General features: G+C 63.1%; 55 protein-coding genes (1 of these 55 running past the window's edge). 29 read left to right on the top strand and 26 right to left on the bottom strand.

Annotated elements, in window-relative coordinates; genetic code table 11:
* The 3 genes from modC to modA all read right to left on the bottom strand — a co-directional run.
* Positions 1-25: the beginning of a molybdenum ABC transporter ATP-binding protein gene (modC, locus tag J3R84_RS15805; RefSeq protein ID WP_025424941.1), read on the bottom strand. Its footprint begins 1,049 nt before the window's first position; only the first 25 of its 1,074 coding nucleotides appear in the window; its start codon is at positions 23-25; the stop codon falls past the left edge of the window.
* Positions 22-723 (bottom strand): molybdate ABC transporter permease subunit, encoded by a 702-nt coding sequence (gene modB, locus J3R84_RS15800; RefSeq protein ID WP_025424940.1) that lies wholly within the window; start codon positions 721-723, stop codon positions 22-24. The genes modC and modB overlap by 4 nt, the downstream gene beginning before the upstream one ends.
* Before the next feature lie 102 nt (positions 724-825).
* A complete protein-coding gene (modA, locus tag J3R84_RS15795) occupies positions 826-1,617 on the bottom strand; it encodes a molybdate ABC transporter substrate-binding protein (RefSeq protein WP_025424939.1) in 792 nt (263 codons plus the stop codon).
* A gap of 209 nt (positions 1,618-1,826) precedes the next feature.
* On the opposite strand from modA, the gene ung reads away from it, so the two are divergent.
* The 6 genes from ung (at position 1,827) to J3R84_RS15765 (ending at position 7,063) form a co-directional block, all read left to right on the top strand.
* Entirely contained in the window at positions 1,827-2,525 is a 699-nt protein-coding gene (ung, locus tag J3R84_RS15790) for a uracil-DNA glycosylase (protein ID WP_025424938.1), read from the top strand.
* Between the two features lie 128 nt (positions 2,526-2,653).
* On the top strand, positions 2,654-3,424 hold the full coding sequence (cobF, locus tag J3R84_RS15785) for a precorrin-6A synthase (deacetylating) (RefSeq protein WP_025424937.1): 771 nt from the start codon (positions 2,654-2,656) through the stop codon (positions 3,422-3,424).
* Between the two features lie 135 nt (positions 3,425-3,559).
* A complete protein-coding gene (gene cobG / locus J3R84_RS15780; RefSeq protein WP_025424936.1) occupies positions 3,560-4,933 on the top strand; it encodes a precorrin-3B synthase in 1,374 nt (457 codons plus the stop codon).
* Positions 4,934-4,935: 2 nt separating this feature from the next.
* Positions 4,936-5,568, top strand: coding sequence for a precorrin-8X methylmutase (locus tag J3R84_RS15775; RefSeq protein ID WP_025424935.1), 633 nt, complete (start codon positions 4,936-4,938; stop codon positions 5,566-5,568).
* Positions 5,565-6,302, top strand: a complete 738-nt coding sequence (locus tag J3R84_RS15770) for a precorrin-2 C(20)-methyltransferase (RefSeq protein WP_025424934.1) — start codon at positions 5,565-5,567, stop codon at positions 6,300-6,302. The genes J3R84_RS15775 and J3R84_RS15770 overlap by 4 nt, the downstream gene beginning before the upstream one ends.
* Positions 6,299-7,063: a precorrin-3B C(17)-methyltransferase gene (locus tag J3R84_RS15765; RefSeq protein ID WP_025424933.1), complete on the top strand. Its 765-nt coding sequence runs from the start codon at positions 6,299-6,301 to the stop codon at positions 7,061-7,063. Before J3R84_RS15770 ends, J3R84_RS15765 begins: the two co-directional genes overlap by 4 nt.
* Here the strand turns inward: J3R84_RS15765 and J3R84_RS15760 are convergent.
* Positions 7,042-7,827, bottom strand: coding sequence for a cobalt-precorrin-6A reductase (locus J3R84_RS15760; protein WP_038576517.1), 786 nt, complete (start codon positions 7,825-7,827; stop codon positions 7,042-7,044). The two genes, J3R84_RS15765 and J3R84_RS15760, sit on opposite strands and share 22 nt — an antisense overlap.
* Here J3R84_RS15760 and cbiE point away from each other — a divergent pair.
* Together cbiE and cobM are read left to right on the top strand one after the other, a co-directional pair.
* On the top strand, positions 7,796-9,037 hold the full coding sequence (cbiE, locus tag J3R84_RS15755; protein ID WP_107028392.1) for a precorrin-6y C5,15-methyltransferase (decarboxylating) subunit CbiE: 1,242 nt from the start codon (positions 7,796-7,798) through the stop codon (positions 9,035-9,037). The two genes, J3R84_RS15760 and cbiE, sit on opposite strands and share 32 nt — an antisense overlap.
* Before the next feature lie 164 nt (positions 9,038-9,201).
* Positions 9,202-9,960 (top strand): precorrin-4 C(11)-methyltransferase, encoded by a 759-nt coding sequence (gene cobM / locus J3R84_RS15750; protein ID WP_025424931.1) that lies wholly within the window; start codon positions 9,202-9,204, stop codon positions 9,958-9,960.
* 2 nt (positions 9,961-9,962) lie between these two features.
* On the opposite strand, the gene mnhG is transcribed toward cobM, so the two are convergent.
* The 11 genes from mnhG to J3R84_RS15695 all read right to left on the bottom strand — a co-directional run bounded on the left by mnhG (position 9,963) and on the right by J3R84_RS15695 (position 23,030).
* Positions 9,963-10,334 carry a monovalent cation/H(+) antiporter subunit G gene (gene mnhG, locus J3R84_RS15745; RefSeq protein ID WP_025424930.1) on the bottom strand — a complete coding sequence of 124 codons (372 nt, stop codon included), beginning with the start codon at positions 10,332-10,334 and terminating at the stop codon, positions 9,963-9,965.
* Positions 10,331-10,612 carry a K+/H+ antiporter subunit F gene (locus tag J3R84_RS15740; RefSeq protein WP_025424929.1) on the bottom strand — a complete coding sequence of 94 codons (282 nt, stop codon included), beginning with the start codon at positions 10,610-10,612 and terminating at the stop codon, positions 10,331-10,333. Before J3R84_RS15740 ends, mnhG begins: the two co-directional genes overlap by 4 nt.
* Entirely contained in the window at positions 10,609-11,094 is a 486-nt protein-coding gene (locus tag J3R84_RS15735) for a Na+/H+ antiporter subunit E (RefSeq protein WP_025424928.1), read from the bottom strand. Before J3R84_RS15735 ends, J3R84_RS15740 begins: the two co-directional genes overlap by 4 nt.
* 3 nt (positions 11,095-11,097) lie before the next feature.
* The gene (locus J3R84_RS15730; protein WP_025424927.1) at positions 11,098-12,741 is read right to left on the bottom strand and encodes a monovalent cation/H+ antiporter subunit D; all 1,644 of its coding nucleotides are present in this window, start codon (positions 12,739-12,741) and stop codon (positions 11,098-11,100) included.
* Positions 12,710-13,057 carry a Na+/H+ antiporter subunit C gene (locus tag J3R84_RS15725; protein WP_025428214.1) on the bottom strand — a complete coding sequence of 116 codons (348 nt, stop codon included), beginning with the start codon at positions 13,055-13,057 and terminating at the stop codon, positions 12,710-12,712. The genes J3R84_RS15730 and J3R84_RS15725 overlap by 32 nt, the downstream gene beginning before the upstream one ends.
* On the bottom strand, positions 13,057-15,966 hold the full coding sequence (locus tag J3R84_RS15720; RefSeq protein ID WP_025424926.1) for a monovalent cation/H+ antiporter subunit A: 2,910 nt from the start codon (positions 15,964-15,966) through the stop codon (positions 13,057-13,059). Before J3R84_RS15720 ends, J3R84_RS15725 begins: the two co-directional genes overlap by 1 nt.
* Positions 15,967-16,223: 257 nt before the next feature.
* Positions 16,224-18,893, bottom strand: a complete 2,670-nt coding sequence (locus tag J3R84_RS15715) for a bifunctional diguanylate cyclase/phosphodiesterase (protein ID WP_025424925.1) — start codon at positions 18,891-18,893, stop codon at positions 16,224-16,226.
* Positions 18,894-18,996: 103 nt separating this feature from the next.
* Complete coding sequence (locus J3R84_RS15710; RefSeq protein WP_025424924.1) at positions 18,997-19,185, bottom strand: DUF3008 family protein; 189 nt, start codon at positions 19,183-19,185, stop codon at positions 18,997-18,999.
* A 172-nt stretch (positions 19,186-19,357) separates the two neighbouring features.
* Entirely contained in the window at positions 19,358-20,971 is a 1,614-nt protein-coding gene (locus J3R84_RS15705; protein WP_025424923.1) for a cisplatin damage response ATP-dependent DNA ligase, read from the bottom strand.
* 3 nt (positions 20,972-20,974) lie between these two features.
* Entirely contained in the window at positions 20,975-21,985 is a 1,011-nt protein-coding gene (locus J3R84_RS15700; RefSeq protein ID WP_038576510.1) for a ligase-associated DNA damage response exonuclease, read from the bottom strand.
* Between the two features lie 91 nt (positions 21,986-22,076).
* Complete coding sequence (locus J3R84_RS15695; RefSeq protein WP_025424921.1) at positions 22,077-23,030, bottom strand: nucleoside hydrolase; 954 nt, start codon at positions 23,028-23,030, stop codon at positions 22,077-22,079.
* A 255-nt stretch (positions 23,031-23,285) separates the two neighbouring features.
* On the opposite strand from J3R84_RS15695, the gene J3R84_RS15690 reads away from it, so the two are divergent.
* Complete coding sequence (locus J3R84_RS15690) at positions 23,286-23,939, top strand: hypothetical protein (protein ID WP_025424920.1); 654 nt, start codon at positions 23,286-23,288, stop codon at positions 23,937-23,939.
* 99 nt (positions 23,940-24,038) lie between these two features.
* Here the strand turns inward: J3R84_RS15690 and lysS are convergent, their stop codons facing one another.
* A complete protein-coding gene (gene lysS / locus J3R84_RS15685) occupies positions 24,039-25,535 on the bottom strand; it encodes a lysine--tRNA ligase (protein WP_025424919.1) in 1,497 nt (498 codons plus the stop codon).
* A gap of 10 nt (positions 25,536-25,545) precedes the next feature.
* Positions 25,546-27,003 (bottom strand): glutamate--tRNA ligase, encoded by a 1,458-nt coding sequence (gene gltX / locus J3R84_RS15680; protein WP_057210080.1) that lies wholly within the window; start codon positions 27,001-27,003, stop codon positions 25,546-25,548.
* A gap of 256 nt (positions 27,004-27,259) precedes the next feature.
* On the opposite strand from gltX, the gene J3R84_RS15675 reads away from it, so the two are divergent.
* Complete coding sequence (locus J3R84_RS15675; protein ID WP_025424917.1) at positions 27,260-27,607, top strand: ArsR/SmtB family transcription factor; 348 nt, start codon at positions 27,260-27,262, stop codon at positions 27,605-27,607.
* A 234-nt stretch (positions 27,608-27,841) separates the two neighbouring features.
* Complete coding sequence (locus tag J3R84_RS15670) at positions 27,842-28,222, top strand: VOC family protein (protein WP_025424916.1); 381 nt, start codon at positions 27,842-27,844, stop codon at positions 28,220-28,222.
* 363 nt (positions 28,223-28,585) lie between these two features.
* Here J3R84_RS15670 and J3R84_RS15665 read toward each other — a convergent pair whose 3' ends face one another.
* The 3 genes from J3R84_RS15665 to J3R84_RS15655 all read right to left on the bottom strand — a co-directional run bounded on the left by J3R84_RS15665 (position 28,586) and on the right by J3R84_RS15655 (position 31,113).
* Positions 28,586-29,341, bottom strand: coding sequence for a TerC family protein (locus J3R84_RS15665; protein WP_203529254.1), 756 nt, complete (start codon positions 29,339-29,341; stop codon positions 28,586-28,588).
* A 113-nt stretch (positions 29,342-29,454) separates the two neighbouring features.
* Positions 29,455-30,294: an AraC family transcriptional regulator gene (locus tag J3R84_RS15660; protein WP_025424914.1), complete on the bottom strand. Its 840-nt coding sequence runs from the start codon at positions 30,292-30,294 to the stop codon at positions 29,455-29,457.
* 111 nt (positions 30,295-30,405) lie between these two features.
* A complete protein-coding gene (locus J3R84_RS15655; protein ID WP_025424913.1) occupies positions 30,406-31,113 on the bottom strand; it encodes a TetR/AcrR family transcriptional regulator in 708 nt (235 codons plus the stop codon).
* Between the two features lie 157 nt (positions 31,114-31,270).
* On the opposite strand from J3R84_RS15655, the gene J3R84_RS15650 reads away from it, so the two are divergent.
* The 5 genes from J3R84_RS15650 to xylB all read left to right on the top strand — a co-directional run bounded on the left by J3R84_RS15650 (position 31,271) and on the right by xylB (position 38,033).
* The gene (locus tag J3R84_RS15650) at positions 31,271-32,488 is read left to right on the top strand and encodes an HlyD family secretion protein (RefSeq protein ID WP_203529252.1); all 1,218 of its coding nucleotides are present in this window, start codon (positions 31,271-31,273) and stop codon (positions 32,486-32,488) included.
* 69 nt (positions 32,489-32,557) lie between these two features.
* Positions 32,558-34,147: a DHA2 family efflux MFS transporter permease subunit gene (locus J3R84_RS15645; RefSeq protein ID WP_203529249.1), complete on the top strand. Its 1,590-nt coding sequence runs from the start codon at positions 32,558-32,560 to the stop codon at positions 34,145-34,147.
* A 116-nt stretch (positions 34,148-34,263) separates the two neighbouring features.
* Positions 34,264-35,379 carry a metallophosphoesterase gene (locus J3R84_RS15640; RefSeq protein WP_025424910.1) on the top strand — a complete coding sequence of 372 codons (1,116 nt, stop codon included), beginning with the start codon at positions 34,264-34,266 and terminating at the stop codon, positions 35,377-35,379.
* Between the two features lie 88 nt (positions 35,380-35,467).
* Positions 35,468-36,505, top strand: a complete 1,038-nt coding sequence (locus J3R84_RS15635) for a LacI family DNA-binding transcriptional regulator (RefSeq protein WP_025424909.1) — start codon at positions 35,468-35,470, stop codon at positions 36,503-36,505.
* A gap of 73 nt (positions 36,506-36,578) precedes the next feature.
* Positions 36,579-38,033 carry a xylulokinase gene (gene xylB, locus J3R84_RS15630; protein WP_025424908.1) on the top strand — a complete coding sequence of 485 codons (1,455 nt, stop codon included), beginning with the start codon at positions 36,579-36,581 and terminating at the stop codon, positions 38,031-38,033.
* 41 nt (positions 38,034-38,074) lie between these two features.
* Here the strand turns inward: xylB and J3R84_RS15625 are convergent, their stop codons facing one another.
* Entirely contained in the window at positions 38,075-38,434 is a 360-nt protein-coding gene (locus J3R84_RS15625; RefSeq protein ID WP_025424907.1) for a nuclear transport factor 2 family protein, read from the bottom strand.
* A gap of 137 nt (positions 38,435-38,571) precedes the next feature.
* Between J3R84_RS15625 and xylA the strand changes: the two genes are divergently transcribed.
* From xylA to J3R84_RS15605, 4 genes are all read left to right on the top strand, one after another.
* Positions 38,572-39,882 (top strand): xylose isomerase, encoded by a 1,311-nt coding sequence (xylA, locus tag J3R84_RS15620; protein WP_025424906.1) that lies wholly within the window; start codon positions 38,572-38,574, stop codon positions 39,880-39,882.
* A 314-nt stretch (positions 39,883-40,196) separates the two neighbouring features.
* On the top strand, positions 40,197-41,249 hold the full coding sequence (locus J3R84_RS15615) for a sugar phosphate isomerase/epimerase family protein (protein ID WP_025424904.1): 1,053 nt from the start codon (positions 40,197-40,199) through the stop codon (positions 41,247-41,249).
* Between the two features lie 346 nt (positions 41,250-41,595).
* Complete coding sequence (locus J3R84_RS15610) at positions 41,596-42,777, top strand: Gfo/Idh/MocA family protein (RefSeq protein ID WP_025424903.1); 1,182 nt, start codon at positions 41,596-41,598, stop codon at positions 42,775-42,777.
* A 161-nt stretch (positions 42,778-42,938) separates the two neighbouring features.
* Positions 42,939-44,306, top strand: coding sequence for a GH1 family beta-glucosidase (locus tag J3R84_RS15605; RefSeq protein WP_038576503.1), 1,368 nt, complete (start codon positions 42,939-42,941; stop codon positions 44,304-44,306).
* A 309-nt stretch (positions 44,307-44,615) separates the two neighbouring features.
* Here the strand turns inward: J3R84_RS15605 and J3R84_RS15600 are convergent, their stop codons facing one another.
* Positions 44,616-45,506 (bottom strand): NAD-dependent epimerase/dehydratase family protein, encoded by an 891-nt coding sequence (locus J3R84_RS15600; protein WP_203530117.1) that lies wholly within the window; start codon positions 45,504-45,506, stop codon positions 44,616-44,618.
* 241 nt (positions 45,507-45,747) lie between these two features.
* Here J3R84_RS15600 and J3R84_RS15595 point away from each other — a divergent pair, with 241 nt between their 5' ends.
* From J3R84_RS15595 to J3R84_RS15575, 5 genes are all read left to right on the top strand, one after another.
* Positions 45,748-46,380, top strand: coding sequence for a TerC family protein (locus J3R84_RS15595; protein ID WP_025424900.1), 633 nt, complete (start codon positions 45,748-45,750; stop codon positions 46,378-46,380).
* A 378-nt stretch (positions 46,381-46,758) separates the two neighbouring features.
* On the top strand, positions 46,759-47,841 hold the full coding sequence (locus J3R84_RS15590; protein ID WP_203530116.1) for a methionine ABC transporter ATP-binding protein: 1,083 nt from the start codon (positions 46,759-46,761) through the stop codon (positions 47,839-47,841).
* A complete protein-coding gene (locus tag J3R84_RS15585) occupies positions 47,831-48,496 on the top strand; it encodes a methionine ABC transporter permease (RefSeq protein WP_025424898.1) in 666 nt (221 codons plus the stop codon). The genes J3R84_RS15590 and J3R84_RS15585 overlap by 11 nt, the downstream gene beginning before the upstream one ends.
* 38 nt (positions 48,497-48,534) lie before the next feature.
* Positions 48,535-49,311, top strand: coding sequence for a MetQ/NlpA family ABC transporter substrate-binding protein (locus J3R84_RS15580; RefSeq protein WP_025424897.1), 777 nt, complete (start codon positions 48,535-48,537; stop codon positions 49,309-49,311).
* A 115-nt stretch (positions 49,312-49,426) separates the two neighbouring features.
* Positions 49,427-49,825 carry a GFA family protein gene (locus J3R84_RS15575; protein ID WP_025424896.1) on the top strand — a complete coding sequence of 133 codons (399 nt, stop codon included), beginning with the start codon at positions 49,427-49,429 and terminating at the stop codon, positions 49,823-49,825.
* Between the two features lie 225 nt (positions 49,826-50,050).
* Here J3R84_RS15575 and trhO read toward each other — a convergent pair whose 3' ends face one another.
* The 3 genes from trhO to J3R84_RS15560 form a co-directional block, all read right to left on the bottom strand.
* The gene (gene trhO / locus J3R84_RS15570; RefSeq protein WP_025424895.1) at positions 50,051-50,995 is read right to left on the bottom strand and encodes an oxygen-dependent tRNA uridine(34) hydroxylase TrhO; all 945 of its coding nucleotides are present in this window, start codon (positions 50,993-50,995) and stop codon (positions 50,051-50,053) included.
* A gap of 78 nt (positions 50,996-51,073) precedes the next feature.
* Entirely contained in the window at positions 51,074-51,982 is a 909-nt protein-coding gene (locus J3R84_RS15565) for a CHAD domain-containing protein (RefSeq protein WP_025424894.1), read from the bottom strand.
* Positions 51,979-52,452 (bottom strand): CYTH domain-containing protein, encoded by a 474-nt coding sequence (locus tag J3R84_RS15560; protein ID WP_025424893.1) that lies wholly within the window; start codon positions 52,450-52,452, stop codon positions 51,979-51,981. Before J3R84_RS15560 ends, J3R84_RS15565 begins: the two co-directional genes overlap by 4 nt.
* Before the next feature lie 199 nt (positions 52,453-52,651).
* Between J3R84_RS15560 and J3R84_RS15555 the strand changes: the two genes are divergently transcribed.
* From J3R84_RS15555 to J3R84_RS15540, 4 genes are all read left to right on the top strand, one after another.
* Positions 52,652-53,290, top strand: a complete 639-nt coding sequence (locus J3R84_RS15555; protein ID WP_025424892.1) for a 2-dehydro-3-deoxy-phosphogluconate aldolase — start codon at positions 52,652-52,654, stop codon at positions 53,288-53,290.
* A 202-nt stretch (positions 53,291-53,492) separates the two neighbouring features.
* The gene (locus J3R84_RS15550; protein ID WP_025424891.1) at positions 53,493-54,200 is read left to right on the top strand and encodes a tellurite resistance TerB family protein; all 708 of its coding nucleotides are present in this window, start codon (positions 53,493-53,495) and stop codon (positions 54,198-54,200) included.
* A 145-nt stretch (positions 54,201-54,345) separates the two neighbouring features.
* On the top strand, positions 54,346-55,035 hold the full coding sequence (locus J3R84_RS15545; protein ID WP_038575716.1) for a GNAT family N-acetyltransferase: 690 nt from the start codon (positions 54,346-54,348) through the stop codon (positions 55,033-55,035).
* 2 nt (positions 55,036-55,037) lie between these two features.
* A complete protein-coding gene (locus tag J3R84_RS15540) occupies positions 55,038-55,274 on the top strand; it encodes a hypothetical protein (RefSeq protein WP_057207582.1) in 237 nt (78 codons plus the stop codon).
* 68 nt (positions 55,275-55,342) lie between these two features.
* On the opposite strand, the gene J3R84_RS15535 is transcribed toward J3R84_RS15540, so the two are convergent.
* Positions 55,343-55,654: a hypothetical protein gene (locus tag J3R84_RS15535; protein ID WP_025424889.1), complete on the bottom strand. Its 312-nt coding sequence runs from the start codon at positions 55,652-55,654 to the stop codon at positions 55,343-55,345.
* Positions 55,655-55,735: the final 81 nt, after the last annotated feature.

Below are 55,735 nucleotides of genomic sequence, written 5' to 3'. Positions count from 1 at the left end.
GGCGGGCTTCAACGAGAAGGCTCATGCGGCAACCGTTCGCTTGGCGGCGGCGTTTGCCAGCAGCTCCGAGAGCATCAGCGCCGCCATGGAGATGATCACCGAGATGATCGTCAGGCGCATGGCGCCGGCATCGCCGCCCGGCACCTGGGTGAAGGTGTAGATCGCAGACGACAGCGTCTGCGTTTCGCCGGGGATGTTGGAGACGAAGGTGATGGTCGCGCCGAATTCGCCCATCGCCTTGGCGAAAGCGAGGATCATGCCGGCGATGATGCCTGGCAGGATCAAGGGCAGCGTGATGGTGAAGAACACCCAGACCGGCCCGGCGCCGAGCGTGGTTGCGGCATCCTCGAGCTTGCGGTCGACCGCCTCGATCGACAGCCGGATACTGCGAACCATCAAGGGGAAGGCCATGACGGCGCAGGCGAGTGCCGCGCCGGTCCAGCGGAAGGAAAAGACGAGGCCGAAATTCTCGGCGAGAAAGGCGCCGATCGGTCCGCGACGGCCGAACAGCAGCAGCAGCAGGAAGCCGGTGACGACGGGGGGCAGGATCAGGGGCATGTGAACGAGGCCGTTTAGCGCCGTCTTGCCCCAGAAGCGTCCGCGGGCAAGCAGCATGGCGACCCCAAGCGCAAACGGCAGGCTGCAGACCATCGCAACCGTCGCCACGCGCAGGCTCAGCAGGATCGCCGTCCATTCCGCCTCGCTCAACTCCAACCAATCCAAAGTCATCCCACTCCCGGTCGAAATGCCCAGCGCCGCGCGATGTCCGCGCGGCGCTGGAGAAAGATAGATGCTTCGCCCGTTTCTGGACAGGCGCCGCACGCGCTATTTCAGGATAGTAAAGCCCTGCTTTTCGAAGAGCGGCGCTGCCTTGTCGGACTTGATGAAGTCGACATAGGCGGTCGCGTCGGCGTTCTTGCTGTCCGTGGTGACTGCGATCGGATAGATGATCGGCGGATGGCTGTCCTCGGGGAAGGTTCCGACGATCTTGACGCCCGGATCGGCTGCAGCGTCGGTCTGGTAGACAATGCCATAGGGCGCTTCCCCGCGCGAAACGAGCAGCAGTGCGGCGCGCACGCTCTCGGCGCCCGCAACCTTCTGTTCGACGCTCGACCAGACGCCGAGCTTTTCAAGCGCTGCCTTGCCGTATTTGCCGGCCGGCACGGAATCGACTGCACCCATCGCCAGGCGACCGTCACCGAGTAGCGTTGCCAGATCGAAGCCCTGCTTGATGTCGACCGGCTGCGCGTCTGTCTTGCCCGAGATGAGAACGATGCTGTTGCCGAGCAGGTTGGCACGGGTGTCGTCCTTGATCAGCTTCTTCTCGGCCAGATAGTCCATCCAGGCGAGGTCGGCGGAGATGAAGACGTCAGCCGGTGCGCCCTGTTCCACCTGCTTGGCGAGCGCGGAGCTGGCCGCATAGGAGACGGTCGTTTCCTTGCCGCTTTCTTTCTGCCATTCGGCATTGATCGCATCGAGCGCGTTCTTCAGGCTCGCGGCAGCAAAAACGGTTACCTTGTCCTCGGCCATGGCGGCGCTTGGCGCGAAGGTCGCGCCGGCCCAGGCGACGCCAAGGGCGAGCACCAGCCCCTTCAGCCATTGTCTGCGTTGCATCATCAGTCTTGCCTCCATCAAGTTCGTGATATTTTTCAGGATATAACGATATCTCATCCTGATTAGCGTTGTATCCATTGAAATACAATGCTGCTCGAAAGCGCTAGTAAAAGCCGTGAAACAAGCGGCTCGTCGCGCGGTTAGCGCTTGCGGCTGCGGGTGATCGCTCTAAATTCCGGGGCGGCAAGCGGATGAAACGGACCGGAGGCGTGATGGAAACGGCAGTGAAGCTCGAAGAAAGCTGGAAGGCGGCGTTGGAGCCCGAATTTTCCAGCGCGTATATGGGCGAACTCAAGCAGTTCCTGGTCGGCGCGCGCAGCGAAGGACGGCAGATCTTTCCGCGGGGACCTGAATATTTTCGGGCGCTCGATCTGACGCCGCTCGACAAGGTGCGCGTCGTCATCCTGGGGCAAGACCCGTACCACGGTGACGGCCAGGCGCACGGGCTCTGCTTCAGCGTGCGTCCGGGCGTCAGAACGCCACCTTCGCTCGTCAACATCTACAAGGAACTGAACGCCGACCTCGGTATTCCACCGGCTCGTCACGGCTTTCTCGAAAGTTGGGCGAAACAAGGCGTGTTGCTGCTCAACAGCGTGCTGACGGTCGAGCGCGGGCAGGCGGCTTCACATCAAGGGCGGGGCTGGGAGCGCTTCACCGACGCGATCATCCGCGCCGTCAACGAGGCCGATCACCCGGTGGTGTTTCTGCTGTGGGGTTCCTACGCGCAGAAGAAAGCCGCCTTCGTCGACCGCTCGCGCCATCTCGTTTTGCGGGCGCCGCATCCCTCGCCGCTCTCGGCGCATTCCGGCTTTCTCGGTTGCCGGCACTTTTCCCAGGCCAATGCCTTCCTCGCCTCGAAAGGCTTTGAGCCGATCGACTGGACGCTGCCGGAAAATCCGGAGGCACCTTAAGCGCGCGCGCCAAGCAATGACGCCGACGGCTGGGAGCGTGTCGCGGGCGGGTCTTGTGTCTCAATCGGCAATCCGCCAAAGACACTGCAACACTTTGATCTGCTGCAGATAACAAAGGCGAGGACCGCGTGCGAAAACTTCTGATCATCGGCATCGGCTCCGGCAACCCCGAGCATATGACTGTACAGGCGATCAATGCGCTCAACCGCGCCGACGTGCTGTTCATCCCGACCAAGGGTGAGAAAAAGACCGAGCTTGCGGAGGTGCGCCGCGAGATCTGCGCGCGCTACGTCACGCGCGCCGACAGCCGCACGGTCGAATTCGCTGTGCCGGTCCGCCGCACCGAGGGCGTCAGCTATGATGGCAGCGTCGACGACTGGCATGCCCGCATCGCCGAAATCTACGAGCGCCTGATCGATGGCGAACTGACCGAAGACGGAACCGGCGCCTTTCTCGTCTGGGGCGACCCAATGCTCTATGACAGCACCATCCGCATCGTCGAACGGGTGAAGGCGCGTGGCAAGGTCGCGTTCGACTATGACGTTCTTCCCGGCATCACCAGCCTGCAGGCGCTTTGCGCCAGCCACCGCATTCCGCTGAACCTTGTCGGCAAACCGGTCGAGATCACCACCGGGCGCCGCCTGTCCGAAAGTTTTCCGAAGCGCAGCCAGACGTCGGTCGTCATGCTCGATGGCGAGCAGGCATTCCAGCGGATCGACGATCCGGACGCCGAGATCTACTGGGGCGCCTATCTCGGAACGCCAGACGAAATCGTCATCTCCGGCCGCTTGGCCGACGTCAAGGACGAGATCCTGGCGACCCGCGCAAGGGAACGCCAGCGCATGGGGTGGATCATGGATATCTACCTCTTGCGCAAGGGTGCCGATTTCGAGGAATAGCCGCTGTTGTGCCTGCTTTCTCCAGGCTTTTCCCGTCGTCTTTGATCTCTCTCAACGTCGGTGGCTGTGCTATAGCGTCTGGTGAAAAAAAAGCCCAACGAGAGGGCGACCGCTGGGAGCGACCGAGACAAGACTATGAGCAGTTGCGCCGTGCCGACATCGCAAACAATGGATGCCGCCGCCTCTATGCGCCGGGGTGCGTGCCCGTCGCTTGCAGCACCGATGCCGACCGGCGATGGCCTGCTGGTGCGGCTGCGGCCGCTCGACGGCAGCCTGACGCTTTCCCAGTTCTCTGATGTCGCTGAGGCCGCCCGGCAGTTCGGCAATGGCATCCTGGAAATTACCGCGCGCGGCAATCTGCAGGTCCGCAGGCTGACGGCATCGACCGTTCCCGGCCTTGCCCAAGCGATCGGCGAAGCGGCGATCGTGGTCCCCGATGGAGTTGCCATCGAGACGCCACCGCTTGCCGGCATCGATCCGGAAGAGATCATCGACCCACGGATCCTCGCTGCCGTGCTGCGCAAAGAGATCGCCGCACGAGGCGCTGCACTGCGGCTGGCGCCGAAGCTCGCCATCATCGTCGATGGCGGCGGCCGGTTCCACCTCGGCGATACGGTTGCCGATCTCCGTCTGCAGGCTGTCGGGCGCGGCGGGGACGTCTGGTGGAACCTATCGCTTGCGGGAACCGCTGCAACGGCGAAGCCCATTTGCGCGCTTCGAACCGAGGCGGTCGTGCCGATCGTTATCCGGATTCTTGCAGCGCTGACCGACATCGGGCCGGCTGCGCGTGGCCGGGATCTCGAGATCGATGCGGTGCAGATGCTCTGTCCGGTGGGCGCCGACTTTGTCGAGATCGTTCCGGCTCCGATGTCGGTGTCTCCGGTCGTCGGTATCCACGATCTCGGCTCGACTGGTGCTGTCCTTGGCCTTGGGCTCGCCTTCGCCCAAATCGACGCTATCAGCCTCATCGCCCTTCTGCGGCAAGCCGCGGAGCTTGGGGCGCGAGAAATCCGGCTTGCGCCCGGCCACAGTTTCTTCATGCTGGGTCTGGAGCCGGAAGCGGCCGAAATCGTCCAGCGGCTGGCGCTGGCGCAGGGCTTTCGTATTGCAGCGGATGACCCGCGAAACCACATTGCCACCTGCGCCGGCAGCACCGGCTGCGCTTCCGCATGGATGGACACCAAGGCGATGGCGCGGCTATGGGTGGAAACGGCGCCGGATCTGCTCGACGGCTCGCTGACGGTGCACCTCTCCGGTTGCGTCAAGGGCTGCGCCCGTCCGAAGGCGTCGGCGTTGACGCTGGTGGGTGCGCCATCAGGATATGCGCTTGTCGTAAATGGGGCGGCGAAGGATGGCGCGAATGCCTACACCGATGAAAATGGAATGAAATCCGCGCTGGAACGGCTGGCTGGCCTGGTGCGGGAAAACAAAGACGCTGGCGAATCGGCGCGGTCCTGTCTTACACGGCTGGGTGCCGCGCGCGTCTCGGCTGCGTTCGAACAGGGATAGAAATGCCTGAGTATGATTACATCCGGGATGGCAACGCCATCTATGAGCGTTCCTTCGCCATCATTCGGGCAGAAGCCGACCTTTCCGCCTTCTCCGAGGAGGAAGCCGATCTCGCGGTGCGCATGGTTCATGCCTGCGGCCTCGTCGAGGCGTCGAAGCAATTCGTGTTCTCTCCCGATTTCGTCACCGCTGCCCGCGGCGCCCTGAAGAACGGCGCGCCGATCCTCTGCGACGCCGAGATGGTGGCGCGGGGCGTAACGCGGGCGCGCCTGCCTGCAGGCAACGAGGTGATCTGTACGCTTCGCGATCCGCGCACCGCGGAACTGGCAGCCGAGATCGGCAATACCCGGTCGGCTGCGGCACTGAAGCTCTGGGGTGAGCACATGGCTGGTGCGGTCGTCGCGATCGGCAACGCGCCGACGGCGCTCTTCTATCTGCTCGAAATGCTGCGCGATGGCGCGCCGAAGCCGGCTGCGATCATCGGCATGCCGGTCGGTTTCGTAGGTGCTGCGGAATCGAAGGATGCGCTTGCCGAGAATTCCTATGGCGTGCCCTTCGCCATCGTGCGCGGTCGCCTCGGCGGCAGCGCCATGACGGCTGCAGCACTCAATTCGCTAGCGAGGCCGGGCCTGTGAGCGGGGCAGGCATGGGCCGGTTGATCGGCGTCGGCACAGGCCCCGGCGATCCGGAGCTGCTGACGGTCAAGGCCGTCAAGGCGCTGGGCGAGGCGGATGTGCTTGCCTATTTCGCCAAGGCAGGCCGCAGCGGCAATGGCCGCGCTGTTGTCGAGGGGCTGTTGAAGCCCGGTCTCATCGAATTGCCGCTCTACTATCCCGTGACCACCGAGATCGACAAGGACGACGGCGCCTACAAGAGCCAGATCACCGATTTCTACAACGCTTCTGCTGACGCAGTCGCCAGGCATCTCGAGGTCGGGCGGACCGTTGCGGTGCTGAGCGAGGGCGATCCGCTGTTCTATGGTTCCTACATGCATCTGCATGTGCGGCTTGCCGGGCGCTTCCCGGTCGAAGTCATCCCCGGTATCACCGCCATGTCCGGCTGCTGGTCGCTTGCCGGCTTGCCGCTGGTCCAGGGCGACGACGTCCTGTCGGTCCTGCCGGGCACGATGGCGGAAGGTGAGCTTGGACGACGCCTTGCCGATACCGAGGCCGCCGTCATCATGAAGGTCGGGCGCAACCTGCCGAAAATCCGCCGGGCGCTTGCCGCCTCCGGCCGGCTCGACCAGGCCGTCTATGTCGAGCGTGGCACGATGAAGAACGCGGCGATGACGGCACTTGCCGAAAAGCCCGATGACGAGGCGCCATACTTCTCGCTCGTGCTCGTTCCCGGGTGGAAGGACAGGCCATGACCGGCACGCTCTATGTCGTCGGCACGGGCCCCGGCAATGCCGAGCAGATGACGCCGGAGACGGCGCAGGCGGTCTCAAACGCGCAGGAATTCTTCGGCTACATCCCCTATCTCGATCGCCTCAACCTCAGGCCCGACCAGATGCGCATCGCGTCGGACAATCGCGAGGAGCTTGATCGCGCACAGGCGGCACTGACGCGCGCTGCTGCCGGCGCCAAGGTCTGCATGGTATCGGGCGGCGACCCCGGCGTCTTTGCCATGGCGGCTGCTGTCTGCGAAGCGATTGACAAGGGACCGGCGGAATGGAAGTCCGTCGATCTCGTGGTGACGCCCGGCGTCACCGCGATGCTGGCGGTTGCCGCGCGCATCGGCGCGCCGCTTGGCCATGATTTCTGCGCCATCTCGCTGTCCGACAACCTGAAGCCCTGGGAGGTCATCACCAAGCGGCTGAAGCTCACGGCGGAAGCCGGGCTGGTGATCGCGCTCTACAATCCGATCAGCAAGGCACGGCCCTGGCAGCTCGGCGAGGCCTTCGAAATCCTGCGCGGCGTGCTGCCGGCAACAGTGCCGGTGATCTTCGGTCGCGCCGCCGGCCGGCCGGATGAGCGCATCGCCGTCATGCCGCTCGGCGAGGCCGACGCCAGCCGCGCCGACATGGCGACATGCGTCATCATCGGTTCGTCGGAAACGCGCATCGTTGCGCGCGAAGGCAAGCCGGATCTGGTCTATACGCCGCGTTTCTATGCGGGAGACAGCCATTGATCGATGCGTTCGAGCGCGGCATCGCAGTCGCTCACCGACAGCACGTCGGTGGGCTTGCGGCGCTCGACCATGATCACCGCGATCCCCAGCCTGCGCGCAGCCGCGATCTTTCCATAAGTTGCGGCTCCGCCACTGTTCTTGGCGACGATGACGTCGATGCGATGAGCCCTAAGCAGATCGATCTCGTCCGTTTCGGCAAATGGGCCGGTGGCAAGGATCGCCGTCGCGTCCGGCAGTTTCAGGGGCGGGGTCACCGGGTCGACGCTGCGGATGACGTAGCTGTGCTGCGGCGCAGTCTCGAAATGAAAGGCCTCCTGCCGGCCGATGGCGAGAAAGACACGGCGCGGGGCGTCGCCAAGGGCCACGACCGCCTCCGCAACGGTGCCGACGCCGGTCCAGTTGTCGCCGGCTTCCGCTTGCCACTGCGGGCGCTGCAGGGCGAGCAGGCGCACCCGCGCAGCCTTTACCGCCGCGGCGGCGTTTTGGGAAATCCGGGCGGCGAAGGGGTGTGTCGCGTCGACGACCAGCGCGATCTGTTCGGCGTTGAGGAAGGCTGCGAGCCCCTCGGCGCCGCCAAAACCGCCGATGCGGGTCTTGACTGGCTGCGGGCGCGGATCGGCCGTACGGCCGGCAAGCGAGATCATGGTGTTGTAACGCATGTCACCGGCAAGGCGGGATGCCAGTTCGCGGGCCTCGGTCGTCCCGCCAAGAATGAGAATGCGAGGTTTTTCCATGGCTGAGGTGTCGAACAGCGATCCGGCCATCGTCTCCCCCTGGTTGACCATCATCGGCATAGGCGAGGATGGTGTAGCCGGTCTCGGCGACGAGGCCAAGCGGCTGATTGCCGCTGCGCCGGTCGTCTATGGCGGTGCCCGCCACATGGAGCTGACGCACTCGCTGATAAAGGGCGAGGGCCGCGTCTGGCAAAGCCCGTTCGGCCGCTCGGTCGAGGAGATCGTTGCGCGTCGCGGCAGCCCGGTGGTCGTGCTCGCCTCAGGTGATCCCTTCTTCTTCGGCGTCGGCGCCACGCTTGCGCGCCGCGTCGCCGCGCCTGAGATCCGCACGCTTCCGGCACCGTCCTCCTTCAGCCTTGCCGCCTCACGTCTCGGCTGGGCACTGCAGGAGGCAACGCTCGTTTCGCTGCACGGCCGGCCGATCGATCTAGTGCGGCCACACCTGCAGCCCGGCAACAGGGTGCTCGCTCTGACCTCGGATGGGGCGGGACCGAAGGCGCTCGCCGAGCTGCTCGCAACAAGCGGTTTCGGTCAGTCCAGGCTTACGGTTCTGGAGGCCCTTGGCGGCGCCGGCGAACGCGTGACGACGCAGATTGCCTCGCGCTTCATGCTGGGTCTGGTCCATCCGCTCAACGTCTGCGCCATCGAGGTGGCCGCTGATCAGGGCGGACGGGTGCTGCCGCTTTCGGCCGGGCGCGACGACACGCTGTTCGAACATGACGGCCAGATCACCAAGCGGGAGGTGCGGGCGCTGACCCTTTCGGCGCTGGCGCCGCGCAAGGGCGAGCTGCTCTGGGATATCGGCGCCGGTTCCGGCTCGATCGGCATCGAATGGATGCTGGCCGATCCGGCCATGCGGGCGATCGCCATCGAGGCCTCGCCGGAGCGCGCGGCGCGTGTCGGCCGCAATGCCGAGGCATTCGGCGTGCCCGGCCTTACCGTCGTCGAAGGCAAGGCGCCGGCGGCTCTCTCAGGCCTGTCGCGTCCCGATGCAATCTTTATCGGCGGTGGCGGCAGCGAGCCTGGCGTCATGGACGCAGCCGTTGCGGCGCTTGGCAGCGGCGGCCGGCTTGTCGCCAACGCGGTTACGACGGAAATGGAAGCGGTGCTGCTTCAACGCCACGCGCGGCTCGGCGGATCGCTGATCCGCATCGACATCGCCCGCGCCTCGCCGGTCGGCGGCATGACGGGATGGCGCCCGGCGATGCCGGTGACGCAATGGTCCTGGACCAAGGCCTAGAGCATGTCGCGCAAAAGTGTACCGCGGTTTTGCGACAACGGCACGCGAAAGAACATTCGCGCAAAAGGGCGGAGCGTTTTACGTCCGACTTGCGCAATTATGAGATGGCGTGGATCCACGATGCTGTGTGCAAAGGGGACGCTCCAAAACATTCGGAGAGACACATGACGGTACACTTCATCGGCGCCGGTCCGGGAGCGGCGGACCTGATCACGGTTCGCGGCCGCGATCTGATCGGGCGCTGCCCGGTCTGCCTTTATGCCGGCTCGATCGTCTCGCCGGAACTGCTGCAATATTGTCCGCCCGGCGCCCGCATCGTCGATACCGCGCCGATGTCGCTCGACGAGATCGAGGCGGAATATGTGCGCGCGGCGGAAGTCGGCGAGGATGTCGCCCGGCTTCATTCCGGGGACCTCTCGGTCTGGAGCGCGGTTGCCGAGCAGATCCGCCGGCTGGAAAAGCACGGCATCGGCTATACCATGACCCCCGGCGTGCCGGCCTTTGCCGCCGCGGCCGCGACGCTCGGTCGCGAGCTGACCATTCCGGCGGTCGCCCAGAGCCTGGTGCTGACGCGGGTTTCCGGTCGTGCCTCGCCGATGCCCAACACCGAGACGCTTGCCGGCTTCGGCGCCACCGGCTCGACCCTTGCCATCCATCTCGCCATCCATGCACTCGACCAGGTCGTTGCGGAACTGACACCGCTCTATGGCGCCGAATGCCCGGTGGCGATCGTCGTCAAGGCGTCGTGGCCGGATGAACGGGTGGTGCGTGGCACGCTTGGCACCATCGCCGCCAAGGTGGCCGAGGAGCCGATCGAGCGCACCGCGCTGATCTTCGTCGGTCTGGGACTGGAAGCGTCGGATTTCCGCGAAAGCTCGCTCTACGATCCCGCCTATCAGCGCCGCTTCCGCGGGCGCGAGTAGGCCTACTCTGCGCTCTCTTCGGGCAGCGGCTTCTGTTTCAACGGAACGCCGCGGCGTTGCTCGACGCGGTCGCGATAAAGTGCTGCCTGGCCGAGCAGCATCAGCGTCACCGGCGTGGTCATGATGACGAAGACGATGATCAGCACTTCGTGGAACACCCAGCGGCTCTGCAGCACGGCAAAACAGATGATCGAGGCGGTGCAGATGAGGATGACGCCGCCGCTGGTGGCAAGGGTCGGCGCATGCAGGCGGGTGTAGAAATCCGGCAACCTCAGCAGGCCGAGCGAGCCGATCAGCGCAATCGCCGCGCCGAGAAGAACGAGCCCGCAGACGACAATGGCGGCCCAGGTCGGAAGGTCGGTCAGATGGCTCATTCGATCAACTCCCCGCGCATCAGGAACTTGCCGAAGGCGATCGACGAGACGAAGCCGATCAGCGCGACGATCAGCGCCGATTCGAAATAAAGGCTGTTGGCGGTGCGGATGCCGAAGGATAGCAGCATCAGCATGGCGTTGATGTAGAGCGTATCGAGGCCGAGGATGCGATCCTGCGCCCGCGGTCCCTTGACCATGCGGTAGAGCGCGAAGGCCATGGCAAGCCCGATCATGATCTGCGCGATCAGGATCGACCAGATGATTGCAAGCTCAGTCATCCGAACATCTCCTTCAAACCTGCCTCATAGCGCTTCACCGTCTGCAGCCAGATCTCCTCGTTTTCCATGTCGAGCACGTGGAAGAGCAGCGACTTCCGGCGGCGGTCGTATTCGAGCCACGCGGTGCCCGGCGTCGCCGTCATGATGCAGGCGAGCAGAGCAAGCGCGTTTTCGTCTTCGAGATCGAGGTCGACCGTCAGGAAGCCCGAGTTCGGCGCCCGCCGTCCGGCGCGCAGGATCACTAGCATGACGGCAATGTTGGAGCGGATGACGTCGACGACGACGCTGGCGCCGAAGCGCAGCGTGCGCAGGATCCGGCGCGGATGCGAGTGGGCGGGATTGAGCTTCAGCGTCACCCAGCCGAGCGCGACGCTCAATATCGTGCCCATGACGATCGTGCCGGGGGCGACCGACTGGTTGAGAAGCAGCCAGATGATGAGCAGGCCGACAGACAGCAGCGGGTAGGGGAACCAGGTGCGCATCGGTTACTGCCCTCCCGCACGTGGCGCCCTGAGGACGCGCTGGGTGTAGCCCGACGGGTCGAGCAGGGAATCGGCCGTTGCCTGCATGTAGTGCATCGTCGGCCCGGCCTGCAGGCTCAGGAAGATGCAGGCGCCGAGCAGCACGACGACGGGGGCAATCTCGATGACGAAGACGCGCGGCACGGTGTTTTCGATCGAGGCCCAGAAGGTGCGGATGCCGACGCGGTTCATGGCGATCATGGCGGAGAGGCCGGACAGGATCAGCAATGTGACGTAAGTCCAGTCGGCGGCAGAAATCGCCGGCGCGGCCTCGGGGCCGGAAAGGCCGAAGAGGCCGCTCAGGATCGCGAATTTGGCGACGAAACCCGAGAGCGGCGGCAGGCCGGCGAGCAGCAGCGCGCAGAGGCAGAAGCAGAGGCCGAGCACGGCCATGGTGCCGGGAATGGCGGCACCCGCTTCATCGACTTCCTCGTCCTCGTCGGCATCGCCATAGGCTTCCATCGTCACCGCCAGAACGTCGGCGCCGGCATCGCGGCCGCGCTCCACCAGTTCGATCAACAGGAAGAAGGCCGAGATCGTCAGCGTCGAACTGACGAGGTAGAACAGTGCACCGGCAATCATGCTGGAATGCCCGAGGCCGATCGCCGCCATCAGCGTGCCCGAAGAGACGAGCACCGAATAGGCGGCAAGCCGGGCCATCGCCTGCGAGGCGAGTACGCCGATGGCGCCGAAGGCGATGGTCAGCATGCCGCCGACCACCAGCAGAGTCTGGCCGAAGCCGGCGGACACCCCGGCATTGGCGCCAAAGACGAGCAGCGACAGCCGCAGGATGACGTAGATGCCGACTTTGGTCAGCACCGCAAAGACGGCCGCAACCGGTGGCGTTGCCGCCGAATAGGCGGTGGGCAACCAGAAGCTCAACGGCCACATGCCGGCCTTGACCAGAAAGGCGACGCCGAGCACGCCGGCGCCAACTTCGACCATCTGGCGGTTCTCTGGCGAGATGGTCGCAAGCTTGACCGCGAGGTCGGCCATGTTGAGCGTGCCGGTCGCGCCATAGATCAGGCTGACACCGATCAGGAACAGCGACGAGGCGGCAAGGTTGATCGCGACATAATGCAGGCCGGCCTTGACGCGCAGCGGGCCCGAGCCGTGCAGCAGCAGGCCGTAGGAGGCCGCGAGCATGATTTCGAAGAAGACGAAGAGATTGAACAGATCCCCCGTCAGGAAGGCACCGTTGAGCCCGGCGATCAGCAGCTGGAACAGCGAGTGGAAGTGATGGCCGGCGGTGTGCCAGCGGGCGATCGAATAGACCTGGGCGGCGAGCGCCAGGCCGCTCGTCAGGCAGAGCATCAGCGCGGAGAGCCGGTCGAGCACCAGTACGATGCCGAACGGCGCCGGCCAGTTGCCGAGCTGGTAGACGCTTGTGCCCGCAAGAAAGCCTTCCGTCGAGGCGCTAGCGCGCATCAGCACCATCGAGAGCACGAAGAGGGCGAGCGTCGAGACGAAGCCCATCACGCCCTTGGCCATGCGGTTGCGCTCGTCGATCGGGATCATCGCCGCGCCGACCATCAGCGGCAAGAGGATCGGCAGGATCATCAGGTGGTGCAGCCAATCAGTCACTGCGCTGCTCCCTTCCATCGACATGGTCGGTGCCGGTGAAGCCGCGCGAGGCGAGCAGTACGACGAGGAAGAGCGCCGTCATGGCAAAGCCGATGACGATCGCGGTCAGCACCAGCGCCTGCGGCACAGGATCGGTGTAGCGCGAGAGATCGCCGACGCCGCCGGGCTCGAGAATGGGGGGCGCATTCACGCGCAGCCGACCCATGCTGAAGATGAAGAGATTGACGGCATAGGAGAGCAGCGACAGGCCGATGATCACCTGGTAGGTGCGTGGGCGGAGCAGGAGATAGACGCCCGAGGCGGTGAGGACGCCGATGGCGGCAGACAGGATGATCTCCATTACTTCGCCTCCTTTCCGGCGCGAAGGACGGCACGGGCATGGGCACGCGGAGCGCGGATCGACTGGTGCGCAAGCGCGATCAGGATGAGCACGGTTGCCCCGACCACCAGCGAGAAGACGCCGAGGTCGAAGAGGATTGCGCTTGCCAGCGGGAATTTGCCGACGATCGGCAGGGTGACATATTGCGCGTGCGAGGTCAGGAACGGATAGCCGAACAGCCACGAACCGATGCCGGTTGCCGCCGCGACGATGATGCCGATGCTCATCCAGCGCAGCGGGTGGATGCGCAGCCGCTCCTCGACCCAGCGGGTGCCGCCCGACATGTATTGCAGGATGAAGCCGATCGACATGGCGATGCCGGCCGCAAAGCCGCCGCCCGGCAGGTCGTGGCCGCGCAGGAAGAGATAGGCGGCCAGCATGCCGCTGACCGGGAACATCCAGCGCATGATGACAGATGGAACGAACAGATATTCGGCGACGCTGTCGCCCTTTGCGCGATCGGGATGATCGTCGTCGAAGGCATTTTGGACCTGCTGCTGTACCGGCGCCTCAAGGCTGTCTGCCTGAGGACGGAAGCGCAGCAACAGTGCAAAGACGGTCAGGGCCACGATCGCCAGCACGGCGATTTCGCCGAGCGTGTCGAAGCCGCGGAAGTCGACGAGGATGACGTTGACGACATTGGTGCCGCCGCCTTCCTTGTGGGCACGCTCGAGGAAATAGCTGGCGATGGTTTCGGGCATTGGGCGGGTCATCACGGTGTAGGCGATCAGCGCCACGCCGCCGCCTGCGACAATGGCCAGCAGAAAGTCGCGCAGGCGCCGCAGACGGACGCGCAGCGACAGCAATTCTGATTCCTGCGTGTCCTCGATGCGCTTGGGCAGCCAGCGCAGGCCGAGCAGGATCAGCACAGTCGTGACGATCTCGACGAGGAGCTGGGTAACCGCAAGATCGGGGGCCGACAGCCAGACGAAGGTGATGCAGGTGACGAGACCGGCGCCGCCGAGAAGCACGAGTGCCGCCAGCCGGTGGAACTTTGCCTGGTAGGCGGCCCCAACCGCGCAGGCGATGCCGATCGCCCAGAGCAGGGCGAAGGCCGGATCGATGCCGCGCACCAGAAGCGGCGGCAGTTCGAAATGATTGAGCAGCAGCGGCAGGGCGCCGGCGACGATCGCGACGAAGACCAGGAACCGCATCTGCGGCTGCAGTCGGCGCGTGCCGAGCCTCTGTTCGAGCCAGCGCGCCCACTTCCACGACAGGGTCACCAGTACCCGCTCGAAGATGCGCTGGCCGTGCAGCAGGCGGAAGACCGGCGGCCCTTCGGTGCTGGTCGCCAGATAGTTCCCCATCAGGAAATAGAGGCCGATGCCACCGAGAAGCGCCACGAAGCTCATTATCAGCGGCAGGTTCCAGCCGTGCCAGACCGAAAGGTTGTACTGCGGGGTGCTGGCACCGAGGATAGACACGACGGCTGTGTGCAGGAACGGGCCGATGGTGATGGCCGGGATAATGCCGACGACGAGGCAGGCCAGCACCAGGAACTCGATCGGCGCCCGCATCCAGCGCGGCGGCTCATGCGGGATCTTGGGCAGATCGCTCGGCGTCGGGCCGAAGAAGACGCTGTGGATGAAGCGCAGCGAATAGGTCACCGCGAACATGCCGGCGAGCGTGGCGACATAGGGCGTCATCGTATCGAGCAAATTGGCCTGGTGCGTCTCGATCGCTTCGGCGAAGAACATTTCCTTGGAGATGAAACCGTTCAACAGCGGCACGCCGGCCATCGCGGCGCTGGCGACCATGGCGAGCATTGCGGTTCCCGGCATGTAGCGTATGAGCCCGCCGAGCTTGCGCATGTCGCGCGTTCCGGTCTCATGGTCGATGATGCCGGCCGCCATGAACAGTGATGCCTTGAAGGTCGCGTGATTGACGATGTGGAAGACGGCGGCGACCGCCGCGAGCGGACTTCCGAGGCTGAGCAGCACCGTGATCAGGCCCAGGTGGCTGATGGTCGAATAGGCCAGAAGCCCCTTCAGATCCTGCTGGAAGATGGCGAAGTAAGCGCCGAGCAGTAGTGTCGTCAGGCCGGCGAGCCCGACGATCCAGAACCAGGCCTCGGTGCCGGCCATCACAGGCCAGAACCGGACGAGCAGGAACACGCCTGCCTTCACCATCGTCGCCGAATGCAGATAGGCGGAGACGGGGGTTGGTGCTGCCATCGCGTGCGGCAGCCAGAAATGGAACGGGAACTGCGCGCTCTTGGTCAAGGCCCCGAGCAGGATCAGGACCAGCATCGTGACATAGAGTGGGTGGTTGCGGATCGTATCGCCGGAGGCAAGCACGACGTCGAGGTCGTAGCTGCCGACGACGCGGCCCATGATCAAAAGCCCGACAAGCATGCAGAGCCCGCCCATGCCGGTCATCGTCAGCGCCATGCGCGCACCGTCGCGGGCGTGGGCATTGTGGTGCCAATAGCCGATCAGCAGGAAGGAGACGATGCTCGTCAGCTCCCAGAAGACCGCAAGCAGGATCAGATTGCCGGAGAGAACGACGCCCAGCATCGACCCCATGAAGGCGAGAAACAGGGCAAAGAAGCGCGGTACCGGATCCTCTGCCGCCATGTAGTAGCGGGCGTAGAGCACGACGAGCACGCCGATTGCGGTCACCAGCACCGTGAACAACCAGGCAAAGCCGTCCATTCTCAAGGTGAAGTTGAGGCCGAGCTCGGGCATCCAGGCAAGTTCATAGCGAAGAACGCCGCCGGAGGTGACGAAGGGGTAGAGGCAAACCGCAACGAGGAAGCAGAGCAGCGCGATCGCGCCTGCGAACCAGGCCGTTGCGCCGCGTTGATCGGACGGAAAGAAGATTGCAATGAGGCTCCCCGCAAACGGGGCTAGGATGAAGACAGAAAGCAATTTCCCCGCGTATTCGATCGTATCGTTCCCTTCTCTTGGGCATATTGGAGATTGGGTGCCGAAGCCCCTCAAGGACCATCGCTGACGCAACGGTCGCAGACGACGCCGTCATGGTCCGCATAGCGGTAACAGCCGTATGTTTTTATGACGATTTTCCCGGGGGCTGCCAAGCCTCGATGGCGGGAAAAATGTGAGATCGCGTCATTTTTGGCCAGCTCGAGCGCGCGCCGAACTGTCGCAGCCGACCGAAGGTGGCGTCAGGCGGCCTGCCACCTACGCTCGAAAACAAAGGTCGCAAGATCGTTGGCGCTCATCGGCCGGGCAAAGGCATAGCCCTGAAGGCCGTGGCAGCCGAGCTCCTGCAGAATGCGGGCGTGCTCGAGCGTTTCGACGCCCTCGGCGATCACCTCGATGCCGAGCGAGGTGCCGATATCGATGATCGATTCGACGAGGCGCCTTTCGGCCGGCGAGTTCAGGATCGGCAAAATCAGCTGGCGATCGATTTTCAGGCGCCGCGGGGTCAGCTTCAGCAGGCTGAGGATGGAGGCATAGCCGGTGCCGAAATCGTCGATCTCGATATCGATGCCGAGTTCCTTGATCCGGCGAATGTTGGACAGCACCGTGACGTCGCTCTCGTCGAAGGAGATCGATTCCAGCAACTCGAAGGACAGGCGGCCGCGCGGGATCTGCAGCTGTTCGAGACGGCCGATCAGCCCCTCGTCGTGCAGGCGGGCATAGGAGAGGTTGACCGAGATCTTCGGGATGTGGATGCCATTGGCCTCCCAGCGATAGATCTGGAACAGCGCCTGCTCCAGGATCGCCTGGTCGATGGAGGCGACGACGTTGATGTCTTCGGCGGTCTTGAGAAAGGTGTGGGGACCCAGCAATCCCTTGGTCGGGTGGTCCCAACGTGCAAGCGCCTCGACGCCGATGACCTCAAGCGTGTTCGGGCAGAACTGCGGCTGGAAATGCGCGATGAATTCCTTGTGTTCCAGACCGCGAAGGATCTCGTCGGCGGTCTGCTTGGTCTTGAACACGGCAGTCTTCAGGTCGCCGGTGAAGGTCTCGTGCCGATTGCGGCCGCGGCGCTTGGCCTCGTAAAGGGCGATGTCGGCATTGACGAGGATCTGCGCCAGGTCGTCGGTCGGCTTGGTCTGCGCCGCGATGCCGATGCTGACGCCAATGCGGCATTCCTGGTCCTTGTAGCGAACCGGAACGCTCATTGCCTCGATGATGCATGACGCCAGCCGGGCGTCGGGCTCGGCGCTGTCCTCCGGGCGGACGAGGACGAATTCGTCGCCGCCGATGCGAGCGACAAAGTCCTTCTCCTTGGCGTTGGTGCGCAGCAGTTCGGCTGCATGCCGCAGGATTTCGTCACCGGCCGCATGCCCCAGCGTGTCGTTGATCTGTTTGAAGCGATCGAGATCCATATGAAAGATGCTGAGCCTTGCCTCCGCTTCGAAGTGATGGCTTCTGTCTGCGAGTACCTGGTCGAGGAAGCGCCGGTTCGGCAGGCCGGTCAGCGGATCGTGCAGGGCATTGAACTCCATGCGGTAGCGCGCGGCCTCCAGTTCGGCGCTGTGCGCCTCGGCCTGGCGCTTGGCTTCCGACAGGGTTGCGCGGGTCTTGATGTCGGCGGTCACGTCCCAGTTGACGCCGACGATCTTCTTGCGCCCATCGGCGCCGTCATAGGTCGAGCCGATGGCGCGGATATGCCGGATGGTGTCATCCGGTAGCCGGATTCGAAACTCGGAATTGTAGGCGCTGCCCGCCGCAAGGGCTTCGGCGAACTCCTCTTCCGCGCGGTCAATGTCGTCGGGATGCAAGGTCGTCTTCCAGTCGTCATAGGCCTTGCGCACCGATCCGGTCTTTCCGTAGAGCTCCTTCATCCGCTCGTCCCAGAGCAGCTTGCCGCTGGCGATGTCGAGTTCCCAGATGCCGATCTGCGAGCTGTCGAGCGCGATCTTCAGGCGGTGCGACAGTTCCTGCAATTGCGCCTTGCTGTGCCTGAGGGCGCGAATATTGTTCTGCCGCTCGCTCATCAGCCGGCCCGTCAGCAGCATCGGCAGGATGATCATCAGGCCGCCGGCAACGATCAGCGCGCGGATGAACCAGGCATTGCGGGGCGTGTGCGGCCAGCCGCCTTTGGGAACGGCGGCGATGTGCCAGGAGCCGCCGGGAAGCAGGACGGTCATATCAACCGGCGCCTGACCAAAAACCTTGGGGTCGCCGAAGAAGGCCGTTCCACTGCTGCCCGTCCCGTCGCGGCCGGTCATCGCGATATCAATGCCCAGCTTGGAAGAGAGGAGACCGCTGTCATTGTAGAGACGATCGACATCGATGACGGCAGAGACGATGCCCCAGAAGCGATTGCTGCCTCCGCCGGCATCGATCGATACCGGGAAGCGGCCAATCAGTCCGCGCCCGCCCTGCACGAGATCCACCGGGCCGGCGAGAACCATCTTGCCGGTGTCCCTTACCTTCATGACGGCGGCGCGCTGGGCATCGTTCTTGCGGTAATCGAGCCCGATCGCCCTTTCATTGCCCTGCAAGGGATAGGCCATGCGCACGATGAGGTTCGGCGCCGCGGCGATGCTGCGCAGCTGCGAGCGCTCTGTGAAGATGCTGCGCGAAAGAGCTGCAAAACGCTCCTGGTCCATACCCGGTTCGGTCACGATGGTGCCGATCAGGCCCCGTACGAGCTGGATATTGCCGTTGATGCTGGCCTCGAGTTTGGAGCGGATCGGGTTGAGCTCGTCGGCGACTTGAGATCGCATGCGGGCTTCGGAGACCACCTGGTTCTGATTGTCCGCAAGAATGCCGGCCGCGAGAACAACGAAAGAGGCGATGATCGCGGGAAGGTAGTTCGGCGTCAGAACTCTGGAAAGTTTCTTCTTCCCGAGGTGGAAGATATGTCTGGCAAGCACAAGATCACCCCGGCGGTGTGCGAATGATACGAAACGACCGGGATGATCCCAAATTGGTATTAACAATTGTGTTTTAGTTCCGGCTTTTATGCTTGCCGGGAGGTCATTTTGCCGTCTTCCGCTCGGGCAGTTTCTTGCGCTTGGTTTCCGCAAGTTCTTCAAGCTCGCTTTCGGTCATGGATTTTTCCATTTCGCGTGACGCGCCCTTGAGTTCGGATTTCTTCATGTCTCCGCGTTTGGCGGCAAGGGCTGCACCGGCCGCCTTTTGCTGTGCCTTGGATTTTGCAGGCATGTCGCATCTCCTTGCGTGCGTTCGAATAGCTCAAACGCCGATCGATCGCGCCGGTTCCGCGCTTTACAGCGCCGTGCGTCAAATAAGACGCGCGAAGGACGCTGTAACGCTTTAAATTTGCTACATAATTTTATCCTTAAACCGGATCCGATTTAAGGAATTATGCAGTCGATCACGATCTGCCATCGATCATCGCCTGCAAGGTCTCCAGCCGGTCGGCCTCATGCGGGAGCTTGTCCTGACGCAGCCGTGCAATACGGGGAAAGCGCATGGCAACGCCCGACTTGTGCCGGGTCGACCGGTTCAGCCCCTCGAAGGCGACCTCGACGACGAAGCCGAAATCGGGTTCGGCCCGCACGGCCCGGACCGGGCCGAAGCGCTCGATGGTATTATCCCGGACGAAGCGGTCGAGAATTTCCAGTTCGGCATCGGTAAAGCCGAAATAGGCCTTGCCCACCGGCACCAGCGTTTCCGTGCCGTCGATCTTAGTCCAGACGCCGAAGGTGAAATCGGAATAGTAGCTGGAGCGCTTGCCGTGGCCGCGCTGCGCATACATCAGCACCGCATCGACGTTAAAGGGCGCGCGCTTCCATTTGAACCAGGGACCCTTGGCGCGGCCGGCGGTATAGGGCGAATCCAGCCGCTTCAGCATGATGCCTTCGATGACGGGATCGGGCGGATCGGATCGGAGCTGGTCGAGTTCCTCCCAGGAGGAAAACGGCACGAGCGGGGACAGGTCGAAATGCTGCGGCGAGGCCCGTTCGACAAGGTCGCTCAATATCGCCCGTCGTGCCAGGAAACCCTCCGCCCGAACGTCGGTTTCGCCCGCAAAGAGCACGTCGTAGGCGCGGATGAAGGCGGGGTATTCGTCCAGCATCTTGCGGCTGACGGACTTGCGGTTCAGCCGTTGCTGCAGGTCAGAAAAGGTCCGGGTGGCACGGTTGGTGCGGGCGGTGCCTCCGACCAGCAGTTCGCCGTCGATGATGCCGGAAAAGTCGGCCGCCTCCAGCACATCAGGGAAGGCACCGGAGATTTCGTCGCCGCTGCGCGAGTAGAGCCGTGTGGTCCCACCGATATTGGCGAGCTGCACGCGGATGCCGTCCCACTTCCATTCGGCGGCAAAATCCTTCGGGTCGAGCCCGTCGAGGTCGCCTTCGCCGACAGGAGTGGCAAGCATCACCGAATGGAAGACGGCGGGCGTCGAAAGCACCGGCCTTTCCGCCTCTCCCGCCAGCCATTGGAAGAGCGGCAGATAGGGCGGAGCGAGCCCGTGCCAGAGAGTTTCGATTTCGCTGACGTCCTTTCCACCCATCTCGGCCAGAGCCTGCTTTGCGAGCTTGGCGGAGACGCCGATGCGCAGGCCGCCGGTCACGAGTTTCAGGAAGGCGAAGCGCGCCGATGTGTCGAGCCGGTCGAGCATGTCGCGAACGACACTGCGCACATTGGCGCGGCCGGTCGCCTGCAGCTTTTCGATCGCGTCGCCGAGCGGAATGTCGTCGAGCACCACGCCTGCAGGCGGCTCCCAGACCAGCGACACGGTCTCGGCAAGGTCACCGACATAATCGTAGGAATAGCGGAACAGCACCTCGTCCATGCGTTCGAGCAGAAGGTCACGGATCATCGCCGGCTTGACGGTTGCAAGCGAGAGCGTGCCGGCGATCGCGGCGAGCGCATAGCCGCGGCTCGGATCAGATGTAGTGCGGAAATAATCCGCCAGCAGCCGGATCTTGGCGTTGCGCTGCGGGGTGAGCACGAGGCGGTCGAGCAGTTCGGCGAAGGCCTTCATCGCTCACTCTCCCTCGTCGTCATAGCCGACGAGATGCAGCGGTCGCGCGGCGATGCCTTCGAGCTCGCACCAGCGCACCAGCGCCTCCTCGCGGCCATGGGTAACCCAGACTTCCGCCGGGCCGATCTCACGGATCGTTTGCGTCAGTTCTGGCCAGTCGCAGTGGTCGGAGATCACCAGCGGCAGCTCGACGCCGCGCTGCTTGGCCCGTTGCCGGATCATCATCCAGCCTGAAGCGAAGATCGCCAGGGGATCGACGAAGCGCCGCGCCCAGCGGTCGGCGAAGGCTGCGGGCGGGCCGATGACGACGGTGCCGGAAAAATCCTGCTTCTCGTCGGCGGCAAGCGTCGCCGGGCGGATTTCACCGAGATCTATGCCTTCGCCACGATAATAATCACAGAGCTTCTGCAAGGCGCCGTGGATGTAGATCGGCTGGTCGTAGCCCTGCTCGCGCAGAAGGGCGATCACCCTCTGCGCCTTGCCGAGCGCATAGGCGCCGACCACATGGGTGCGCTCGGGAAACTGCTTCAGCGACGTCAGCAGCTTCTGCATCTCGGTGCGGTCGTCCGGGTGGTGGAAGACCGGCAGGCCGAAGGTGGCCTCGGTGATGAAGACGTCGCATGGAACCGGTTCGAACGACAGGCAGGTCGGGTCGCGGCGTCGTTTGTAATCGCCCGAGACGACGATGCGCGTGCCCTTCGCCATCACCGAAATCTGCGCCGAGCCGAGCACATGGCCTGCGGGGTGAAAACGCACCTCGACGCCGTTGACGACCATCGTCTCGCCCAGGGCAACGGCCTGGCTCGTGCCGCAGAAACCGTCGCCATAGCGGATGCGCATGATATCGAGCGTTTCGCGGGTGGCGAGCACCTGACCGTGGCCGGCGCGAGCGTGGTCGGAATGGCCATGGGTGATCAGGGCGCGATCGACCGGCTGCACCGGGTCGATGTAGAAATCCCCGATCTCGCAATAGAGACCTTTCGGGGCTGGATAGAGCAGGGCGTCCGGTTTCATGGCCATAAAGATAGCCGGCGAACGCATGTCCGCCAGCTATCGCAGCAAAGTTTTTCGAACGGTTGGACAAGCCGGTCCGTTCGGGGTGACATCAGTCGTGCAGCGCCAGCGTGTCGCCGATCAACTTCAGGGTTTTCGCTGCATCGATGTCGATGCAAGCTTTCTGGCTCGGCAGGTTGTCCCACGGGCTCGGCGGGAACAGCCGGCTGTCGGGCTTCTGGATCGTCTGGCCATCGGCAAGGCCGCCGCAGACGACGCGGATGACGCCGCTGCGCACCTTGAACAGGTCCGGCGCCACGACATAGGCACAGGCGCAGCTGTCATGCACGACCATACCGTCAGGCACATGCTGCTCGTAGAAGGTGATGTAGAACTGCGAGATGTCGGAGAGCAGCTGTGCCGGCGCTCCGCCGCGTGCGGCGATGTCGGCGAGCATGGCCTTGGTCATCACCGTCTTGGTGGTGACATCGAGACCGACGACCGTAACCGGCCACGGCGCCGTCATGACGACGTCGGCTGCCTCGGGGTCGCCATGGATATTGGCTTCGGCGGCCGGCGTGATGTTGCCGTTGACGTCGAAGGCGCCGCCCATGATCACCACTTCGCGCACCAGCGGCGCAAAATCCGGATCTTCGCGCAGTGCCAGCGCCAGGTTGGTCATGCGACCGACGGCAATCAGCGTCACTTCGCCGGGATTGGCGCGGACGGTGTCGATGATGAAGCGGTGCGCCGGGCGGGGATCGACGGGCAGGTCGATGGTCTCGGGCACGTCGATGTTGCCGAGGCCGTCATCGCCATGAATAAAGGTCGGCCAGCCGACATGCGGCCGATCCGGATTGAAGGTCTTGTCGAGACCTTTTGCGACCGGTGCCTTAATGCCCCACTCGCGCTTCAGGAACAGCGCATTGCGCGTCGTCGTTTCGACCGAGGCGTTGCCGAAGACCGTCGTAATGCCGATGAGGTCGATATCCGGGTGGCGGTGGAGGAAGAGGAGGGCCATCGCATCGTCGATGCCCGGATCCGTATCAAAGATAACCTTGTGCATGTGTTCTTCTTTTCTTTTTCTTGCGTTTGACGGGTCGCAATGGAGGCAAGATGCCTGCGAAAGTCAATCACCCTTCGATCCCTATCGAACACGCCCGATGTCGAAGCTGAAGATGTCTTTTGGGCGAGCTCCTCTGTTCTTCCCGTTCGTCTATGGCGCGCGGCGCTTAAACTTTCTGAAAGGTGCAGCGCCTATCCTTGCAAGGCGCCTTCGGGCTTTTGTTACAGTTCCTGAAATGACAGCGGAGCCATTCTCGTGAAGGCTATTCTCGGCAACTTGCGCCCATCGAAGAGGCTGGTCGTCATCCTCGCCGCGGCGTTCGGCGTGTCGGCTGCCTCAGGTGCTGCCGCCGTCTATGTCGGCCGCGACGCATTGATGGAGCGGATTTCCAAGCCCGCCACCTCCGGCCTCGAATGCACCCTGGTCAGAACCATCAAGCTCGGCCATCACGGTCAGCGCTGGGTCCGCATGCACATCAAGACGGATCGTGCCGACGGCGAAGCGCGCATGCGCACGGCGCTTCGCGTGGTCGGTGCTCTCTCCAAGACGGAAAATGCCGAGCTTTACCAGGTGGTCGTTCTCGATGCGGCCGGACCGGAAGAGCGCGCCCAGGTTCGGGGTGCGGCGATCGGCGCGCAAGTTCTCTTTGCACCGGGCCCGCAGAGCGTGCCCGGTATGGATGAACCGTTCCGCGCGTCCTACAATGACGGCACGGCAAACTCGGCCGGCTTCTTTCATGGCAACACCATCGATCTTTCCGTGGGTGACATCCGCGGCATGATGGCCGGCATGGACGATCGGTCGCCCTGCATCGATCCGAATGCTGTCGCCGTCGAGGGCGAGGCGGCACCGGACGCCACGGCGCAAGAGCACAAGGTCGAGAGCGCCGAAGCGCCTGCAGGCCACTGAAGCGCCGTTCTCGCGCAGCGCGCTGTCACTCCATCATTGAAAATGAAAAAAGCCCGCCGCAATCGCGCCGGGCTTTGTCTTGTGCCGTTATGACTTTGATCAGTCGGCCTTGTTGCGGCGCGCCGGGAACAGGATGATGTCGCGGATCGACGGCGCGTTGGTCAAAAGCATGATCAGGCGGTCGACGCCGATGCCGAGGCCGCCTGCCGGCGGCATGCCCTGGTCGATGGCATCAAGGAACTCGTCATCGAGCTGCTTTGCCTTTTCGCCGCGGGCATGGGCCTGCTCCAGCTGCTCGACCATGCGGGCGCGCTGCTCTTCCGGATCGTTGAGCTCCGAGAAGGCGTTGCCGAGTTCCCAGGTGTTGCAATAGGTCTCGAAACGCTCGACGAGGCGCGGCTCGCCCGGCACTTCCTTGGCGAAAGGCGAGATGTCCTTCGGGAAATGCGTGACGTGGGCCGGCTGGATCAGCGTCGGCTCGACCTTTTCTTCGAAGATGAAGGCGAGGCACTCGCCCCAGGTCCAGTCCTTCTCGACTTCGAACCCGGCAGCCTTGGCGGCCGCACGGGCTTCCTCGTCGGTCTTCATCGCCAGGAAGTCGATACCGGTCGCTTCCTTGACGGCATCCGGCATCGGCACGCGGCGGAACGGACCCTTGAAGGAGATTTCCTTGTCGCCGAACATGAATTCGGTCGAGCCGTGGATCGACAGAGCGAGCTTGGTAAACAGCCGCTCGACGAGGTCCATGATGTCCTCGTAGTCGGCATAGGCCCAGTAGCATTCCATCATGGTGAATTCGGGATTGTGCCGGGTCGAGACGCCTTCGTTGCGGAAGTTGCGGTTGATCTCGAACACCTTGTCGGTCAGGCCAGATACCAGCGTGCGCTTCAGATACAGTTCCGGCGCAATGCGCAGGAACATGTCGAGCTTCAGCGTGTTGTGGTGAGTCTTGAACGGCTCGGCCGTCGCACCGCCATAGACCGAATGCAGCATCGGCGTTTCGACTTCCATGAAGCCGTCGTCTTCCATGAAGCGGCGGATGCCGGAAACGATCTTGCTGCGCTGCTGGAAGCGCAGCTTCGATTCCTCGTTGGTCATGATGTCGAGGTGGCGCTTGCGGTAGCGCAGCTCGATATCCGACAAGCCATGCCATTTTTCGGGCATCGGCAGCAGCGACTTCGTCAGCATGGTGATCGTCTGCGCGTTGATCGTCAGTTCGCCGCGCTTGGTGCGGCGCACGACGCCGGTGACACCGATGATGTCGCCGATGTCGATCATCGGCAGCAGTGCGCGTGCGTCTTCAGGCGTGGTGTCCTTGTGGCTGAAGATCTGGATCTTGCCGGAGGCATCATGGATATCCATGAACATGCCGGAGTTGCGCGACGAGTAGACGCGGCCGGCGACGGTGACGACGTCCTGCGTCTCGGTGTCCAGCTCCAGGTTCTCGTACTTCGCCGCAAGTTCGGCATTGGTCATCGTGCGGTGGAAATGCGCCGGATAGACGTCGCCGATCTGTTCGCGGAGCAGCTTCAGCTTCTGCGCGCGCACTTCCGTCACATCGGAGGAGAGGGCTGTTGTTTCGGTCTTGTCGTTCATCGTCCTGTCCTTACTTTCCGCTGCCGGCCATCGAGGCGGCGACCTGGCCTGCAATCTTCAACCGCTGGCGCACGACCGAGCGGCCGAGCAGTTCCATGCTGTCGAAGAGCGGCAGCGACCGCGACGAACCGGAAACCGCCACGAACAGCGGTGCCAGCACGACCTTGAGCTTCTTGCCCATGCGGTCGGCGATCGCGCGTAGTTCCGCTTCGATCGTTTCCTTGTTCCATTCGAGGATCTTTTCCAGATCCGGCTGTACCGTGTTGAAGATCTCGACCAGTTCTTCCGGGCTCGACTTGATCTTGGCGAAGGCCGCCGGCTCGAGGCCGAGGTCGGACTTCAACAGGAAGTCGGCAAGGGCCGGCAGTTCGCCGAGCTTGGAGATGCGCGACTGCGACAGCTTCAGGCCCTGCTTCAGGCGATCGTTCTCGGACGCCCAGGCAAGCACCCGGCCGAGGAATTCGTCGTCGCTCAGCTTCTCGCGGATCCAGCGGCCGTTCAGCCAGTCGAGCTTCTGGATGTCGAAGATCGCGCCCGACTTCGACAGGTTGTCGGGGTCGAACTTTTCGGCAAGCTCGGCCATCGTCATCAGTTCCTCGCCTTCGGCGATCTGGATGAAGAACAGGCCGAGGAAATTCATCAGCGCTTCCGGCAGGTAGCCGAGCGCCGAGTAGTAGGAGATCGACGTCGGGTTCTTGCGCTTCGACAGCTTCGATTTGTCGGCATTGCGCATCAGCGACAGGTGCATGAACACCGGCGGCGTCAGGCCGAGATACTGATAGATCAGGATGTGCTTCGGCACGGAGGCCAGCCACTCCTCGCCGCGCGCGACGTGGGTGATCTTCATCAGGTAGTCGTCGACGACGTTCGCCATGTGGTAGGTCGGCATGCCGTCGGCCTTGAGCAGCACCTGCATGTCGACCGAATCCCACGGGATCTCGACGTCGCCATAGACGCCGTCGGTGAACTTGCAGGAGCCCTCGGTCGGGATCTTCATGCGCACGACATGCGGCTCGCCGGCATCGACGCGGCGGGTCACTTCTTCGGCTGTCAGGCTCAGGCAGTGGCCGTCATATTTCGGCTGCTTGCCGGCGGCGCGCTGGCCCTCGCGCATCTGTTCGAGCCGTTCCGGTGTGCAGAAACAGCGGAAGCCGTGGCCGTTGTTCTCGATCTGGCGAACGTAGTCGAGATAGATGTCCTTGCGGTCGCTCTGGCGGTAGGGGCCATAGGGGCCGCCGACGTCAGGGCCTTCCGACCATTCGAGCCCGCACCATTTCAGCGCATCCAGAACCTTCTGCTCAAACTCCGGCGTCGAGCGTGTGGCGTCGGTATCCTCGATACGAAGGATGAAGGTGCCGCCGTGCTTCTTTGCGAAGAGATAGTTGAACAGTGCGATATAGGCGGTGCCGACATGCGGCTCGCCGGTGGGGGAGGGTGCGATGCGTACCCGAACTGCTGAATCTGCCATGGTCTTTGCCCGTTTGACGTGCTTCTCGCCCCTTGCCGGAAGACAAGTCCGGCCGCCGGGCGCGCATTTTATGGGAAGGAAAGGCCCGTAGGGGTGCCGCACCAGCGGTATCGGCGGGCTATTCCAGTCGGCTCGCGTGAGACCATAGAACATGGAGCATGTCAACGGAAAGTGGATCACGCCGGTTTTTGTTGACACTGCCGATGGCTGGTTATATTGAACCGTGAGGTTATTTAACTGAAAGGTTTTTTAGGAAATGCCGGAAGATCGCCTGTCGACCACGCTCTCAGCCCTTGCCGACCCCACGCGCCGGGCGATTCTCGCCCGGCTCTCTCTCGGCGAGGCCTCTGTCGGCGAACTGGCGGAGCCGTTCGAGATGAGCCTGCCGGCGGTTTCAAAACATCTGAAAGTTCTCGAGCGCGCCGGGCTGATCAGCCGCGGCCGCGAGGCGCAATGGCGCCCCTGCCGGCTCGAAGCGGCACCCTTGCGCGACGTCAACAGCTGGCTCGACAGCTACCGCCGCTTCTGGGAAGAGAAGTTTGATCGTCTCGACGCCTATCTGCAGGAGTTGCAGAAGGTGGATCCGGACGCCGGGAAAAACTGATCTCAGCGATCTTGCTGGCGCAGCTTGGCTGCGCTACACATCCCGTGTCGAAAAAGGCAGGACCGGATATGGTAAGCCCGGTCCCTTCGTCACCGTACGAGCGGTTGCGAAGCTCTGCTCGAACCTGATCGTTCGAACCCGCGGCGTGGTTCCGATGCATCCGCATCGGTCCGCGGCGGGGTGTATCCAGATCAGACGCAGTCCGCCGCGTTTCTCAAAACACGGAGACTGCATATGCGACTGAACCATCTCGACCTTCACAGCCCCGTCGTTACCGAAACGGCGACATTCTTCATCGAACATCTTGGCTTCACGCTTGTCGAAACGCGCGGCAAGGATGCCTTTTATCGCCTGGCAGACGATGCCGGCATGGTGCTGGTGATCAGCCCGCCGATCGCCAAGCTTGGCGGTGGCGACCAGGTCAGCCTCGGTCTTCAGACCTACCATATCGGCTTCCTGCTGCCCGAGCGATTGGCAGTCGAGGATGCCTATCGGCGCATCCTGCCGAGCGGCATCCGCATCACCGAACCGGAAGAGCGGCATGGCGCCTATGTCTTCTATATGGTCATACCCGGCAACATCCTCGTGGAGATTGGGCAACGTCCCGACGCCTGAAGCAACCGGAACGATTTACCGGATGAGGCGTTATCCGTTCGAGAGGCGCGGGCTGTGCCAATCGGACATGACGAAGGCGGAGAACACGGGAATTTTTCCGATTTCTTCCCGTGGCCAACGAAACGGCAGTCGAGCGCCACTGCATGTTTCCTTAAATGCTATTCGATATAAGCATCAAAACATGCAGCAATTCAAAGCGCGACAGCGACCTTTGCGCGTCTCGTAAGACGCGCGGCGCTGTAGCGTTCTCACAAACGCCCGCAGCAAGATGGCCTGCATCCCCTGTGATGCAGGTCTTTTTTCGGCGCAACGAAAAGGCGGGGCTGGTGGCCCCGCCTTTCCAGTTTTGTTCGTGGCAACGCCTCAGTGCAGCTTGCCGGCGGCCTTCTTTCGCAGCCGCGCATTGCGCGCCACGATGTTGAGAACCTCCACCAGCGCCGAGAAGGCCATGGCGGCGTAGATGTAGCCCTTCGGCACGTGCAGGCCCATGCCTTCGGCGATCAGCGTCGTGCCGATCATCAAGAGGAAGGCGAGCGCCAGCATGACGATCGTCGGGTTCTTCTCGATGAAGTTGGCAAGCGGCGTCGCGGCAACGAGCATCACGGTGACGGCGGCTAGGACGGCGACGACCATGATCGGCAGATGCGGCGTCATGCCGACGGCGGTAATGATGCTGTCGACCGAGAAGACGAGGTCGAGCAGCAGGATCTGGCCGATCGCCGCGCCGAAGCTGTTGATCGCCGAAGAAGCGATGAAGTCTTCGCCGTGGTCGCTCGGATCGACGCTATGGTGGATTTCCTTGGTCGCCTTCCAGACGAGGAAAAGACCGCCGGCGATCAGGATCATGTCCTTCCACGAGAAGCCGTGTCCGAAGACCTCGAACACCGGCGTGGTCAGCTTGACGATCCAGGCGACGGTGCCGAGCAGGGCGAGGCGCATGACGAGCGCCAGGGTAATGCCGATGCGGCGGGCCCTCTCGCGGTGTTCGGCCGGCAGCTTGTTGGTGAGGATGGAGATGAAGATCAGGTTGTCGATGCCGAGAACCACCTCCATGACAACCAGTGTTATGAGGGCGACCCAGGCGGCTGGGTCCTGGGCAAGCGACATTATCCCCTGCATCGGCGATCTTTCCTTTTTCGGTGGCGCGTCGTCGCGCAAGAATCGCGGCAGTATTTAAGCAACATTGCGAAAGTGACAAGCGCCGCCGGCCATTTGCGGCGGCGCTTTACCGTTTACGCTTGGATCGGAATCCACATTTCGACCACCCCCATGCCCGAATGCGGGTCGAAACGATCATCATAACGCTCGATGAGATCAGGCGTTTGGCCATGCTGAAGACCGGACTCCGGCAGCCAGGTGCCGAAGATATGGTGCGCCGTCGTGGCGATCGACGAGATATGGCCGCGGTGCAGGAACACGGCGTAACGCTGCTTCGGCAGCTTCATGGTGGTAAAGCCGGCGGGCAGGGCGCCGGCGTCGTCGACTTCTGCTGCCGCCATATAGCGAAATGTCCCGGCTTCGCCATCGCTCTGGCTGCAGACGCCGTAGGCGACGTTGCCCTTCTGTCCGGGGATGTTGCCGAAGTGGGTATTGAAGCGCTGCCACAGCGAGGGAATGCCTTCGGTGCGGCCATAGGCGTAGGTTTCGGCAAGGCCGGCCAAAAGCAAAGGCGGGCTGTCTTCGAAGCGCGGTGGGTCCAGTTTGAGGAGGCGGGTGTCGTCCATTCTGATAGGCTCCGTCAGTGCGATGTTGCTGAGGTGCCCTTGCTTGCGCACGGTCTCCGGCGTGACGCCGAACTGCTCGCGAAAGGCACGGGTGAAAGCCTCGTGCGAGCCGTAGCCCGCTTCGAGGGCCACCGCGAGAATGCTGGACGAGCCGTCGGCAAGGTTTCGTGCGGCGCCGCTCAGCCGCCGCGCACGGATATAGGCGCTGATGGAGCGACCGGTCACCAGTCCGAAGACGCGCGACAGGTGAAAGCGCGAAAGGCCGGCAGCCTCGGCGATCTCCTCCAGCGATATATCCCTGGCGAAATGGCTCTCGATGAACCAGATCGCCCTTCCGATAGCACTCATGTTCACTCCCGTGGCAGACAGCCCATGCTCATAGGGTCTTGCCGCAAGGCGTGCTTGATCGCAATTGCTGGATTGAAGGCTAGCCCGAACGAATGAGCCCCTTGGCTTGGCTCAGTCCGTCTTCTTCTTCGGTCCATAGGCGGCCATGAAGACGCGGACGGCCGCGGCAACCGTGCCCTCGATCTGCTCTCGCGGCGGCGCCGAGCACATTCCGCCGAACAGGCGGTGCTTGAACAGCCCGGCCTGGGCCATCTCGATGAACTGCCTGGCCGCTACTTCCGTGTTGTCGATGTCGAGCGTGCCTGTTGGAACCTGCCGGTCGAGATAGGTCTTGAGGACCGTATAGCCGTTTTCGGGCGCCTCGCTGAAGAAGCGTTCCGCCAGATGCGGCATCCGGTCGATCACGCCGATCACCATGCGCATGGAGCGGATCGTGGCCTCGGAGGTGATGCTGCTCGTCAGGGTGACGCCGAAATCGTAGAGCGCCTCCTCGACGTCTTCGTGGTCGTTGAGTGCATGCTTGGCGGTCTGGATCACCAGGGTCTTGCCCTGGATGATCAGCGCCTTGAACAGGTCTTCCTTGTTTTCGAAGTAGACGTAGAGCGTGCCCTTCGAGACGCCGGCCTCGCGGGTGATATCGTTCATGCTGGCGGCGTCGAAGCCCTGGCTCATGAAGACCCGCCGCGCGCCCTCGAGAATCTGTTGGCGCTTGGCAGGGTCTTCACCCGCCGCATGGCGTCCGCTGCCGGGACCAAGCTGGTCGTCCGCGCCGTTATCAGGCCGGAAGGTCTCGTTTTGCTCGGTCTTTGCTGGTTCCATGATTGCCGTCTGCACCCGTCCCGTTCGCATTAATTCTCGTCCATCGAACTACCCGGTTCGATTCCCTCTTGATATGCGACGTCAAAGCGACTAAGTCAAGCTTCGATCGAACCGAACGGTTCAGTTCAGTCACCCCTCATTAACCAGGCCGGTATCCATGTCCGCATCCAAAACGTCCAGCGCCGCTCGCGTTCGCCCTGTCGGCGAGGATTTTGAAGTTCCGCAGACCCATGAGGCCGAGCCCGAGGCCGAGGGGGCGACTGCCGAGGCGCCGGCAGCGGTGCAAGAGCCTGCTGTCGAGGCCGCTTCGAAAAAGAAGAAGCGCAGCCCGATCTTGCCGGTTCTCGGCCTTGTCGCGCTCGCTGGCGCCGGCTGGTATGGCTATGACTGGTGGACCAATGGCCGCTTCATGGTTTCGACTGATGACGCCTATATCGAAGGCGACATTGCCACGATCTCTCCGAAAGTGTCGGGCTATGTCGCCAAGGTCGACGTCGTCGCCAACCAGAAGGTGAAGGCCGGCGATCCCATGGTCACGCTCGATGACGGCGACTACCGTATCGCGGCCGAGCAGACCGAAGCCCAGATCGCCACCCAGAAGCTGGCGCTCAGCCGTTTCGACGCGCAGATCGCAGGGGCGATGGCGAGCCTTGCCCAGGCCGAAGCCCAGAAGAACGCTCTCGAAGCAACGGTGCGCGGCGCCGAACTCGCGCAGAAGCGCGCGAGCGACCTCCAGTCCAAGGACGTCGGCACCGTTGCTTCGCGCGACAATGCCGACGTGGCTCTGGATCAGGCTCGGGCGAACCTTGCCGGCGCCGATGCCAACATCGCGGCTGCGAACGCCAACATCACCGTGCTGCAGGCGCAGCGCTCAGAGGCGGAAAGCCAGATCCGCTCGCTCGAACTTGCCCGTGACAAGGCCAACCGCGACCTCGGCTTCACCGTCTTGAAGGCGCCCTATGACGGCGTCATCGGCAACGTCGCCGTCCAGGTCGGTGACCTCGTTTCCGCTGGCCAGCGACTGGCCGCGCTCGTGCCTGTCGACCAGCTCTATATCGACGCCAACTTCAAGGAGACGCAGATCGCCCATCTGGTCCCCGGCTCGAAGGTCAAGGTCCATATCGACGCCTATGACGAGCACGCGGTCGAAGGCACGGTTGCCTCGATCGCGCCGGCATCCGGCTCGGTGTTCTCGCTGCTGCCGGCGGAAAACGCCACCGGCAACTTCACCAAGGTGATCCAGCGTGTGCCGGTGCGCATCACGCTGCCGGCCGATGTGCTGGCGGAAGGCCATCTGCGGGCGGGCTTGAGCGTCGTCGTCGATGTCGACACGCGCACGGCGCCCGACGAGACCAAGGTCGCCGCCACGAAGTAATCGGGCCTGACGCGCCGGCGTGTTCTTTTGAACGCGCCGATGCGCCTTTACACGCAGGGAGTGGCTCAGATGGCCGCAACGGCAACAGCAGGCTCGGTGGCGGCAGCCGCACCGAAGGTCGAAGAACATATGGACCCGAGAAGGCTGATCGCCTTCTTCGCCATGGTCGTCGGCATGTTCATGGCGATCCTCGACATCCAGATCGTTTCGGCATCGCTTGCCGAAATCCAGGCCGGCCTGTCGGCCGGCTCCGACGAAATCGGCTGGGTGCAGACCTCCTACCTCATTGCCGAAGTCATCATGATCCCGCTTTCGGGCACGCTGGCGCGTATCGTCTCGACGCGGGTATTGTTTTCGGTATCGGCTGCGGGTTTCACCGCGGCAAGCGCGCTCGCCGCCACAGCCACCAATATCGACCAGATGATCGTCTACCGGGCGATCCAGGGCTTCATCGGTGGCGGCATGATTCCGTCAGTCTTTGCGGCTGCCTTCACCATTTTTCCGCCGTCGAAGCGCAACATCGTTTCGCCGATCATCGGTCTGATCGCCACGCTCGCGCCGACCATCGGCCCGACCGTCGGCGGCTACCTCAGCCACGCCTTCTCCTGGCACTGGCTGTTCCTGGTCAATGTCATTCCCGGCATCATCGTTGCGACGCTGACCTGGACCTTCATCGATTTCGACAAGCCGGAGCTTGGTCTGTTCAAGAAGTTCGACTGGTGGGGGCTCGCCTCGATGGCGATCTTCCTCGGCTCGCTCGAATATGTCCTGGAAGAAGGCAACGCCAACGACTGGTTCAACGACGAGCATATCGTCATGGGTGCCGTCGCCACCGTGATCGCCGCGGTGATTTTCTTCTACCGGGCCTTCAAGGTGGAATTCCCGGTGGTCGACCTCAGGGCGTTTTCAAACCGAAATTTCGCCTTCGGTTCGATGTTCTCCTTTGTCATGGGCATCGGGCTCTATGGTCTCACCTATCTCTACCCGCTCTATCTCGGGCGCATCCGCGGCTACGATTCACTGATGATCGGCGAGACGATGTTTGTCTCGGGTCTAGCCATGTTCTTCACGGCGCCGGTCGCCGGCTTCCTGTCGGGCAAACTCGATCCGCGCGTGCTGATGACCATCGGCTTTGCCAGCTTTGCCAGCGGCACCTGGATCATCGGACATCTGACGGCTGACTGGGACTTCTACGAGCTGTTCATTCCGCAGATCCTGCGCGGCGTCGGGCTGATGCTGTGCATGGTGCCGATCAACAACATCGCGCTCGGCACCATGCCGCCGGCACGCATGCGCGGCGCATCCGGCCTCTTCAACCTGACGCGCAACCTTGGCGGCGCTGTTGGCCTGGCGGTGATCAACACCATCCTGACCCAGCGCCAGGATCTGCACTATGCCCGGCTCTCCGAACACATCCAGTGGGGCAACCCCGAGGCGATGGAGCGGTTCAACAACATGGCCGCCACCTTCAACGCCCATGGTCTCGATGGTGCTTCGATCGCCATCAAGCAGCTTGCGGCGATGGCCCAGAAGCAGGCGATGATCCTGTCGTTCGGCGATATCTTCGTCATCCTGACCGTGCTGTTCCTGTCGCTGATCCTGGGTGTGATGATGATCAAGAAACCGCAGGGCGTCGGACCCAGCGGCGGCGGGCACTAGGCCCACGCGCGGTTTACGCCGTCTTCGTGTTGCGGCACAATCCGGCCGGAAAGCAACGTCCGGCCGAACCCTGATCGACGATCCGGCACCTGGCCGGGTTGGAAACGGGGCCGTTCATGCGGGCATACCAACACTTCGGCATCTCCAGGCGCTCCTTCCTTGCCGCCGCCGCCGGCATCGGCGCGACACTGTTGGCCACGCCCATGCGCGCAGCCGGACGCCCGCCCATCGATGCTACCTTCCTGTTTTCGAACGATATCCACGCCTGCCTCGTCTCGACCGAGGGCCTTGCGCCGAACTGTGCGGCCGAAGGCAAGACCGACGCGAATCTGCTTCGCCACGTGGCAGCGCTCAATGCCCTGCCGGCGATGCACTGGCCGGAAACCGTCGGCGGTCAGTCAAGCGGGCTCGGCAGCACCGGCCGGCGGATCGGCCGGCCGCTCGGTCTTGTGCTCGGTGGCGACGTGACCGATGACGGCGGCGGACAGGTGCGCCAGCCGCGTGAGGGACGGCAGCTGCAGCAGTTTTCGAGCCGCTATCAGGAAGGACCGGGTGCCGACCGCGTGCACTTCCCCGTCTATGTCGGGCTCGGCAACCATGACCTCGACCAGGACGGGCCGCCGCCGCATGTCGACTGGTATCGCCGCGAACTGCGCGACTATGTCGAGCTCAATCATCGGCAGTCGGTGTTCTACAAGCCTCCGGTGCCGGTGACGAACTACGACCCGCTGTCGGATTGCTATTCCTGGGATTGGGGCGGGCTGCATCTCGTTCAGCTCCAACGCTTCGGTGGCGACGTCAGCAAGGGTGCGGTGGATGCGCTGCCGTGGCTGAAGCAGGATCTGGCAACCTATGCCGCTGACGGCCGACCGGTGATCCTGTTCCAGCACTATGGCTGGGATGCCTTCTCGACGGAGGTCTGGGACGCTGCCGCCAGGACCTTCGACGACCAGGGCAATGGCCCGCCGCATTGGTGGAGTCCTGGCGAGCGGCAGGCGCTCGTTGATGCCGTCAAGGGCTATAATGTCATCGGTCTCTTTCACGGCCATCAGCACGAAACCGCGATGATCTATCGCCGCGAAGGGCTGGATCTGTTCAAGCCGAAGGCGGCCTATATGGGCGGTTTCGCGCTCGTGCGCGTGACCGACGGCTTCATGGATGTGGTGCTTGCCGAGGCCGGGAAGGGCCACGGCGAGGTCACTTTCACGCAAGCATTCAGCAAGCGTTTTTAGCCAGCGAAAACAGCGGCCGGTCTTTCCTTGCGTGTTTTTGATTTACGTACATCAAAAATTCCTCTAAGGCAGTTTGCGGGAGGAAATGATGCGCCCTACAGTCCACGACATCGCTGCAGAAGCAGGCGTCAGCCTTGCGACCGTCGACCGGGTTTTGAACAATCGCCCGGGTGTGCGGACGGTCACGCGCGACAAGGTCGAGCGCGCGATCGCGACGCTCGGTTATATCAGGGACGTGGCGGCGGCCAACCTTGCCAAGAGCCGCAGCTATCCGCTGATCTTCATTTTGCCCGAAGGCGAAAACGCCTTCATGCGCGGGCTCGAGGCCGAGGTCCAGTCCGCAATGGCCCGCTCCGCCGTCGAGCGGACCGATGTCAGCATCCTCTCCGTTCCCGCCTTCGATGCATCGGCGCTGGCCGATGCGCTCGACGAAGCGCGCCGACGCGGACCGGCCGGCGTTGCCGTCGTTGCCGTCGAAGCGCCTGAAGTGGTTGCGGCCGTTGGGCGGCTTCGCGAGGACGGCATTGCCGTCGTCACCCTCGTGTCCGACCTGACCGGCTCCGAGCGCGAGCATTTCGCCGGCGTCGACAATATTGCCGCCGGACGCACGGCCGGCAGTCTGATGCGGCGTTTTGTCGGCGGCCGCGACGGGCCCGTTGCCATCGTCGCCGGATCGATGCTGGTGCGAGACCATCGGGATCGGCTTGAGGGTTTCAGCGCTGCCGTCAATGAAGGTGCCGCCAAGCGGCAGCTTTTGCCCGTGGTCGAGGGCCACGATGACCCGTCGGAAGTCGAAAATCTGGTGCAGGATCTGCTCGCCGCGCATCCGAACCTTACCGGCATCTACAGCCTCGGCGCCGGCAACCGCGGCCTGATCGCGGCGCTGGAGAAGGCCGGACGTCAGTCCGAGATCTGCGCGATCGCGCACGAATTGACGCCGTACAGTCGTGCTGCACTCGTTTCGGGTACCATCGATGCGCTGCTCAACCAGGATGCCGGTCACGAGGTGCGCAGCGCCATTCGCGTGCTGAAGGCCCGCGCCGATGGGCTCTCGATGATAGAGGCGCAGGAACGCATCCGCATCGACATTTTCCTCAAAGACAACCTGCCGGTCGAACCGGTGTAATGCTTTGAATTTACACAATTCCTGACGGAAAACCGTAGCACGCTTTCCCCGGAATTGCCCAATGGAGGCACGCATGTATCTTGGACTGGATCTCGGCACGTCGGGCGTCAAGGCGATGCTGATGGATGGCGATCAGCGTATTGTCGGTTCGGCATCCGGCGCACTCGACGTCTCGCGGCCGCATCCCGGTTGGTCGGAGCAGGACCCGGCCGCTTGGATCAGGGCTACCGAGGAGGCGATATCAGGCCTGAAGGCGGCACATCCTTCAGCCCTTGCCGCCGTGCGCGGCATCGGCCTTTCCGGCCAGATGCATGGCGCGACGCTGCTTGACGCCGACGACAAGGTGCTGCGGCCCTGCATCCTCTGGAACGACACCCGCAGTTTTCGCGAGGCAGCGGCGCTCGATGCCGAGCCGCAATTCCGCGCCATCACCGGCAACATCGTCTTCCCCGGATTCACCGCGCCGAAACTCGCATGGGTGCGTGAAAACGAGCCGGATCTCTTTGCCAAGGTGCGGTGGGTGCTGTTGCCGAAGGACTATCTGCGCCTGTGGCTGACGGGTGAGCATATGTCCGAGATGTCGGATTCGGCCGGCACGGCTTGGCTCGATACGGCCAAGCGCCGCTGGTCAGAAAGCCTGCTTTCGGCCACCGGCATGGAGGAACGGCAGATGCCGGATCTCGTCGAAGGCACGGATCGGGCGGGCGGGCTCCGGCCCGAGCTGGCGTCACGCTGGGGCATGGATGCCGGCGTCGTCGTTGCCGGGGGGGCGGGCGACAATGCGGCGTCTGCCTGCGGTATGGGCACCGTCGGCGAAGGCCATGCTTTCGTTTCATTGGGCACGTCGGGTGTGCTGTTTGCCGCCAATGCAAGCTACCTGCCCAATCCGGAAAGCGCCGTTCACGCCTTCTGCCACGCTCTGCCGAATACCTGGCATCAGATGGGTGTCATTCTGTCGGCGACCGATGCGCTCAACTGGTATTCCGGAATCGCCGGTCGCAGCGCCGCCGACCTCAGCACCGAGCTCGGCGATACGCTGAAGGCGCCAAGCGGCGTGACCTTCCTTCCCTATCTCTCCGGCGAGCGCACGCCCCACAATGATGCAACGATCCGCGGCGCATTTGCCGGGCTCGGCCACGAGAGCAGCCGGGTAGTGCTGACGCAGGCGGTCATGGAAGGCGTTTCCTTCGCCATCCGTGACAGCCTCGAAGCTTTGCGTGCCGCCGGCACGACGCTTTCGCGGGTGACGGCGATCGGTGGTGGATCGCGTTCGCGCTACTGGCTGAAGTCGATCGCGACCGCGCTCGACCTGCCGGTCGATCTGCCTGCTGATGGCGATTTCGGCGCCGCCTTCGGTGCTGCGCGTCTCGGCCTGATCGCGGCGACCGGCGCCGACCCAGTCGCGATTTGCCATGCACCGAAAACGGCGGAAACGATCGCGCCCGAAGCGGCTTTTGTGGCGGCCTACGACGAAGCCTACCAGAGCTATCGGCGTCTCTATCCCGCCATCAAGGGCGCGACGACGTGACCGCACCGCGCCCCTCCATGGCTGTTTTCGATCGACCGGGCCTATTGCGCCGGCACCTTGTCGATAAAGCCGGTGACCTGTTTCAGCCGGCCGTTCTCGATGAGGCCGACGTCGGTGCCCTCGATCACGGATTCGTCGCCATCTGGGCCAAGCGCCCAGGAGAAGCGGATCGTGTCGGCAAAGCCGTCCGGCGTGCCCTTGAGCGTGAAGCGAAAACCAGGAAACTGGCCCTGAACGCCGGCGATCAAGCCGCCGATGCCCGCATGCCCGTCACCCTGCATGATCGGGTCGCGATAGGCGACGTCGACGGTAAAGGCCGCTTCGATCAACACGCTGCGGCTGCCGACCTCTGCGTTCCAGGCGGCGATGTAGGCCTCGGCGATCCGGTTGAAATCGTTCATCTGACTATTCCTTTGGCTTGGCGTTTCGATGCCGCAGGTATCGCCGCACGAGGGAATGAAACCAATTACCTTCCACGTAATGACCGGGCGTTTTGCAGTCGCGGCGCCGGCACACCAGCCTTGAGAGGAGCCAGACCGTGAGCACGGGATTTTTCGGCGATATCGCTAAGATCAAGTATGAGGGACCGGAGAGCAGCAATCCGCTCGCCTTCCGCCACTACAACAAGGACGAGGTCGTTTTCGGCAAGCGCATGGAAGATCACCTGCGCTTCGCGGTTGCCTATTGGCACACCTTCGTCTGGCCGGGCGGAGACCCCTTTGGCGGCCAGACGTTCGAGCGCCCATGGTTCAAGGACACGATGGATGCGGCCAAGCTGAAGGCGGATGTTGCGTTCGAATTCTTCCAGCTGCTCGGCGTTCCCTACTACTGCTTCCACGATGCCGACGTGCGCCCCGAGGGCCGGAACTTCGTCGAAAACACCAAGAACCTCAACGAGATCGTCGACTATTTCGCAAAGAAGCAGGCCGACACCGGCGTCAAGCTGCTCTGGGGCACCGCCAACCTCTTCTCCAATCGCCGCTATATGTCGGGTGCCGCCACCAATCCGGATCCGGATGTGTTTGCCTTTGCAGCCGCGACGGTAAAGACCTGCCTAGATGCCACCCAGCGTCTCGGCGGTGAGAACTACGTGCTGTGGGGCGGGCGCGAAGGTTACGAGACGCTGCTCAACACCGACCTTTCGCGAGAACTCGACCAGCTCGGCCGCTTCGTCAATCTGGTGGTCGACTACAAGCACAAGATCGGCTTCAAGGGCGCGATCCTGATCGAGCCGAAGCCGCAGGAGCCGACCAAGCACCAGTATGACTATGACGTCGCCACGGTCTACGGCTTCCTCAAGAGGTACGGTCTGGAGAAGGAAGTCCAGGTCAATATCGAGCAGGGCCATGCGATCCTCGCCGGCCATTCCTTCGAGCACGAACTGGCTCTTGCCAATGCGCTTGGCATCTTCGGTTCGATCGACATGAACCGCAACGACTACCAGTCGGGTTGGGATACGGACCAGTTCCCCAACAACGTGCCGGAAATGGCGCTCGCCTACTATCAGGTGCTGGCAGGCGGCGGTTTCAAGTCGGGCGGCACCAACTTCGACGCGAAGCTGCGGCGCCAGTCGCTCGACCCCGAGGACCTCTTGATCGGCCATATCGGCGGCATGGATTGCTGCGCCCGCGGCATCAAGGCGGCCGCCCAGATGATCGAAGACAAGGCGCTGTCGGCTCCGCTTGATCAGCGCTACGCCGGTTGGCAGGTGCCGGAAGCCAAGAAGATGCTCGAGGGTGGCTTCTCGCTGGAAGAGATCGAAGCTTGGGTGCTGAAGTCCGACCTCAACCCGCAACCGAAGTCCGGCAAGCAGGAGCTGCTGGAGAATGTCGTCAACCGCTACGTCTGAGCGGCTGCGATCAACGCTGATTGAAGAACCGGCCGCCGCTGCGGCCGGTTTTTTTACTGGTGCCTCGTCGTGCCGGTGAGGCGCACCGCAGTCAGTTTCCGGATTGGCATTTCGGCGCCTGTGAACGCAGGAGGACGCCTCCCGAAATTCTCGTCCCAACCGGTTGCTCCATACAGAAAATCTGCTAGCTTCGGCGCCTGCAACGTTTCAGGTGCTTCAGCTGCAGCGAAAATGAAGCTTTCGTCCGCTTCTTCCTGTCGTTGACTGAACCGGCCGGCTCTGCCGGTAGCCATATCATCAGGAGGATGTTTGCGATGAAAACGATTAAGGGCCCCGGTCTGTTTCTTGCGCAGTTTGCCGGGGATGCGGCGCCGTTCAACTCGTTTGCGGCGATCACCAAGTGGGCTGCCGATTGCGGCTACAAGGGCGTGCAGGTGCCGACCTGGGATACCAGGCTGATCGATTTGCAGCAGGCGGCGACGTCAAAGGCCTATTGCGACGAGCTTGCCGGCATTGCCCGCGACAACGGCGTCGAGATCACCGAGCTGTCGACCCATCTGCAGGGCCAGCTGGTCGCCACCCATCCGGCCTATGACGAGGTGTTCGACGGTTTTGCCGTGCCGGAAGTGCGCGGCAATCCTGGGGCACGGCAGCAATGGGCGGTCGAGCAGGTGAAGATGGCGCTGACGGCGTCGAAGAACCTCGGGCTTAATGCGATGGCGAGCTTCTCCGGCGCGCTTGCCTGGCCGTTCGTCTATCCCTGGCCGCAGCGGCCGGCCGGCCTGGTCGAGACCGCCTTCGACGAACTGGCGCGGCGCTGGAAACCGATCCTCGACCATGCCGAGGATTGCGGCGTCGACATCTGCTACGAGATCCATCCGGGCGAGGACCTGCACGACGGCATCACCTTCGAGATGTTTTTAGAGCGCACCGGCAACCATGGCCGCGCCAACATGCTCTACGACCCCTCGCACTATGTGCTGCAGTGCCTCGACTATCTCGACAACATCGACATCTACAAGGATCGCATCCGGATGTTCCACGTCAAGGATGCCGAGTTCAACCCGACCGGGCGGCAGGGCGTCTATGGCGGCTACCAGGGCTGGGTCAACCGGGCCGGGCGTTTCCGCTCGCTCGGCGACGGCCAGGTCGATTTCGGCGCGGTGTTTTCCAAGATGGCGGCCAATGATTTTACCGGCTGGGCAGTGGTCGAATGGGAGTGCTGCCTGAAGCATCCCGAAGACGGCGCGGGCGAAGGCGCCGAGTTCGTCAAGCACCACATCATCCGGGTGACCGAAAAGGCCTTCGACGATTTTGCCGACGGCGGTACCGACGAGGCCGCCAACCGGCGCCTGCTGGGGATTTGAGGCACGGTATAGAGCCAACGGTGGCGCCTGCCCGGCGATGGCCGCAGTGCGCCCCCGGCCGTAGCCCCTCACCCTAACCCTCTCCCGCAAGCGGGGAGAGGGGACGTGCCACACGGTGCTGCCGAGCGAGAGGAAACGCCGTCGCGATCGCCCTTCTGCCAGCTGCTAGAGGAGGGGATGTGAGCTGACGCTGGCGCTGCTGTCTTGGCTGGTGGTGCGAGCGGGTGCCGCATATTCCTTCTCCCCGCCCGGCGGGGAGAAGGAATATGCGGCAGGCGGATGAGGGGCAGCCGCACGACGATGACAACGAGACGATAGAGCAGGTTCAGAACAGGGAGACAAAACGATGGCAATCGAGGGAACGAGCGAGAAGCGCGAGCGGCGGATCAGGCTCGGCATGGTCGGCGGCGGTTCGGGCGCCTTCATCGGCGCGGTGCACCGCATCGCCGCCCGGCTCGACGATCACTACGAACTGGTGGCCGGCGCCCTGTCGTCGACGCCGGACAAGGCCGAAAGCTCCGGCCGCGAGCTCGGGCTTGATCCGTCGCGGGTCTATTCCGACTTCAAGCAAATGGCGATCCGCGAGGCCAAGCTGAAGGACGGCATCGAGGCGGTGGCGATCGTCACCCCCAACCATGTGCACTATGCCGCCGCCAAGGAATTCCTGAAGCGCGGTATCCATGTGATCTGCGACAAGCCGCTGACCTCGACGCTTTCGGATGCGAAGAAGCTGAAGAAGGCGGCCGACGACAGCGAGGCGCTGTTCGTGCTCACCCACAACTACACCGGCTATCCGATGGTGCGCCAGGCGCGCGCGATGGTCGAAAATGGCGACATCGGCGCTATCCGGCTGGTGCAGATGGAATATCCGCAGGACTGGCTGACGGAGAATATCGAGCAGTCGGGCCAGAAACAGGCGGCCTGGCGCACCGATCCGGCCCGCTCCGGCGCCGGCGGCTCGACCGGCGACATCGGCACCCATGCCTATAATCTCGGCGCCTTCGTCTCCGGGCTGGAACTCGAGGAACTTGCCGCCGACCTCGACAGCTTCGTTGCCGGCCGAAAGCTCGACGACAATGCCCATGTGATGATGCGCTTCAAGAAAAAGGACGGCGAGCGCGCCAAGGGGCTGCTCTGGTGCAGCCAGGTGGCGCCCGGCCACGAGAACGGCCTGATGGTGCGGGTCTACGGCACCAAGGGTGGGCTCGAATGGACGCAGAAGGACCCGAACTATCTCTGGTACACGCCGTTCGGCGAGCCGAAGCGGCTGCTCACCCGGGCTGGTGCCGGCTCCGGCCCGGCCGCCGCTCGCGTCAGCCGCATTCCTTCTGGCCACCCTGAAGGCTATCTCGAAGGGTTTGCCAATATCTACACCGAAGCGGCCCGGGCGATCTTCGCCAAACGAAAGGGCGAGGCGATCGATGCCGCCGTCACCTATCCGACAATCGACGACGGTATGAAGGGCATGGCCTTCGTCGATGCCTGCGTGCAGTCGTCAAAACGAAACGGCGCATGGGTAAAGGTGTAGTCGGAAAGCATGCCGGGGGGCAGGGCGAGGGGTGCCTCGCCCTTTTTCGCGAGTTGACTTTTGCCGGTGTCGCTTTAGGCCCGCCCGCAACAAGAATGAAAATACACAAGGTGAGCGGCCGCCCGCCGGATGCGGGCCGCTGCAAAGGACGAGACAGGCTGATGATCGAAGCAAAAACCCTTGCCCAACGTTTCCCGGGCGATTTCGTGTTCGGAGTGGCGACGGCCTCCTTCCAGATCGAGGGAGCCACCAAGATGGACGGGCGCAAGCCATCGATCTGGGATGCCTTCTCCAACATGCCGGGCCGGGTCTTCGGCCGGCACAATGGCGATATCGCCTGCGATCACTACAACAGGCTCGACGATGATCTCGATCTGATCAAGAGCCTCGGCGTCGAGGCCTACCGGTTCTCGATCGCCTGGCCGCGCATCATTCCCGAAGGCACCGGCCCGATCAACGAGAAGGGCCTCGACTTCTACGACCGTCTCGTTGACGGCCTGAAGGCGCGTAACATCAAGGCCTTCGCCACGCTTTATCACTGGGACCTGCCGCTGGCGCTGATGGGCGACGGCGGCTGGACGGCGCGCACCACGGCCTACGCCTTCCAGCGTTATGCCAAGACTGTCATCGCTCGGCTCGGCGACCGGCTCGACGCGATCGCGACCTTCAACGAGCCCTGGTGCTCGGTGTGGCTCAGCCATCTCTACGGCATTCACGCGCCGGGCGAGCGCAACATGGACGCGGCGCTGCACGCGCTGCATTTCACCAACCTGGCACATGGCCTCGGCGTCGACGCCATCCGCTCGGAGCGGCCGAACCTGCCAGCCGGCATCGTTATCAACGCTCATTCGGTCTATCCCGGCAGCGACGCTGCTGCCGACAAGGCGGCCGCTGAGCGCGCCTTCGATTTCCACAACGGCGTCTTCTTCGGTCCGATCTTCAAGGGCGAGTATCCCGAAAGCTTCATGAGCGCGCTCGGCCATCGCATGCCCGATATCGAAGACGGCGACATGGAAACGATTTCGCGGCCGCTCGATTGGTGGGGCCTTAACTACTACACGCCAATGCGCGTCAGTGATGATGCTGCCGCCGGTGCCGAATATCCCGCGACGATCAACGCCAAGCCGGTCAGCGACGTGAAGACGGATATCGGCTGGGAGGTCTATGCGCCGGCGCTCGGCCAACTGGTGGAGACGCTTAACGCCCGCTACGACCTGCCCGATTGCTACATCACCGAGAATGGCGCCTGCTACAACATGGGCGTCGAAAATGGTGCGGTCGACGACCAGCCGCGGCTCGACTACATCGCCGAGCACCTGTCGGTGACGGCAGACCTGATTTCCAAGGGCTACCCCATGCGCGGCTACTTCGCCTGGAGCCTGATGGACAATTTCGAGTGGGCCGAAGGCTACAAGATGCGCTTCGGCATCGTGCATGTGGACTATGAGACGCAAGTGCGCACGATCAAGAAGAGCGGCCACTGGTACAAGTCATTGGCCGAAGAGTTTCCCGCGGGCAACCACATCTGATGGCTGGTGCCTTGCGCGCCCGTTGAGGCGTGCAGAGCTCAGGTTGATGGCAAACCACTGCGATAGCCTGGTTGACGGGCGAAACATGCTGTTCTCCTCATCCTCGCCCTTGTAGCGGGGATCCAGCGGCCCGACGTCTGTCGGGCCAACAGATCTTTCAACCCAAGGACTTGGGCTGGCTGGATTCCTGTGACAGGCACAGGAATGAGGGCGCTTTGGGAGTCAACAAGACACGTGAATGTCGAACAGGTCATATGGATGACTTTGTCATCAGTCTTGCGCGCCCATTGAGGCGCGCAAGACGTCCTGTCAATCGAAGCGCCCTGGGGCCGCTTTGCGCACCGGCAGCACCTCGAGGCTGCCGCGGTCGAGCTGGGCCAGGACTTCCTTGAAACCGAAACGCGGCTTCCATCCGAGCGCGCCGAGGGCGGCACTCGGATCGTAGATACGGTCGATCGATGCCGGCAGCGACCAGCCGCGCTCGGCAAAGGCCTGAGCAAATTTGCTCGCCCGCTCCCGCAGAACCGAGGCTGCATCGCTTGCCAGATGACGGCAATCGGTCGGCAGGAAGGCCGGCTCGCCTGAAATGACGAACCGCTGAAAGGCAGGCCCGTCATTGTCGAGCGCCGCCACATGCGCGTCCGCCACATCGCGGACGTCGATGCCGCGGTGCAGCCGATACGCCGCCATGCGGTCGGCCTGCTCCGGAAAACATCTGGACATACGCAGGACACGGATATGCAGCGCCCGGTCGGCGGCGTTTTCCAACAAAGCCTCGGCGGCAAGCTTGGTGTGATGGTAGATCGTGTGCGGTTGCGGTGGCGTTTCCTCGGTGATCCAGGTGCAGGCACCCTCTTTCACCGCATGGCCGTACAGTGCCGTCGTGCTGGTGAAGACGATACGGCGGACGCCGGTGGCTTGAGCCGCGGCAATGACGAGATGGGTGCCCATCACATTGACGCGCTCGAATTCCGCGTCCGGGATCGTATCGACGTGTGGCGCATGCAGAGCAGCCGCATGGATGACGGCATCGGCCCCCTGCATGGCGCGTTCCAGGAGGACACCGTCGACAAAGTCACCTGTGATCTCCGTCGTCGCAAAAGGCGCGCGGTCGATGCCGATCACGTCGTGATCGGGCGTCAGGGCATTGTAGATCGCCCGGCCGATGCGCCCCGAACTTCCGGTCAAAACGATGCGCATCCGCTCTCCTGCCTTTCGACTCAGTCTTGTTGTGTTTCGTATCAGAGAACTGTGCTCAGTAAACTGTGAAGTCCGCCACAATCTCTGCATAGCCGTTGAAGCAACAACGCGCTGCGCAGTGCCATCATTCCGGTGCGTATTGCGAAGCTGTCCGTCTCAACCCCTTGATCCGCCAACGCCCCTTGTTCTATGCGTTAGCGACAGCGAATAGGCGTGCGGGGCGCCTGGGGGACTATCGATCATGGAAATCTTCACCTCTGCCGGGCTGCTGGCGCTTCTGCAGGTCATCGTCATCGACCTGGTTCTGGCCGGCGACAATGCCGTCGTCATCGGCCTTGCAGCCGCCGGTCTGCCGACCGAGCAGCGCCGCAAGGCGATCCTGGTCGGCATTCTTGCCGCCACGGTCCTTCGCATCGCGCTTGCCAGCGTCACGGTACAGCTTCTCGATATCATCGGGCTGCTGCTGGCCGGTGGCCTTCTGCTTCTCTGGGTCTGCTGGAAGATGTGGCGCGAGATCCGCGCCGGCGGGGCCGAAGATTTTGAGGGCGAGGGGGCCAATTCGGCGCCGCGAAAGACCTTCCTTCAGGCAGCCATCCAGATCGTCATTGCCGACGTCTCGATGTCGCTCGACAACGTGTTGGCGGTCGCCGGCGCTGCGCGCGAGCATCCGACGATCCTCGTCTTCGGCCTCATCCTTTCGATCGCGCTGATGGGCATTGCCGCCAGCTTCATCGCCCGGCTGCTCAACCGCTATCACTGGATCGCCTATGTCGGTCTCGCCATCATCCTCTATGTGGCACTCAACATGATCTATCGCGGCTCACTCGAAGTCTGGCCGCATCTGGCGCCGGTCGCTCACGCCATCGGCGTTTGACCGTCATCGGCAGATCGTGCGCATCGGCCCGCTTATCGGGCCGGTGCGCAGCAGGCTTCTTTCAGCGCCATTTGCGAAAGAGCGGTTTTTTCCGCAAACGTGAAGCAACCCGGAAAATCATACCTGTAAAAGCCGGGATCTATTGTCCATAAGGGCCGTAGATTATGTCGCATGTTCTTCCTGCGGCAACGACGTTGAACTCACCGGTTGGCTAATGCTAGAGAAGTGCTCCCTGTTCCGAATGCGTTGTCGAATGTCGGCCTGACAAGACGCGCCTTCCATCCCGCGCCCCGAGTCCGGGATTTTGAGTTTCGAGCATCCGAGAGCACCTATGTACCCGTCCATAACGATAACGCCTCTTTCGGGGGTATCCGAACGATGAGCGTTTCCGCCTATAAAGCACCGGCGCCCGGCAATGCCGCCGTCATCTTCGACGGCGTTTCCAAGCATTTCGCAGCGTCCGGCAAGAGCGGCGGCTTTACCGCGCTCGACAACGTCTCCCTTTCGGTCGGCCGCGGCTCGATCACCGGTATCATCGGCCGCTCCGGCGCCGGCAAGTCGACGCTGATCCGCCTGGTCAACGGGCTGGAGAAGCCGACGGGCGGCAAGGTGCTCGTCGACGGCGTCGATGTCGGCGCGCTCGACGAGGCGGGTCTTCGCACGTTGCGCCGCTCGGTCGGCATGATCTTCCAGCATTTCAATCTGCTGTCGTCGCGTACCGTGTTCGGCAATGTGGCGCTGCCGCTCGAAATCGCCGGCATGGACAAGGGAGCCATCGAAAAGCGCGTGCGCCCGCTGCTCGACCTTGTCGGGCTTGCCGACAAGCATGGCCGTTACCCCTCCGAGCTTTCCGGCGGCCAGAAGCAGCGGATCGGCATCGCCCGGGCGCTTGCGACCGAGCCGAAGCTGCTTTTGTCGGACGAAGCGACATCGGCGCTCGATCCCGAGACGACGCAATCGATCCTGGAACTGCTGAAGCGCATCAATGCCGATCTCGGCCTGACCGTGCTGCTCATCACCCACGAGATGGAAGTGGTGAAGGCGGTCACCTCCGATGTCGCCGTCATCGATCACGGCCGCATTGTCGAACGCGGCCACACCTTCGATGTCTTCACCCATCCGAAGCACGAGACGACACGGGCGATGCTCTCCGGCCTGCCGGGCTCGAAGCTGCCCGACGCAGTGTCCCGCGCGCTGAAGCCGCAGGCTGCCGTCGGCGACCGCGCCGTCGTGCGCCTGACCTTCTTTGGCGCGGCGGCAGAACGGCCGCTGATTTCGCAGCTGATCAAGTCGGTCGGCGCCGAGGTCAACATCATCGCCGGAACGATCGACGAGATCGGCGGCCGGCCCTACGGCTCGCTGGTCGTCGCCTATGGCGCGGATGCGGAAACCGCAGGCCGTGCCGAACGCTTCTTCACTGAAAACGGTCTGGTCACGGAGGTGCTCGGCTATGTCGCCTGATATCCTGTTAAAGATCTGGGGTGCCACGCTCGACACGCTCTACATGGTCGCGGCCGCCGGCCTGATCGGCTCACTGATCGGCTTGCCGATCGGCATATTCCTGGCGACCAGCGGCAAGGGCGAACTCTTTCCGGCACCGACGATCAACCGCATCGTCGGGCTGATCGTCAATGCGGCGCGCTCGACCCCGTTCATCATCCTGGTCGTTGCCATCATTCCCTTCACCCGGCTTCTCACCGGAACGTCGATCGGCACCAAGGCGGCGATCGTGCCGCTGACGATCGCGACCATTCCCTTCGTTGCACGTCTGGTGGAGGCGGCGATCCGCGAGATTGACAAGGGACTGATCGAGGCGGCCCGTGCCATGGGTGCCACGCCGATGCAGATCGTCTTCAAGGTTCTGCTCGCGGAGGCCCGCCCGGCGCTGACGATGGCGCTGACCATGACAGCCGTCAGCCTCATTGGTTACTCCGCCATGGTCGGCGCGGTCGGCGGCGGCGGGCTCGGCGATCTCGGCATCCGCTACGGTTACCAGCGCTTCATGCCCGACGTGATGCTCGTCGTCGTCATCGTGCTCATCGTGCTGGTGCAGCTGGTGCAGAGTGCCGGCGACGGACTGGCACGCCACTTCGACAGGCGTAGCCGCAAGAACTGATTTCCCAGGACATTCAAATCACCAACAAGGAGATACCCATGAAGAAGCTCATCATTGCTGCGGCAATCGCAGCCCTTACGGCCGGTACCGCACTGGCCGAAACCATCAAGGTTGGCGTGACGCCGGGCGAGCACGCCCAGATCATGGAGAAGGTGAAGGAAGTCGCGGCGCCCAAGGGCCTCGACATCGAGATCCTCGAATTCTCCGATTACGTCGTTCCGAACCAGGCGCTTGCCGACGGCGACCTCAACGCAAATTCGTTCCAGCACCAGCCTTACCTCGACAACCAGATCGCCGATCGCGGTTTCGATATCGTCAGCGTCGGCACCACCATCACCACGCCGATGGGCGTCTATTCGAGCAAGGTGAAGAGCCTCGACGAGCTGAAGGATGGCGCGACGATCGGCATCCCGAACGATCCGACCAATGGTGGCCGCGCGCTGCTCGTGCTCGCGTCCAAGGGTCTCATCAAGGTCAAGCCGGAAGTCGGCCTGAAGGTGACCCCATCCGACATCACAGAAAACCCGAAGAACATCACATTTGCCGAACTGGATGCGGCCCAGCTTCCGCGCTCGCTCGCCGATGTCGACGCAGCAGTGATCAACACCAACTACGCGCTCGAGGCCGACCTGCATCCGAAGGAAGACGCCATCGCCATCGAAGGCGAGAAGTCGCCCTACGCCAACGTCATTGCCGTGCGCACCGCCGACAAGGACGCGCCCTGGGTGAAGACGCTCGTCGAAGCCTACCACGACGAAAAGGTGAAGACCTTCATCAACGAGACCTTCAAGGGCGCGCTGATCCCGAGCTGGTAATTTCCAGCCCGTAGAAACCCGATATCGAACCGCGCGCCGTACCCCGGCGCGCGGTTTTCTTTTGAATGCTGGCTGCGGCGCGCTATCTCCTCTGCAATCACAGGAGGAGGCCGGCATGAAGGGTGGATGTCACTGCGGCGCCATACGGTATGAGGCGAAGCGGTCGCCGTCCTATTCCGGCTTTTGCCATTGTCGCGATTGCCAGCGGATCACCGGTACCGGGCATTGCTGCTACATGATTTTCGATCGTTCGGATGTGATTGCGACGGGGTCTTGTCGCGGCTACCAGACCATTGCTGCGAATGGCAACATTTCCATCCGCCATTTCTGCGAGACCTGCGGCAGCCAGGTTTTTGGAAGTGGCCTGCCGGATGATGGTCGACTGACGGTCTATGCCGGCACGCTTGACGATCTCTCCGAGTTCACGCCAACGGATGCGATCTTCACGCGCAGCCGGCCCAAATGGGATCGGGCGGCGATGGCCCTGCAGGAATGCGAGGCGCTGCCGGGCTAGAGGCGAGACAGCAAGATTTGCCCCTCGCTCTAACCCTCTCGCCGCATGCGGGGAGAGGGTACGTGGCCCGGGTGCAGGGTTGCCGGCGGTTCCGTTACGGAAAATACTGACTTGATGTGAATGGGCGGTTCTTTGGGATACGGATGGCGCGGCATCTCCCTTCGCCCCGCTTGCGGGGAGAAGGTGCCGGCAGGCGGATGCGGCGCGACTTCTTCGACAGCCGCTTCAGCTTCCGAGATGTTTCTCGCCGCGCTTTTTGGCAAGCGTGATCTGGCGTTGCCTCTGGCGGTAACGCTCGCGGTCCTCGTCGGTGCGGACTTCGTGGCAATGGATGCAGGACACGCCTTCCTCGTGGTGCGGGGAGGCGAGGTCGGCCGGGGTCAGCGGCTGGCGGCAGGCGTGGCAGAGCGTGTGCTCGCCCTCTTCAAGCCCGTGCGTGACCGACACGCGGTCGTCGAAGACGAAGCAGGCGCCTTCCCAGAGGCTTTCCTCCTGCGGCACCTCTTCGAGATACTTCAGGATGCCGCCCTTGAGGTGGAAGACCTCGTCGAAGCCCTGCTCCTTCATGAAGGCGGTCGCCTTCTCGCAGCGGATGCCGCCGGTGCAATACATGGCGATCTTCGGCTTGTTGTGCAGGCCGGCATTGTTGCGCACCCAGTCTGGAAACTCGCGGAAGGTCTTGGTCTGCGGATCGACCGCGCCCTTGAATATGCCGATCGCGGTCTCGTAGTCGTTGCGCGTGTCGATGACGATCGTTTCGGGATCGGAGATCAGCGCGTTCCAATCCTTGGGATCGACATAGGTGCCGACGATCTTGTTGGGGTCGATGTTGTTGACGCCCATGGTGACGATTTCCTTTTTCAGCCGCACCTTCATGCGCAGGAACGGCATCGAGGAAGCACGGCTTTCCTTGTGCTCCAGGCCCGAAAATTCCGGCTGCGAGCGCAGATAGGAAAGCACCGCCGTGATGCCGGCGTCGGTGCCGGCGATCGTGCCGTTGATGCCCTCATGGGCGAGAAGCAGGGTTCCCTTGACGCCATTCTCGTCGCAAACGGTCTGCAGCGGTTCGCGGAATTCGGCGAAACGCGGGAAGGCGACGAAATGATAGAGCGCTGCGACCATGAACTGGCCATGCGTCTCGGGGCGCGGGGTCGTTGAAATGTCGGTCATGGGGCGTGCAAATACAGCTTTCGCGCCGCAAGTGCAATCCGGACCTCCCCTCCAGGGGCCATCTGTCGCGGCCGGCGGCTAGCGACTGGCCTCCAGCCAAAGGAGCCGGATGGTCCGGCTCTCGACATCCGGCGCATCGAGAAAGACGTTGGCTGCGCGATCCAGCGCCTCTAAGCGCAGGCTTTCCTGGCGAGCGATGACAGCGGAGATCAGATGAGCCTGATCCTGGCTGTCGCCGGCAAGGCCTGGATCCTCGTTGACGAGCGAGGTCATGACGTCGAGGTCGTTGAGGTGGCCGAGAATTTCGACCAGCGCTTTGGCATCCAGGCGTTTTGCCTGCATCGCCGAGGGCCAGGCCTCACGCATCAAGGCAAGGTGCATGCGATAATCCTGCGCGCGCTTGCGCAACTCGTGGAAGGCGGCGGCCTCGGTGCTTGCCTGGCAGGCCTCAACGGCGCGGGCAGCGCGCTTCAACGTGCGCCGCCAGCCCTTCGCCAGCCGGTCGGCCGTCTTGCGGCGACGGTCGTCGAAGGAGACATGGGCAAGCGCCGCCATGGCCTGTTCGCAATTGACGATGGTGGCTGCGATCCTGTCCTCGATATCGGTTTGGCCGGCGGCAATCCGGTCGCGTCGCTCGGCCAGTCGCGAGCAGACGCGGTCGAGCGCCTTCTCCTCGTCGTCGCTACGGGCGCCCTCATGCAGATAGCGGGCATTTTCGACGAGCGCGGCGGCGTCCCTGACAGCCGAGAGATTGCGCGCCATGTTGCGAATGCGGGCATTCTCCTGTTTTTGAAACAGCGGCGCGTCGGAGGCGATGAGCCGATAGAGTGCACGCAGGCGCTTGAAACACTTGCGGGCGTCGTGGATTGCCTCGTGCACGCCATCAGGGCGCAGCCGCAGGACCTCGATCGCCTGCTCGAATTGTTCGGCGCCGACATTTTTGAAATCGTCGGTGAAGGCCCCGCCTGGGCGGAAGGCGTAGCTCATGCTTGTTCTTCCACAGGCCCGTTGGTGGCGAGCGCCTGGTTGGAATAGCGCCGGTCCCCGGTGATCTCCGGTCCCAGCCAGTCGGGAAGTGCGGGCAGATCGGTCTCCCGCTTCATCTCGACCTCGGCGACGACGAGCCCCTCAAGTGCGCCTTCGTAGACGTCGACCTCCCACACAAAGCCCTTGTGCGGCACCCGGTAGCGCCGTTTCTCGATAACGACGCCCACTGCCTGGGTCAGCATTTCGCTGGCGTCGTCCATCGGCAGATCATATTCGTATTCATTGCGGACCAGCGCCGACTTGCCGATCTTGATTGTCAGCCGCGCCCATTTGTTGCCGTGGATCCGCACGCGCACGGACCGGTCGTCCATAGTGACGACATAGGCCTGCCGGAGCTGGGTGCCCTTGTCGGCACGCTCCCGCCAACCGTCGGAGGCCACCAGGAACTTGCGCTCTATCTCCTTCGCCATGGGTATCCCGCATTTCGAGAGGGTCGATGTCATCAAACTATCGTTTTACGGGCAAGGCTCAAGCATCTCTTTGTTGTCGAAGTTATTTTCTTTTTTGCTTATGTATGAATGGTGAACCGGCTTGGTGTTCGGCCTCGACAAGCGGCAGCAGGCGGAGTATGCGGAACGCATATTCAATCGTTTTAAAAGGACGATCTGCATGAGTGCGAAAACCGACAAGCTTCTTTCCATCCTCAAACTGCAGCCGGTCGTCCCGGTTCTGGTGATCGACGATGTGGCGACCGCCGTGCCGCTGGCGCGGGCGCTCGTCGCCGGTGGACTGAAAGCGATCGAGATCACCTTGCGCACCCCCGCGGCGCTCGAAGCGATCCGCGCCGTTGCCAACGAGGTCGAGGGTGCGGTTGCCGGTGCCGGCACCATCCTCAATGCCGCCCAGTTCGAGGCGGCGATCGAAGCCGGTTCGCAGTTCATCGTCAGCCCGGGCACGACGCAGGAGCTGATCGACGTTGCCAACGACCACGACGCCCCGTTGCTCCCGGGTGCTGCGACCGCCAGCGAAGTCATGGGCCTGCGCGAAGAAGGCTACGACGTCATGAAGTTCTTCCCGGCGGAACAGGCCGGTGGCGCTGCCTATCTCAAGTCGCTGTCGTCGCCGCTTGCCGGCACCTTCTTCTGCCCGACCGGCGGCATCTCGCTTTCGAACGCCCGCGACTACCTGTCGCTGCCGAACGTCATCTGCGTCGGCGGCTCGTGGGTGGCGCCGAAGGATCTGGTGACGAAGGGCGACTGGGCCGGCATCACCAAGCTTGCGGCCGAGGCCTTTGCGCTCAAGGGCTGAGGCTCGCCCGATCGCTTGAGAATTTCGAGGCCGGGCGTCAGTCCGGCCTTTTTCGTGTGCCCGGCCATTTTCGTGCGCAACGCGAGTTTGTATTTCCAGTGCAACGTTCCTATGTCTCAATCGGTTTGATGGAGCGGGTGCAGGCGGCGCCCTGTTCCGCATGGTTTTTAATCCGCCTGGAACCGACAAGGAGCGAAACCCCATGTTCGACGCGAAGAAATTGCTGGACCAGTTTCTCGGATCGCAGGTGCCGGGAGCGGGTGGCTCGGTGCGCGACCGCGCCGGCCAGGTTACGCAACTCGCCAAGGACAATCCGCTGGCAACCGGTGCCATCGCCGCCGTTCTGCTCGGCACCAAGTCGGGCCGGCAGCTGACCGGCAATGCGGCCGTGCTCGGAGGGCTCGCAGCCATCGCCGGCCTCGGCTATCAGGCCTACAAGAACTATCAGTCCGGCAACGCGCCGGTCACCGATCCCACCGCCCAGAAGCAGCCTGAACTCTTGCCGCCGCCGACCGATTCCGGATTTGCCGCCGAGCCGGAAAAGATCAGCCACGACTTCGCGCTTATTCTCGTGCGCGCCATGATCGCCGCCTCGCGCGCCGACGGCCATATCGACGAGGTCGAGCGCCGCCACATCATGGATAAGCTTTCGGTGTCCGGTCTGTCGGCCGATGCGTCGGCGTTCCTCGAGGGCGAGCTGGCCAATCCGGTCGATATCGACGCCATCGTCAACGCTGCGAAGACCGAGGAAGAGCGCGTCGAGGTTTATACCGCGTCGCGCCTGACGATCGAGCCGGAAAGCCGCGCCGAGCGGGGCTATCTCGATCTGCTCGCCGGTCGCCTCGGCCTTCCCGATGCGCTGGTCGATCATATCGAAGCGACCGTGTCGTCGGCCAAGGTCCCGGCCTGATCATTTCGCTCATGGATTGATCACCAGTTTGAATTTGTGTCGGCCGCTTCTCTGCCCTATGCCGAAGTCGATAGCGCCGCGCGTCTTACCAGACGCGCAAAGGTCGCTATAGCACTTTGAATTGCTGCAGCCGGAGAGGTGGCCGATGCGTGATCTGAGCAACTGGAAGGGATGCCCGGCACCGAAGCCGGTGGCGATCGAGGGTCGCTATGTCCGGCTTGAACCCTATGACCGTGCGATGCACAGGCAGGACCTCTGGGATGGGCTCGGCGGTATGGGCATCAATCCGCTGCTCAAGTATTTCGCGCAGGCCGATTTCCGCGGCATCGACGATTTCGACACCTGGCTGACCACTGCCCAGGAAAAGGGCGGCTGGGTCACGGAAGTGTTCCGCGACAAGGCGAGCGGCAAGGTCGTCGGTATGGCGAACTACATGCGCGCCGATCCTGCCAATGGCGTCGTCGAGGTCGGGTCCGTTGCGCATGGTGCGGCGATGGCCCGTTCGCCGCTGTCGACCGAGGTGCATTACCTCATGGCCAAGCATGTCTTCGAGGATCTCGGCTATCGCCGCTACGAGTGGAAGTGCAACAGCGAGAATGAGCCAAGCCGGACGACGGCACTCCGCCTCGGCTTCAGTTTTGAAGGCATTTTCCGCCAGCATATGATATCCAAGGGCGGCAACCGCGACACGGCCTGGTTCTCGATGATCGACAGCGAATGGCCGCTGCTCAATGCCGCATTCGAAAACTGGCTGTCGCCTGATAATTTCGATGCCGATGGTCGTCAGAAGCGGCGGCTGGAAGATATTCGCGCGGACCTCGCGCCAAAGGAGTGAGCGTGAACGCGCCCGAGAAGACGAGAGAAAACCAAGCCCCTAAGGAAAAGTCGCCGGCGATCGCCGCGGCCGTCATTCTGGCCGTCGTCGGCGTCGGCTTCTTCGTGCTACCGTCGATCATGCTGAGGCTTGGCGATATCTCGGTGTGGCTCGCCGGCGCCTTTGGCGTCGTCTTCGTTCTCGGCTTCTTCCTGATCTTCTGGCTGCGCGCGCGGCATCAGCGCAAGCGCGGGCTGTGATGGTAAGGTCTAGGGGCCGACGTGCAGGGAGTTGCCTCGGAAGACCCGTCCACAGCGTGCCTGGTTCCTCAATAGCGTTTTTTCTTTCGCACACGCGTGAAGCCGATTTGATCGGGCGTTAGCTCTGGGTCGTCTTCAAGACGGTAGCCGAATGAGTACCACGCGTCAGAGACATTCCGCGCGCCGGATGGCGGCGCCCAATAGTGATCGACAACCCAGAACGAGTAGCCGCCTCCAACGTCGGTCGCCGCAATCCCGTGCGTTTCGGAAAGCCAGAGCCTGAAAGCGGTGGCTTCACCGGACCAGATGTATTTGATTGCCCAGCCGGCCCGTGCGAGGTTGGCGGCGATTTCCTCGAACTCAAGCGTGTCGAAATTCATCTACCGTGTCCGTGTGGCGGCTCCACGCACGACGTACGTTGACCTCCCCCGGGGTGGGGGAAAGGGGCGGGCTTGCGGAAG

Source organism: Ensifer canadensis, assembly GCF_017488845.2.
Classification (GTDB): Bacteria; Pseudomonadota; Alphaproteobacteria; order Rhizobiales; family Rhizobiaceae; genus Ensifer; species Ensifer canadensis.
The sequence above is the reverse complement of the archived record's forward strand: the minus strand, read 5'-3'. Positions and strand labels throughout refer to the sequence as shown.

Bases quoted from the DNA above. Each gene is read 5' to 3' on its own strand.
- J3R84_RS15665 (WP_203529254.1), bottom strand. From the start codon at position 29,341: ATGCAGGGGATAATGTCGCTTGCCCAGGACCCAGCCGCCTGGGTCGCC.
- J3R84_RS15565 (WP_025424894.1), bottom strand. From the start codon at position 51,982: ATGAGCTACGCCTTCCGCCCAGGCGGGGCCTTCACCGACGATTTCAAA.
- cbiE (WP_107028392.1), top strand. From the start codon at position 7,796: ATGGCTGAGGTGTCGAACAGCGATCCGGCCATCGTCTCCCCCTGGTTG.
- J3R84_RS15675 (WP_025424917.1), top strand. From the start codon at position 27,260: ATGCCGGAAGATCGCCTGTCGACCACGCTCTCAGCCCTTGCCGACCCC.
- cobM (WP_025424931.1), top strand. From the start codon at position 9,202: ATGACGGTACACTTCATCGGCGCCGGTCCGGGAGCGGCGGACCTGATC.
- J3R84_RS15660 (WP_025424914.1), bottom strand. From the start codon at position 30,294: ATGAGTGCTATCGGAAGGGCGATCTGGTTCATCGAGAGCCATTTCGCC.
- xylB (WP_025424908.1), top strand. From the start codon at position 36,579: ATGTATCTTGGACTGGATCTCGGCACGTCGGGCGTCAAGGCGATGCTG.
- trhO (WP_025424895.1), bottom strand. From the start codon at position 50,995: ATGACCGACATTTCAACGACCCCGCGCCCCGAGACGCATGGCCAGTTC.
- J3R84_RS15555 (WP_025424892.1), top strand. From the start codon at position 52,652: ATGAGTGCGAAAACCGACAAGCTTCTTTCCATCCTCAAACTGCAGCCG.
- J3R84_RS15535 (WP_025424889.1), bottom strand. From the start codon at position 55,654: ATGAATTTCGACACGCTTGAGTTCGAGGAAATCGCCGCCAACCTCGCA.
- gltX (WP_057210080.1), bottom strand. From the start codon at position 27,003: ATGGCAGATTCAGCAGTTCGGGTACGCATCGCACCCTCCCCCACCGGC.
- ung (WP_025424938.1), top strand. From the start codon at position 1,827: ATGGAAACGGCAGTGAAGCTCGAAGAAAGCTGGAAGGCGGCGTTGGAG.
- J3R84_RS15610 (WP_025424903.1), top strand. From the start codon at position 41,596: ATGGCAATCGAGGGAACGAGCGAGAAGCGCGAGCGGCGGATCAGGCTC.
- J3R84_RS15605 (WP_038576503.1), top strand. From the start codon at position 42,939: ATGATCGAAGCAAAAACCCTTGCCCAACGTTTCCCGGGCGATTTCGTG.
- lysS (WP_025424919.1), bottom strand. From the start codon at position 25,535: ATGAACGACAAGACCGAAACAACAGCCCTCTCCTCCGATGTGACGGAA.
- J3R84_RS15600 (WP_203530117.1), bottom strand. From the start codon at position 45,506: ATGCGCATCGTTTTGACCGGAAGTTCGGGGCGCATCGGCCGGGCGATC.
- J3R84_RS15645 (WP_203529249.1), top strand. From the start codon at position 32,558: ATGGCCGCAACGGCAACAGCAGGCTCGGTGGCGGCAGCCGCACCGAAG.
- J3R84_RS15735 (WP_025424928.1), bottom strand. From the start codon at position 11,094: ATGCGCACCTGGTTCCCCTACCCGCTGCTGTCTGTCGGCCTGCTCATC.
- J3R84_RS15670 (WP_025424916.1), top strand. From the start codon at position 27,842: ATGCGACTGAACCATCTCGACCTTCACAGCCCCGTCGTTACCGAAACG.
- J3R84_RS15700 (WP_038576510.1), bottom strand. From the start codon at position 21,985: ATGAAACCGGACGCCCTGCTCTATCCAGCCCCGAAAGGTCTCTATTGC.
- mnhG (WP_025424930.1), bottom strand. From the start codon at position 10,334: ATGAGCCATCTGACCGACCTTCCGACCTGGGCCGCCATTGTCGTCTGC.
- J3R84_RS15695 (WP_025424921.1), bottom strand. From the start codon at position 23,030: ATGCACAAGGTTATCTTTGATACGGATCCGGGCATCGACGATGCGATG.
- cobG (WP_025424936.1), top strand. From the start codon at position 3,560: ATGAGCAGTTGCGCCGTGCCGACATCGCAAACAATGGATGCCGCCGCC.
- J3R84_RS15545 (WP_038575716.1), top strand. From the start codon at position 54,346: ATGCGTGATCTGAGCAACTGGAAGGGATGCCCGGCACCGAAGCCGGTG.
- J3R84_RS15615 (WP_025424904.1), top strand. From the start codon at position 40,197: ATGAAAACGATTAAGGGCCCCGGTCTGTTTCTTGCGCAGTTTGCCGGG.
- J3R84_RS15725 (WP_025428214.1), bottom strand. From the start codon at position 13,057: ATGGAGATCATCCTGTCTGCCGCCATCGGCGTCCTCACCGCCTCGGGC.
- J3R84_RS15575 (WP_025424896.1), top strand. From the start codon at position 49,427: ATGAAGGGTGGATGTCACTGCGGCGCCATACGGTATGAGGCGAAGCGG.
- J3R84_RS15580 (WP_025424897.1), top strand. From the start codon at position 48,535: ATGAAGAAGCTCATCATTGCTGCGGCAATCGCAGCCCTTACGGCCGGT.
- J3R84_RS15635 (WP_025424909.1), top strand. From the start codon at position 35,468: ATGCGCCCTACAGTCCACGACATCGCTGCAGAAGCAGGCGTCAGCCTT.
- J3R84_RS15550 (WP_025424891.1), top strand. From the start codon at position 53,493: ATGTTCGACGCGAAGAAATTGCTGGACCAGTTTCTCGGATCGCAGGTG.
- J3R84_RS15585 (WP_025424898.1), top strand. From the start codon at position 47,831: ATGTCGCCTGATATCCTGTTAAAGATCTGGGGTGCCACGCTCGACACG.
- J3R84_RS15655 (WP_025424913.1), bottom strand. From the start codon at position 31,113: ATGGAACCAGCAAAGACCGAGCAAAACGAGACCTTCCGGCCTGATAAC.
- J3R84_RS15590 (WP_203530116.1), top strand. From the start codon at position 46,759: ATGAGCGTTTCCGCCTATAAAGCACCGGCGCCCGGCAATGCCGCCGTC.
- J3R84_RS15640 (WP_025424910.1), top strand. From the start codon at position 34,264: ATGCGGGCATACCAACACTTCGGCATCTCCAGGCGCTCCTTCCTTGCC.
- J3R84_RS15765 (WP_025424933.1), top strand. From the start codon at position 6,299: ATGACCGGCACGCTCTATGTCGTCGGCACGGGCCCCGGCAATGCCGAG.
- J3R84_RS15560 (WP_025424893.1), bottom strand. From the start codon at position 52,452: ATGGCGAAGGAGATAGAGCGCAAGTTCCTGGTGGCCTCCGACGGTTGG.
- J3R84_RS15710 (WP_025424924.1), bottom strand. From the start codon at position 19,185: ATGCCTGCAAAATCCAAGGCACAGCAAAAGGCGGCCGGTGCAGCCCTT.
- J3R84_RS15595 (WP_025424900.1), top strand. From the start codon at position 45,748: ATGGAAATCTTCACCTCTGCCGGGCTGCTGGCGCTTCTGCAGGTCATC.
- modA (WP_025424939.1), bottom strand. From the start codon at position 1,617: ATGATGCAACGCAGACAATGGCTGAAGGGGCTGGTGCTCGCCCTTGGC.
- J3R84_RS15705 (WP_025424923.1), bottom strand. From the start codon at position 20,971: ATGAAGGCCTTCGCCGAACTGCTCGACCGCCTCGTGCTCACCCCGCAG.
- J3R84_RS15625 (WP_025424907.1), bottom strand. From the start codon at position 38,434: ATGAACGATTTCAACCGGATCGCCGAGGCCTACATCGCCGCCTGGAAC.
- J3R84_RS15730 (WP_025424927.1), bottom strand. From the start codon at position 12,741: ATGTCGATGGAAGGGAGCAGCGCAGTGACTGATTGGCTGCACCACCTG.
- J3R84_RS15740 (WP_025424929.1), bottom strand. From the start codon at position 10,612: ATGACTGAGCTTGCAATCATCTGGTCGATCCTGATCGCGCAGATCATG.
- J3R84_RS15760 (WP_038576517.1), bottom strand. From the start codon at position 7,827: ATGGCCGGATCGCTGTTCGACACCTCAGCCATGGAAAAACCTCGCATT.
- J3R84_RS15775 (WP_025424935.1), top strand. From the start codon at position 4,936: ATGCCTGAGTATGATTACATCCGGGATGGCAACGCCATCTATGAGCGT.
- J3R84_RS15650 (WP_203529252.1), top strand. From the start codon at position 31,271: ATGTCCGCATCCAAAACGTCCAGCGCCGCTCGCGTTCGCCCTGTCGGC.